Source organism: Nocardia brasiliensis NBRC 14402 (assembly GCF_000308475.2).
Lineage (GTDB): Bacteria > Actinomycetota > Actinomycetes > Mycobacteriales > Mycobacteriaceae > Nocardia > Nocardia brasiliensis.
Window position 1 is genome coordinate 1 of the sequence record NZ_BAFT02000088.1, and the last position, 48,777, is coordinate 48,777.

Genomic DNA, 48,777 nt, shown 5'->3' on the forward strand with positions numbered 1-48,777 from the left:
AGCCGCTTCAGTTCGCTGACCACCGCGGCCTGGGTGTACTGGGCGATCATGTGGCCGGAGTCGACGCCGGGGTCGGCCGCCAGGAACGCCGGAAGACCATGGGACCGTGCGACATCCAGCATCCGGTCGGTGCGGCGTTCGGCCATGCTCGCCACGTCGGCCACCGGGATCGCCAGGAAGTCGAGCACGTAGGCGACCGGGGCGCCGTGGAAGTTGCCGTTGGATTCCAGGCGTCCGTCGGCCAGCACCACCGGGTTGTCGACGGCTGCGGCCAGCTCCCGGCCGGCGACCAGTTCGGCGTGCGTCACGGTGTCCCGGGCCGCGCCGTGCACCTGCGGCGCGCAGCGCAGCGAGTAGGCGTCCTGCACCCGATTGCAGTCGGGCCCACGGTGACTGGCCACGATGTCCGAGCCGGCCAGCGCGGCCGCGATCCGGGCGGCGGAGCGGCCCTGTCCCGGATGCGGGCGCAAAGCCTGCAGGTCGGCGGCGAAGACCCGGTCGGTGCCGAGCAACGCCTCCACGCTCATCGCCGCGGTGATGTCGGCGACGTCGAGCAGCATGGTGAGGTCGGCCAGCGCGAGCACCAGCATGCCGAGCATGCCGTCGGTGCCGTTGGTCAGCGCCAGGCCCTCCTTCTCGGCGAGGACCACCGGCTGGATGTCGTTGAGGCGCAGCGCTTTTCCGGCGTCCATCACGGTGCCCGCGGCGTCGGTGACCTCACCCTCGCCCATGAGCGCCAGCGCGACGGCGGCCAGCGGGGCGAGGTCGCCGGAGCAACCGAGGGAGCCGTACTCGTGCACGACCGGGGTGATGTCGGCGTTGATCAACGCGGCGAGCGTGGCGGCCGTCTCGGGCCGCACGCCGGTGTGGCCGGTGGCCAGGGTGCGCAGCCGCAGTACCATCAGCGCGCGGACCACCTCACGCTCCACCGGGCGACCGGCGCCCGCGGCGTGCGAGCGGATCAGCGAGCGCTGCAACGCGACCCGGCTCTCGGCCGGGATGTGGCGGGTCGCCAGCGCACCGAACCCGGTGGAGACACCGTAGGTCGGCACCGCGCCCGCGGCCAGCGCGTCGACGTGGGCCCGCGCCGCGGCCAGCCGATCCTCGGTCGCCTGGCTGAGGTGGACCTTGGCGCCGTGCCGGGCGACGGCGACGACCTGCTCCCCGGTGAGGGGTGCGTCGAGGGCCACGGTGGGTAGCTGTGCGGTGTCGGGCATGGCCACTATTCCACCGTCGCGACGGGCGGCGGAGAACGCGAGCCGGTGCGATAGTGTCTGATATCCAAGACACGCCGAGGAGATGGCATGGGAACCAGCAGTGACGTCCCGGCGTTGCGTCGCGGTTTGGCGGTGTTGCGACTGCTGGCCGGACGAGCCGGACCCATCTCGGCCTCGACGATCGCGCGCGAGCTCGACCTGCCCAGGTCCACCACCTATCACCTGCTCGGCGAGCTGGAGGCGGCCCGCTTCGTGACGCGACTGCCCAGCGAGCGGCGCTACGGACTGGGCATCGCCGCGTTCGAACTCGGCTCGGCCTACCTGCGCCACGATCCGCTGGAGCGGCTGGCCGGACCGCTACTGCGCGAGCTGGTCGAGCAGGTGGGGCACAACGCGCATCTCGGCGTGCTGCACGGCAACGAGCTGCTGTATCTGATCAAGGAGCGTCCGGTTCGGCCGGAAACCCTGGTCACCGGCGTCGGTGTCCGGCTGCCGGCCCATCTCACCGCGTGTGGCCGGGCCATCCTGGCCCATCTGCCGCCGGCGCAGATCCGCGCGCTGTTCCCGTCGGCGGCTGCGTTCGTGCGCCGCACCGAACGGGGGCCGAACTCGTTGCAGGCGTTGCGCACCGTGCTGGCGACCGAACGCCGTCGCGGCTGGGCCTGCGAGGACGGGCACGTCACTCCCGGTTTCGCGTCGGTGGCCTATCCGGTCTTCGATCACAACCACAGTCCGATCGCGGCGATCAGCGTCACGCTGCGGCACCACTGCGAGGTGTCGCCGTGCCCGGCGGACTGGGCGCCGCTGGCGGCCCGGGTGCGCGCCACCGCGGATCAGCTGACCCAGCGCATCGGCGGCCGGTGATCGCTCAGCGCTTGCGCCCGACCCGCCCCAGGCGGCCGAGGGCTTTTCGATCGGCTCGGCCGCGTCGGGATGCCACTGGTTCACCGGCACCACGCCGGGCTCCACCAGTTCGAGATCGCGGAAGACCTCACGGATCTGATCGACGCTGCGGACGTAGTACGGAACCGCGCCGGTTTTCGCGTAGTAGTCCGATAGGCGGACCAGTCGCTGATCCTCCGTAGTGCCCTCGTACATACCGAAATAACTACCGGATGGAATGGCGTCCTGTAGCGCACCGGTGATGCGGATAACGTCGTCCCAAGTGCGTGCGTGACCGAGTACGCCCATGAACATGACGGCAATTGGCTTGTTGAAGTTCAGAATATTGCGTGCCTCTTGCACAATCTGTTCAGGATTGTGGAAATCGGATTCCACGAGTGCGGTGACGCCCTCGTCGGTGGTGTTGATCAGCAGGGCCCGCGCATGCGCCAGCACGAGCGGATCGTTGTCCACGTAAACGATCTTGGACTCGGGCGCGACACTCTGCGCGACCTCGTGCGTGTTCTGCATCGTCGGCAGTCCGGTGCCGATGTCGAGGAACTGCCGGATGCCCGCCTCGGCGGCGAGATGACGCACCATGCGGATCAGGAATCGGCGCGATTGCCGGGCCATCGTGCCGATATCCGGGAATACCGATTCGCCGGACTCGCCGGCAATGCGGTCGACTTCGTAAAAGTCCTGTCCCCCGAGCCAATAATTCCAGATCCGTGCGGAGTGCGGTACATCGGTGCGGATCAGCCGATCGTTTTCGCGGACCATGATGCGGCTCCTAGCAGGGTAAGGCGACGTGCGGCTGACTGTACAAGCGCCCACGAACGCGTGTCGGCAGATTCGGAGATAAACATCAAAGAGTCAGAATGGACACGAGTCGCCGAACGAACGGGAATCGTTTGTGCACGGGCGCCATCGGCCCGACACTCTACCGCCGCCCAGCCCTCGGCCGGAGCTGTGGCCCGGAACACTCCACCAAGTAGGTTGTGCACAACTTAGTTGTGGGCTACGTTGTTGGCATGGCCGATCCCCTCCACCTCGACGAGCAGCTGTGCTTCTCGCTCTACGCGGCGTCGAGGGCGATGACGGCGGTCTACCGAACAAAGCTCGAAAAGCTCGGGGTCACCTACCCGCAATACCTCGTACTGCTGGCTCTCTGGGAGCGCGACGGACGCAGTGTCGGCGAGCTCTGCCAGGCGCTGGCACTGGATTCCGGAACACTCTCACCGCTGTTGAAGCGACTGGCGGCCGCGGGACACATCGAGCGCAGGCGTTCGGCCGAGGACGAACGTCGCGTCGATATCCACCTCACCGAACACGGGCGGGCGCTGCGCGCCGAGGCCTGCGGCATTCCTGCGCAGATGTCGGCCGCCAGTGGGCTGTCCATGGACGAATACCTGATGCTGCAGGCCAGCCTGCGGCGACTGACCGAAGCACTGACATCGACCCTCGAACAAGGAGAATGACATGCAGATCCTGTACACCGCAGAGGCATTGGCGACCGGCGACGGGCGCAACGGGCACGCCAGGACCACCGACGGCAAGGTGGACGTCGCCCTCGCCGCGCCCAAGGAGATGGGCGGCAGCGGCGAGGGCACCAACCCCGAACAGCTGTTCGCGGCGGGCTACGCGGCCTGCTTCCACGGCGCCCTGCGCCTGGTCGGCAAGCAGGCCAAGGCGAATATCGACGACTCGGCCGTCGGCGCGAAGGTCGGCATCGGCCCGAACGACGCGGGCGGGTTCGGGTTGACCGTCACCCTCGAGGTCTCGCTGCCGCACCTGTCCCGTGACGAAGCGCAGGCGCTCGCCGACAAAGCCCACCAGGTGTGCCCCTACTCCAACGCCACCCGCGGCAACATCGACGTCGACGTAGTCGTCGCCGAAGACTGAGCGGAGGGCCGACATGCGTGCTGTAGTCATCGAGCGCTTCGGAGATCCCAAAGACGTACTGACCACAGCGGAACGGCCGGTACCCGAGCCAGGCGAGGGCGAGATCAGGGTCGCGTTGATCCTGTCCCCCATCCACAATCACGACCTGGCCATCGTGCGTGGCGTGTACGGCTACCGGCCGGCGCTGCCCGCGATCCCCGGCACCGAAGGCGTCGGTATCGTCGACGCGCTCGGCCCCGGCGTCACCGGTTTGACTGTCGGCCAACGGGTCACCGTGTCCGGCGCACAGAACGTCTGGGCCGATTACTTCCTCGCGAAGGCGGCCCAGGCGGTGCCGGTGCCGGACCAGGTGTCCGACGAGACCGCCGCGCAATTGCTCGCCATGCCGCTCAGCGCGTTGATGCTGCTCGAAGACCTCGAGCTGGCCGAGGGCGACTGGATCGCCGTCAACGCGGCCAACGGCGCGGTCGGCAGGCTCGTCAATGTGCTTGCGGGGCAACGCGGTATCCGGGTGCTCAATCTGGTGCGCGGGCCGAAGTCGGTGGCGGCGCTGCAAGCCGATGGCTTCGAGCCGGTGTTCGACACCGAGGCCGACGGCTGGCGCGACGCGGCCACGGCCGCGACCGCGGGCGCGCCGATCGTGCGGGCGGTCGATCAGGTGGGCGGCCGTGCGGCCGACGACCTGCTGGCCTTGCTCGGCCCCAAGGGCTGGCTGATCTCGTTCGGCGCGCTGTCCGGGCAGCCGTTGAGCTTGAACCCTGGCACGCTCATCTTCAAACAGGCCGTGGTGAAGGGCTTTTGGGGGTCGAAGCGGATCGAGGAAACACCGGCCGAAGACCGGCGGCGTCTGATCGGCGAGCTGCTGTCCGCGGCTGCCGAAGGGGTGCTGCGCCTGGAAGTCGAAGCCACCTTCGGGTTGGACTCGGCGGCCGAAGCGGCGATCGCCACCGAAAGCCCCGGACGACGCGCGAAAGTCGCCCTTTCACCGAAGGTTTGACGCTGCTCAGGGGCGCGGTTCGAGGACGGCCATCGCGGCATTGTGACCGGCAATGCCACTGACCCCGCCGCCGCGAACCGCGCCCGCGCCGCAGAGAAACACGTTGGCGTGCGCGGTGGCGACACCCCAGCGCGTGGCCGCGTCCACCGGGGAATCGTCCGCACGGTAGGGAAAAGCCAAGTCGCGGTGGAAGATATGCCCACCCGGCAGGCCCACCTCACGTTCCAGGTCCAGCGGCGTCTTCGCCTCCAGACAGGGCTCGCCGCGCTCGTCGACCGCGAGACAGTCCGCGATCGGTTCGGCCAGCACCGAATCCAGCTGAGCCAAGGTCGCTTCGACCAGTTCGGCCTTGACCCGGGCCGGGTCTTTCGCGAAAAGCTTTGCCGGGGTGTGCAGGCCGAACAGCGTCAGGGTGTGCATACCCTGTGCCGCCAACTCCGGCGACAGGATCGACGGGTCCGTCAAGGTGTGGCAGTAGATCTCCGAGGGCGGCGCGGACGGGATCCGGCCGATCGCCGCCTCACCGTAGGCCTGGTCGAGTTGTGCGTACGATTCCGCGATATGGAAGGTGCCCGCGAACGCCTCGCCGGGGTCGACCGCGCTGTCCCGCAACTTCGGTAGGCGGCGCAGCAGCATGTTGATCTTCAGTTGTGCGCCTTCGGGTTTCGGGTCGGCCGGTGCGCCGAGCAACCCGGCCAGTTCCTGGGGCGCCGCATTCACCAGTACATGACCCGCGGCGACGGCGCCGCCGGCGAAACTCACCTCGGCCTCGTCCCCGTCGGTGGCGACGGCGGTGACCGCACAGTCCGTGACGAGCTCCGCGCCGGCCTTGCGTGCCGCGGTGGCCAGCGCGTCGGTCAGCGCGCCCATGCCGCCGATCGGCACATCCCAGTCGCCGGTGCCGCCGCCGATCACGTGATAGAGGAAGCAGCGGTTCTGGCGCAGGGTCGGATCGTGGGCATGGGTGAACGTGCCGATCAATGCGTCGGTGAACACTACGCCGCGCACGGTGTCGTCATGAAAGGTCGATTCGACGAGTTCGCCGAGGGGACGCTCGAACAGCGAATCCCACACGGCGGCATCGCCGATGAGCTGCCGCAGCTCGGCGCGGGTCGGCAACGGCTGGGTCATGGTCGGGAAGACCCGCTCGGCCAGCCGGGCCGTCGTGCCGTAGAACTGTTGCCACGCAACGAAATCCCGGTCCGATCCGGTCAGGCGCACGAAGCTGTCCCGGGTGCGCGCCGCGGAGCCGGTGTCCACCAGCAATCCGCCCGCACCGACCGGCGTATAGGACGAGATCCGCCGGCGGCGCGTCGCGAACGACAAGCCGAGTTCCGCGACGATCTGCCGCGGCAGCAAGCTCACCAGATACGAGTACCGGGACAACCGGGCGTCCACCCCGGCGAACACGCGCGCCGACACGGCCGCGCCGCCGGTGTGCGATTGCCGCTCCAGCAGCAACACCGACCGCCCGGCGCGCGCCAGATACGCGGCGGCCACCAACCCGTTGTGGCCGCCGCCGACGATCACCACGTCATATCTCGATCGTGTCGGCTGCATCTGTACTGGATAGCACGGGAACGCCCGGCTCGGTTGCCGGAACCGGACAGGGCGCGGCGGCTACTCGGTGAAAGCGACGGCGCCCGAGGGACAGATGTCGACGGCCTCACGAACGGCGGCCGCACTTTCCGGGCCGGGGTCGGCGGTGACGACTTCCACGAGGCCGTCGTCGTCACCCTGGTCGAAGACGGCGGGCGCGGTCAGGGCACAGAGGCCCGCGCCTACGCATACGGAGCGGTCGGCGGTGACGTGCATGGGAACTCCTTTCGCGGTCGGACTCGGTCACCAGGTGACCGGAAGTGCGTTCACGCCTTGGATCGTGGTGCCGGGACGCAAGGTCAACTGCTCGGTGGGCACGGCCAGGCGCAGGGTCGGAATACGCTCGAGCAGACCGCCGAGGATGATCTCGAGCTCCAGGCGGGCCAGATTCTGGCCGAGGCACTGGTGCACGCCGTAACCGAACGCGATGTGCTGGCGGGCCGAGCGGTGCACATCGAAGGTGTCGGGCTCGGCGAAGACCGAACCGTCGCGATTGGCAATGGAATTCGAGACGAGCACGCCCTCGCCCCGCTTGATCACATGGCCGTCGATTTCGATGTCGGCCTTCGCGAATCGGCCGCCGGCGATATCGGCGATGGCCAGGTAGCGCAGCAGTTCTTCGACCGCGCCCGGAATCAGCGACGGGTCGGCGCGCAGGGCCGCATGCTGGTCCGGATGCTCGAGCAGCGTGATCACCGACAGCGACGTCATCGAGGCGGTGGTCTCGTGTCCCGCGACGAGCAGCAGGATCGAAGAGGAGACGAGGCCCTCGCGGTCGATCTCGCCGCGCGCCAGCTGCTCCGTGACCAGGCTCGACAGCAGCCCGGGGCCGGGCTCGGCCTGCGACCTGGTGATCAATCCGTCCAGGTAGACGGCGAGATCGCGCCGCGCGGCGATCGCGCCCTCCGCGGTCGTCGACTGCACCAATCGCCGGCTGGCGTCCTGGAAGAATTCGTGGTCCTCGTACGGCACGCCGAGCAGTCGGCAGATCACCATGGACGGTACCGGCAGCGCGAACTGACCGACCAGGTCGGCGGGCGGCCCGGCGGCGAGCAGGTCGTCGATGAATCCGTGCACGATCTTCTCGATATCGGCGCGCATGCCCTTGACCCGCTTCAGGGTGAACTCGCTGATCATCATCCGCCGCTGGATGCTGTGTTCCGGCGGGTCCATGCTGATGAAAGCCGGCTTGCTCGCCTGGAAGACCCGGAAGCGGGGCGAAACGGCGGGGAAGTTCGCGTGCGTGCGGTCGGCCGATAAGCGCGGATCGGCGAGCAGGGCGCGGGCGGTTTCGTGTTTGGTGACCACCCAGGCTTGCGCGCCGTCGAAGAGCGTCACCCTGTGCAGCGAATCCTGCTCGTCGCGCAGCTTCGTGTACTGATCGGGCAGGCGATACGGGCAGGTGCGGTTACTCGGGAAGGCGGGCGGGTCGTCGGTTCGGGGTGTCACAACTGTGTCGTTCATCGGTCCCCTCGAGATCGTAAGATACTCTTAGTACTCTATTTTTAGATTAGAGTGTCTTCCCAAGCAACGCAACGCTTTTCAGGAGCCAGCCGCCAGTGAAAGTCCAGCAATCCGTCGACGCGGCGGCCCACTACCGGAAGAACACGCGCAGGCGCGGCGCGGAATTGGAGCAAGCCATCCGCACCGCGACCCTGGACGAACTCGCCGAGGTGGGCTATTCCGCGCTCACCATGGACCGGGTCGCGGCTCGGGCGCGCACCAGCAAAACCGTCATCTATCGGCGCTGGGCGAGCCGTGCCGAACTGGTCGTCGACGCCTGCAAATCCGGTGGTGTCTCCGACGTCGATCTCCCCGACACCGGTGCGCTCCGCACCGACGTGATAGCCCTGCTGCGACAGATGTCGGCGAAGCTGGCCACGCCGTTCGGCGGCATCATGCGCGGCCTGCTGGCCGAAATGACCCGCGACGCCGAACTCGGCCGCCTCATCCGGGAACGCGTGCAGCGGGTCGGTTCGTCGGCGATCCACGTCATCCTGGAACGTGCCGTCGACCGCGGCGAAGTGGACCGCGCAATCCTGACCTCCCGCCGCGCCACCGTCGCCCCCGACCTCCTGCGCAACCACTTCCTCCTCTTCGACGCCCCGGTCACCGATGACGTCATCCTCGACATCGTCGACGACATCTACCTTCCCCTGGTTCTGCGTCCCCATTCCTGAACGCGACCTCCCGGCGTTCGTGCGGCCGGCCTCGAAGCAGTGGCGGGGCACGGGAATTAGCACGGCCATGACTCGCTGAAGTTCTGCTTCACGCACCAGGCGCGCCGGGTTACGAATCGGTGCCGAGGTTGAGATTCCGCTCACTGACGCGTGCGGAGACGGCGATCACAGGACATCCTGATCTTGCTGGATACGGGCTCGACCGACGGTGCGCGGCAGAATCGAAGGAGCAACAGGAACGTGCGACCGAAAAGGGCACTGACGTGGGTTTCCCTCACCGCGACCGCGGTGCTGCTGGCCGCGAGCTGCGGCTCGGCCTCGAACGACGCGGACCCGGACACCCCGCCGCGGCCGGGCACACTGCTCGCCCAGCGGCCGCTCACCAACGGCGGTCCGACGATCGCCGCGGCGGCCGCCTCGGCAACCTATTTCCGCTACATCTCCACCGCACCGGACAAATCCCCCATCGAGGTGTCGGGCGCGGTGTACTTGCCGAAAGGCACCGCGCCGGAAGGCGGTTGGCCGTTGGTGGCCTACGCGCACGGCACCGCGGGCGTGGTCAGTGACTGCGCGCCCACGAACTCGCCCGCGCTGTACGGCAACGACGTGACCGTGGCCAACCTGCTCGACGCCCACAAGGCGGTGGTGATGACCAACTATCAGGGCCTCGACGGGCCGGGTGCGGCGCCGTACCTGCACGCCGAATCGTCCGGGTACGACGTGCTCGACTCCGTCCGGGCGGTCCGGCAACTCGACCTGCCGTTGACGAAAAAGGTGGTGCTGGTGGGCCTTTCGCAGGGCGGGCGGGCCACCGAGTCCGCGGCGGAGACGGCCGCGACCTACGCGCCGGAACTCGAGCTCATCGGGGATGTGCTGTTGTCGCCGGCGCTGCGCAGCGAACTGGCCCGGGCCGCGGAGACGAAAACGCTGACGGTCGGGCAGTACATGCTGCTGCCCTACCTGGTGTCGGCGGTCCGCTACAGCGACCCGGACTATTCGTTCGACAAGGTGCTGCACGGTCCGCTGCTCACGGCCGCACCGCGGCTGGAAGGGCTCTGCACCGGGCAGACCACGCTGAAGGACCTGGCCATCGGTCAGGCCGCGACGCCCGCTGCCGCGCAGTTCGTCGACGACGCGGCGCGGCGCGCACTAGCCGATTACGAAGCCGGCGGCAACCTGCCCAAGGCCGCCACCGACATTCCGACCTTCATCGCCCGCGGCGACAACGACGATCTGGTCAGCACCGCGTGGACCAACCAGGCGGTCGCCGACATGTGCTCGCTCGGCACGAATCTGGTGGACAACGTGCTGCCCGGCGGACACGAGGCGTGGCGGGCCCGCGGCGAGTCGGTGACCGCGTGGATCAACGACAGATTCACGGGACAGCCCGCCCCGGCCACCACGTGCCGCCGATGAGGCGCCTGAAAGCCGGTGCGGCGCTGCTGATCCTGACGGTGTCCTACTACGTCGTGCAGGCGGTGGTGGCGGCGCGCTGGGCCGAGCCGGGGTACGGCTGGGCCGGCAACATGATCAGCGACCTCGGGGTGCCCGAATGTCTCGGCGACATGGGGCAGTACGGGTTGGTGCCGTCGCGCTACATCTGCTCGCCGTGGCATGCGGTGATGTCGTCCGAGTTCGTGCTGCTCGGTGTGCTCGTCCTCGGGGCGGCGTGGTGCCTGACGCCGCTGTTACCGAAAACCCTTCTCGGACGGACTGTTCCCCTCCTGGCCCTGGTCAATTGCGTCGCCATCGTGCTCGTCGGCCTCTTTCCGGGAAGCGCGGACGAGGTTCCCGGCGGCAGCCGGGCGCGCGCCGTCCTGCACCCGACCGGGGCGATCGTCGAGCTGGTGACCGGCCTGGCGATCATGATCATCATCGCCTGGCTCTATCGGCGTCATCGCGGATTCACGCTCGCCACCGTCGCGCTGATCGTCGTCACCGTGTTCGGCATGATCGCCAGTCTCGCCACCGATCATCTCGGCCTGGGCGCCGGTGCGGCCGAACGCCTGGCGATCGATCCGTTCGTGCTCTGGCGGATCCTGACCGGTGTCGTTGTCCTGGCCGCACTCCCCCGGCTCGCCCGGCAGGCCGACCGAGACTGACCCGCCGACCCGTACTCAGCCCGTACCCGGTGTCCCCACCGGGTACGGGTGTCGTGACCCGCTCAGACCACGGTGGTGGTCAATGGTGCCGAGTCACGTTTGGCCGCCTGGCGCGCGGCGATCCGGTCGCGGCGTTCCTCGAACTTCAGCATGTCGCTCTCGTACTTCGCGAGGAAGGCCGCGAGCTGCTCGCGGGTCTGCTCGCCGCGGGCGGTGAAGTCGGTGCGCTCGAACACCTTCCAGATCCGCAGCACCGGCATGATCACGTCTTCGAGGTGCTGGCGCATGTCGTAGATGCCGTGTTTGGCCATCAGCGCGCCGTAGCGGCGGAAGTTCGGGTTCTCCGCGCCCGGCATCTGGAAGTTCATCAGCGTGAGCGTGATCGCCTCGAGCGCCTGATCCGGCACCAGGTCCAGCGCCGCGCCGCACATGTTCCGGTAGAAGATCATGTGCAGGTTCTCGTCGGCGGCGATGCGCTGCAGCATCTTGTCCGCGATGGGGTCGTTGCACACCCGTCCGGTGTTGCGGTGGCTGAGCCGGGTCGCGAGTTCCTGGAACGTCACGTAGGCGACACCGAGCAGGAAGCCGGCGTTGGGCACCACATCCGGGTCGACTTCGCGGCGTTCGGCCACGGCCAGCGGGTCGAACCCGGTCGTCATCGCCGCCATCCTGGCGTTCTCCAGTTCGACCGGGTCCACGCCGCGGCTGACCACCAGGTAGTCCCGCATCACGATGCCGTGCCGGTTCTCCTCGGCGGTCCAGCGGCCCACCCAGGTGCCCCAGGCGCCGTCCTGGGAGAAGTTCTCGGCGATCACCCGGTGATACGAGGGCAGGTTGTCCTCGGTGAGCAGGTTGGTGATCATGGCCGCCTTGGCCACGTCCGATAGGCGCGACTGCTCCGGATCCCAGTCGACGCCGCCCAGCGCGGCGAAGTTGCGTCCTTCGTCCCACGGCACGTAGTCGTGGGGGTGCCAGTCCTTCGTCATCGACAGGTGCCGGTCGACATTCGCCGCGGCCACCGGCTCGAGCTCGATGAGCAGCTCCAGCTGGGTCAGATGACGCCCCATATGTGTTTCCCCTCAGACGTTTCGGCTCACCCGGGACGCGGACGGATCGCACCGTCCGCGCGACAACCTCCGCGAGCCTACGGATCCGTAGGTGCCAAATCAACCGCCGTCCCCAGCTTGCCAGGTACCGCCGCGTACCCGCTGATCAGCGGCTTACGCCGGCGGCAGGGGCAGGAACCGGGCACACGCGGCGGGCAACCGCACCGCGGTCCGCTGGGTATTCTCACAGACGACGCGCGGACGATGGCGCGTCGTGAGGAGTCCACCATGACTGGGTTCGATCGGCCGCACGACTTTCCCGGTTCGCGATGACGGCGCTTCGCGTGCAGTTCAGCATGCTCGGCGCGGTGGAACTCTCGATCGACGGCGTTCGCCAGCCGCTGGGCGGCCCGAAGCAGCGGGCGGTCCTGGCGTACCTGCTGATCAACGCGAATCGCCCGGTCGCGGTGGAGGCGCTCGCGCAGGCGGTCTGGGAGGAAAACCCGCCGCCCGATATCCGGGTCAGCCTGCACACCATCGTGTCCAATCTGCGCAAGCCGTTGCGGGACAACGGCATCGAAGCGCGCTCGGTCTTGGCGCAGGTCGGTGCGGGCTACCGGGTCGCGGTGGCCGAGGACGCCAGCGACGTGCAGCGCTTCCGGGTGCGGAAAGAGGCCGGGTTGCGCGCGTTGACCGCGGGCCGCTTCCGCACCGCGAGCGAACTGCTCTCCAGCGCGCTCGGCCAGTGGCGCGGGCCGGTGCTCGCGGACCTGCGCGGGCTCGCGTTCGCCGACGCCTACGCCGCCGTGCTCGACGACGACCGGCTGTGCGCGATCGAAGCCCGCGCCGAAGCCGATATCGCCCAGGGACGGGCCGAGGCCGTCATCTCCGAACTCGCGCTGCTCGTCGCCGACCATCCCCTGCGAGAACCCTTGTGGGAGCAGCTGATCACCGCGCTCTATGTGTACGGCCGCCAATCCGACGCGCTCGACGCCGCCCGCAGGCTGCGCGCGACCCTCGCCGACGAACTCGGCATCGATCCCGGCCCGCCGATCCGCGAACTCGAGGCGCGCATCCTGCGACAGGAGCCGCTCGAGTTCCGCGCCAGGGCGGCGGCGACCTCGTTTCGTGCCACCACCATCGTCGATCAGAGCGCGGGCGGACCCACCGCTCTGCTGCGTGATCGCTGCGGCACCACCTACGCGATCACCGGCACCATCACCCGGATCGGCCGGCTGTCCGACAACGACATCGTGCTCGAGCACGGCAAGGTCAGCCGCCATCACGCGGCGATCCTGCACAACGGGCTCACCTACCTGATCAAAGACCTGCTCTCCTCCAACGGCGTCTTCGTGGACGGGATGCGCATCGTCGACAGCGAGGCGCTCACCGACGGAGCCGAGATCCGGATCGGTGACTACGAACTGATCTTCACGCTGGTGCGGCCGGAACAGGAAGGGTGAGCGACGCCGCGGACTGGCTACCCGCAGCGCCCTGAGTTAGCATGCGCAGCAGCAGCTTTCGGCGTAGCGCCCCGGAATGCGCCGGCGGCTCAGCCGATGTGCTTGCGGAACCAGGCGAGCAGCTCGGCTTCGGTTTTCGGGCCGGCGTCCGGGTCGTCGGCGCGCAACGTGCAGAAGTGCGCGGCCACCAGGAACTCGTCGTGCAGCGCGAAAATGCAGGCGCCCGTATCGAATCCGGTGTCGGTCTGCACGTAACAGAAAAACCGCCCGACCGGTGCGGAGTCCTTGCGCCACAGGTCGTCCTGGCCCGCGGCGCCGCAGGCGTGTCCACGGAACTGTCCCAGATTCGCCTGATAGAGCAGGTCGGCGGCGCGCCGGTCGGGGAATCCGAAGAATCCCGCCGAGGGGAAGCCCAAACGCGTGCCGCAGCCGAGCATGGCGTTTACCGGGCCCGCGGGCGGATCCAGGTGGCGGCAGTTGCGCGGCCCGAAATCTCCGTCCAGGTGGTCGAGCACCGCTCGGTCGGCGGCAGTGAAGTAGTCCGGATCGACGGCCGCTTCCGCGGCTTTGAACTGAAACCCGTTGCGCAGACCCACATAATCCCGCAACGGCTGCTCCTGCGGTTCCGCCCAGATGTAGACGGCGAGCGCCAGCGCCGCCTCGTTGGTGAGCACCAGCCCCGGCTTCGGTACCGCCGGATCGTCCACGAGACTGGTGAAACACGCCTTGCGCCCCACCTCCTTTCCGTCCACCACCGACGGTCCATCCGGGCCGGGTGGATCGCCCGGACAGTTCGTCGAATGGAACACATCGAAGAACAGCCCGCGATAGTAGGCCCGCAGCTGCTCGACCGTCTGAAACCGCAGAAACCGCCCCGCCGGATCGCTGGCCGCCGGATTCGCCGCGCAGTACACGATCGCAACGGTCGTAGCGTCCGGATCCTGATGAACACAGTTGGCCCGCTTGTAACCCGACGGCCCGACCACCGCGAGCAGATCGATATCGGGCCCGCGCACCGCAGACGAGTCGGCGGCGGGCACGCCGGAGACACGATTGCCCACCCACAACCAGCTAGTCACAGCAATTGTCGCGCAAAGCATTACGGCCAGAAATGCGACGACACCACGCAACACGCGCCTATCAATGCGCACTCGCGGGCCGGCGGAAACAGACGCCGGGTCGGCGACAACTCCTGCCCTGCCCTCGCCCACAACACCGGCCGCCCCCTGGGGCGCGTCCTCCCGCTCCGAGACCTCCTGCCCGGCAAGAGCTTGCGCGCCGGCCGTCGAGCGGGCAGTCACCTGGCCTGCCGCTGAACCCGTAATTTCCAGTAGCGCAGCCAATTCCGTCGCGCCGCATGCGCCGGCGGCCGGCTCCGTAGCTGCTTGGCCGGTGGCCGCGTCCGTAGCCGGCTCCGCCGCAGCAACCTGACCGGTCACCTCCTGGTCTGCGGCTACTCGGCCTGTGGCCGCCTGACTTGCCGCTGTTCGGTCCGGAACCGCCTGTGCTTCGGCAGGTTTACCGAAGGCTGCTTCTACGGCCGAGGCCGACATCTCGTTCTCGGACACGGCGGCTGTTGTCGCCTGGACTCGCTGGGTCGGCGGCGGCTCAGCTGCCGGCTCGGTCTGCGTTCCTGTGACCGTCGCGGTGCTGGTGAGGGCGGAGTGGGCTGCGGAAGCGAGATCTCCGGCGCAGGTGTAGCGCGCGTTGGGATTCTTCGCCAGGCCGCGGGCGATCACCTCGTCGAAAGCGGCGGGCACTTCTCGGCGGATCATGCTGGGGCGCGGCGGGGGTTCGAAGAGGTGGGCGCGCATGATCTCGCCGTCCGTCTCGGCGGGGAACGGCCTTGCGCCCGTGAGGCATTCGTACAGCACGCAGGCGAGCGCGTAGCTGTCGACGGCCGGGGTCACCAGCCGCGAGGTGAACCGCTCCGGCGCCATGTAGTGGAACGAGCCGATCGCCGACCCGTCCGCGGTCAGGCTCTCGCTCGTGCTGGACTGCGCGATGCCGAAGTCGACCAGGTAGGCGAAATCGTCCGTGGTGAGCAGGATGTTGTCGGGTTTGACATCCCGGTGCACCAGGCCGTCGGCGTGCGCGGCATCCAAAGCCGCGGCGATCTGCCGGATCACCACGACCGCACGCTCGGGCGCCAGTGGTGCGTCGCGCCGCAGCACCGCGCGCAGGTTTTCCCCGTCGACCAGGCGCATGTCGATGTAGAGCTGCCCGTCGATCTCACCGTAGTCGTGGATCGGGATGACGTGTGGTTCGGTCAACCGGGCCGCCGCGTGCGATTCCCGGCGGAACCGTTCCCGGAACACCGGGTCCTGGTGGAGCTTCTCGGCGAGCACCTTCACCGCGACGGTCCGGTCCTTCACGGTGTCGTAAGCCTCGAACACCTCGCCCATACCGCCGCGCCCGATCAGCCGATCCAGCCGGTACGGCCCGAACCGAGTGCCCACTGTGCGCGGCGGCCGTTCGGTCGTCATCTCGTCCTCCGTGCGACGGCCCCGGCCGGTGCGAGGGCCCGAGGTCGTGTCAACTGTAGAGCGCGCACCAGGCTTTTCGCAGTCGTACCGGCGCAGCGGAGCCGGTTCGTTGGTCGGTCGTCAGTGGCTCGTTGGTGCCCGCGGCGACAGTGGTCCTCAGCCGAATCCGGCTGGTCGACATCTGAAAGGACCGCAGACATGTTCCGCACCTCCGTACCTCACCCCCGGCGCGTACTGCCCATTGCGCTGGGCATCGCGGCGGTGGCCGGTTTCGGCGCCCTGCTTCCGGCGCCCGCACAGGCGCTGCCCTACGGCCCGTACACCTGTCAGCAAGGCTTCGTCTGGCGCGACGCCTACAACGGCGACACGGTCTGCGTGACGCCCGGCGACCGCGACACCGCGCACGCCGAGAACGCACAGGCCGCCGCGCACCGCTCCCCGAACGGCGGACCCTACGGCCCCGACACCTGCAAGCAGGGTTTCGTCTGGCGCGAGACCCGCCCCGCCGACCACGTCTGCGTGACGCCCGATCGCCGCGACCGCGCCCGCGCCCAGAACAGCGAGGGTGCAAGGCATTTCGCCGACGCGACGCAGCTGCCCACCGGCAACGTGCACGTCCGCACGCAGAAGCATCAGCTCGGCGGCTGGCTGTTCGTCGACAGCGCGTCGGGCCTGTCGCCCAACGCGCGCCTGGAGTTCTACGCCGCGGGCGTGAACGCCAATGGTCTGCGCGCCCTGGGCAATCGGCAGACCGACGGTGACGGCAGACTGCCGCGGGAGACCGCGGCGCTCGCCGACGTCCGCTGCCAGATCCCGCGGGATCGGGCGGCGACCGTAGTTGTCGTGGACACCCGCACCGGCATCGCGACCGCGGCAGGCACCACGTACGCGTTCAGCTGCTGACGAGAACTCGCCGGAACAGCCTGCGATCAGGTACCGCAGGCTGTTCCGGCGTTCGTGCGTCCCCGGCGGTCACACCGGTTCGCATCGCGCTCAGGTCAACGACACCAACTCCCGATAGTCCTCGGTCCACAGGTCCTCGTACGCCTCGGGAAGTACCAGGACGCGATCGGGCCGCAGGGCATCGATCGCGCCTTCGTCGTGGGTGACCATGACGATCGCGCCCGGATAGGTGTCGACCGCGGCGAGCACCTCGGTCCGGGAGGCCGGGTCGAGGTTGTTGGTCGGCTCGTCGAGCAGCAGCACATTCGCACCGGAGTGCACCAGACCGGCCAGTGCCAGGCGGGTCTTCTCGCCACCGGAGAGCACGCCCGCGGGTTTGTCCGCATCGTCGGCACCGGTGAACCCGAAGGCGCCCAGCACATGTCGCACCTGCCCGTCGGCCAGCTGCGGCGTCGCCGCGGCCAGATTGTCCCGCACGCTCAGCGCCGGGTCCAGGGTGTCGTGCTCCTGCGCGAAGTAGCCGAGCCGCAGCCCGGCGCCGGGCACGACCCGACCGCTGTCGGGCGCCTCCCGCCCGGCCAGCAGCCGCAGCAGCGTGGTCTTGCCCGCCCCGTTGTGGCCGAGGATGACCAGCCGGCTCCCGCGATCCACCGCCAGGTCGACCGAATTCAGCACCCGTTGCCCACCATAGGATTTCACCAAGCTGATCGCGCCGAGCGGCATCCGCCCGCACGGGTGCGGTTCGGGCAGCCGGATTCGGGCGACCTTCGCCGCGCGCCGTCGCGGTTCCAGTTCGGCGAGCATCCGGTCGGCCCGCCGGACCATGTTGCGCGCCGCGACCGCCGTCGCCACATGCGATTTCATCTTCTCCGCCTGTGCGTGCAGGGCGGCCGCTTTGCGTTCGGCGGTGGCGCGCTGCCGGATCCGGCGGCGTTCCGCGGAATCCCGCTGGGCGAGATAGCGATTCCAATCGGCGTTGTAGATGTCCAGTGCGCCGCGCTGCGGGTCCAGGTGGAACACCCGGTTGACGAAGCCGGCCAGGAACTGCGCGTCGTGGCTGATCACCACCAGCCCGCCGGCGTAGCCGTGCAGGAATCCACGCAACCAGCCGATCGCGTCCGCGTCCAAGTGGTTGGTCGGCTCGTCGAGCAGCAGTGCCCTATCGGTGCCACCGAACAGGATGCGCGCCAGTTCGACCCGGCGCCGCTGCCCGCCCGAAAGCGCCGAAACCGGTTGTCCGAAGGCGTGATCCGGCACACCGAGCCCGGCCGCGATGCGCGCGGCCTCGGCTTCGGCGGCGTACCCGCCACCGGCCTGGAACTCGGTCTCGGCCCGCGCGTACGCCCGCAACGCGCGGTCGAGGTCGCGCTCGTCGACCGCGTCGGCCATCGCAGCTTCCGCCGCACGCAACTGCCGCACGGCCGCGTCGAGCCCACGCGCGGACAGAATTCGGTCGGCGACCGTTACCCGCGGGTCCACCGCGCCGGGATCCTGTGCCAGTACGTCGACCGAGCCGGTGACGGTGACCGTCCCCGCGACCGGCGCCTGTTGACCGGTCAGGCAGCGCAGCAGACTGGTTTTGCCCGCGCCGTTACGTCCGATCAAACCGATCCGGTCGCCGGGAGAGATAGTGAAGGAGGTGTCCGAGAGCAGCACGCGGGCACCCACGCGCAGCTCGACACCGCGAACGGTGATCATGAGAATTACTCCGAGTTGTCGAAGGACAGACTTCTAGCCGGGAAACCAGGTCCTCAGCTAGGAAACTCGGGGTGTAGACATGCGGACAACCGTACCTGGTCGCACTGACCAGGCCGAATGATTTAAAGGGCGGCATCGCGTTCAGGGCCGCCACCTCGGCCATCCGCAGGAGCTTGTCGACCATGGCCGTGCCGTACGCGTGTCCAGCGGCCGACACGCGGGGCGGCACACCGGGGCCTGCAGGGAACCGGGGCACGGCGATTCCGCAGCACTTATCGTCTAGCTCATGTCGTGGCAGTACACCTTGTGGGGACTGGCGGGGTCCGCGGCCAACTGTGGCGTGGTGTTTCTCGAAGCCAGCCGGCGAACCAAGGGGTGGCCGTGGACCAGACCCAGCGGTCCCGGCGGGGGCGTCTACGTCGTCTCGCTGGTGATCAATCTCGGTGTCGCGACGGCGACTACGGCCGCCCTGGCGACCACTTCGATCATCACCAGCGGGCTCGTCGCCTTCGGAACAGGCGCGGCCGCACCGGTGGTGGTGAAGAAATTGGCGCGGTACGCCGAGGGGCTGCTGCCCGGTGCCGACGGTTCGGAATCGAGGTGAGGCACGGTGGTAGATGATGTGCTCCGCCGACTGCTGTCGGCCCTGGCCGGATCGACGTCGGCGTTTTCCGGACCGGCGCGCAGCGAGTACGGCAGCGGGCCGCGGCGATTGCTGTCGGCCTTGGCCGGTTCGGCGCCCGCGTTCACGCCGGAGCCCACCGGCGATCACCCCGGCGATGCCGAATTCACCACTGCCCATGCGGGATTCGGCCACCACACGAACACCGCAGCACCACCGGACAACACCGCGTACAGCGAATATCCGGACGCGGATGAAGAACTCAGTACCGCGGTCACCGCGGCCGCGCAGGGTGACCGCGCGGCCCTTGCCACGATCGTCGAGAGCATCCGTCCGCTCGTCGTGCGTTACACCCGTGCCAGATTCGCCCGAACAGACACCGGACCGGACCCGGACGACCTCGCCCAGGAGATCCTGCTCACGGTAGTGACCGCGCTGCCGCGATATACCGCCCAGGGCAGACCGTTCCTGGCCTTCGTCTACGGGATCGCCGCGCACAAGGTCGCCGCGGCCGAGCGCGCGATCACCCGGCCGGAGAAACCGGCGGCGGTCGAGATCCCGGAGGACCTTTCGCCGTTGTTCGAGCAGCGAGCGCTCGAACCCGAAACCGACGCGGAACTCAGCGGTTTCCTCGCCACCCTGCCCGATCAAGAGCGCGAGATCCTGATCCTGCGCCTGGTGCTCGGCCTGTCGTTGCGCGACACCGCCGTAGCGGTCAACAGCACGACGGACGCGGTCGAACGTACCCAGGAACGCGCGTTGACCCAGCTCGAAAAGCGATTCGGCACCCGCGGATTCACCTCCGGCTAGGCGACGCGCGCTCGCGTGGACGGGGGCTCCTGGGGGCGGGTAGGGTCTCTCCAATTCTGATGAGGAGAGCGTGAATGAAAAGCATTGGGTTGCTGGCGATCGGGGCTGCGCTGGTGCTGGCGGGTTGTGGCTCGTCGGACAGCACCGAGGCGGCCGGGTCGTCGAGTACCGCAACCAACAGCGCGGTGCGCAGCAAGTCGTGCCAGGACTATCTGCCGCTGTTGAGCAAGTTGAAGGACGTGAGCGTGGAGTCCGCGAACAAGACCGCGGAAGACACCATCGCGATGCTCCCCCAGTCCCCGCAGTGGCCCGCGCTCAGCGAGACCGACCGGCAGTCGATGATCGCCGGCATCCGGGACGCCGCGACCGGTAAGTGCTGACGGCACAAGCCGACTCAGCGCGATCGTGACCCACGTTCGCGCCCGTGCGCCCGGCGGTGCAACGCGAGCTGCAATTCCAGCAGCAGCCGGTCGCCGGGATCGGTGAGATCGATGCCCAGGATCTCCTCGACGCGACGAATGCGGTAGCGCAACGTATTCGGATGCACCTGCAGCACGGCCGCCGCGGCGCGCACGTCACCGTGCTCGCGCAGATAGATGTCCACGCTCTCGCGCAGGCTCGCCGAATGTTTGAGGTCGTAGTCCGAGAGCGCGCGCAGCCGCGGATCGTGCAGTTCGGGACGGCTGCCGACGAGGTCGAGGATCTCGCCGAGCAGCACCGCCGTCCGCGATTCCGCGAGCGTGGTGACCCGCCCCTTCGGATAGGTCGCGACGGTGCTGTCGAGCACGCGGTCGACCTCACGCCGGGCGGAGGCGACCCCGCTCAGATCGTCGATCGGGCAGGCGATGGCCGCCCGAAGCGCCAGCGCGCGTTTGGCTTCGAGCTGCTCGACCAGCTGCCGGGTCCACGCCGTCACCGCGTGCGCGGCCCGATAACTCGGCAGCAGCACGTAGACGCGGTCGCCGAGCGTGGCCGTCACCGAATCGTTCCGGAATGAGCTGGCGCGCAGGCGAAGCATGTTGCCCAGCGCCGAAGGCTCGGTGGCGGGCGCGGTTTCGGTGGCGGTCAGCGCGAAGCCGACCACGGCGGCCGGTCCGGTGGTCGGCAGGTTGAGCGCGGTCGCCACGGTCGCCACATCGACCGGACCACCCTCGCCGAACAAGCCCTGCACGAGCAGCGCCTCGGTGGACGGCGCGTCGAGGCTGCGCGAAATGAGTCGCGCCGCGATGGCCGAGGCGCCGCGCAGGATCTCCGCCGCGTCCGGTTTGAACGGCCGATCGCCCTGTTGCAACCAGATCGCGCCGAGCACGCGTGGCGCGCGTACGGCACCGTCCGCGGGATGCCGGATGCTCACCACCAGCCGGCGTTTGATGTTCAGTTCCTCGTGCGCGGGCACGTCGATCACCTCGTCGGTGCGGCGCAACCGATCGAACACGCCCCATTTGCGCAGCACCGCCAGGTACTCCCGCGGTCCCTCGCGGCCGAGGATCGACATCACCCGCATCTGGTCGGCGGCCTCGGCGGCGGAGGCGGAGTACGCCAGCACATGCGACTGCGGGTCCTCGATCGACACCATGCCGCCCGCGTTCTGCGCGACGATCTGCGCCAGACCGAACAGGTCGATGTCCGCGGCGACCAGCCCACTATCAATAGCCACGTCTACGCCTTTCGGCCAACTCGACAACACACTCATCCCATCTTTGTCCTGTCAGCCCATTTCCCGCGCACTTTTCCGGTGTTGACTTCGGCTCACCGCAGTTTCAGAGCGTGTGTGCGCCGCCGATCCGCGACGCCGCATCGTCAGTCCAGCAGGAGGAATCATGGACGCCATCGTGTCCACACCGCGGCCGGCGAACGAGCCGGTCGGCACGTTCGCCCCCGGTAGTGCGGAACGTACACGGTTGCAGGCGAAACTGGCCGAGCTGGGTGCCACGCCGACCGACGTGCACCACGTGATCGGCGGCGAGCACCGGCGCAGCTCCGGCAAGACGATCGAGGTCGTGCAGCCGCACCGGCACGCCGCCGTGCTCGGCACCCTCACCACCGCCGCCCCCAGCGACGTCGACGACGCGATCACGGCCGCCACCGCCGCCGCACCCGCCTGGCGTGCGCTCTCGTTCGAGGATCGGGCCGCGGTCTTCCTGCGCGCCGCCGATCTGCTGGCCGGTCCGTGGCGGGAAACCATCGCCGCCGCAACGATGCTCGGTCAGTCCAAGACCGCCTATCAGGCCGAGATCGACACCCCGTGCGAGTTGGTCGATTTCTGGCGATTCAACGTGCATTTCGCCCGGCAGATCCTCGCCGACCAGCCGATCTCCACGCCCGGCGTGTGGAACAAGGTCGAATACCGGCCGCTGGACGGGTTCGTCTACGCGATCACGCCGTTCAATTTCTCCGCGATCGCGGGCAACCTGCCGACCGCGCCCGCGCTGATGGGCAACACCGTGGTCTGGAAGCCCGCGATGACCCAGTCGGTCGCCGCGTACTGGACGATGAAGCTGCTCGAGGCCGCCGGCCTGCCGCCCGGCGTGATCAACATGGTGCACGGCGCCGGACCCAAGGTCTCCGACGTGGTGTTGCAGGACCGGCGCCTCGCCGGCATCCATTTCACCGGTTCCACCGCCACCTTCCAGCACCTGTGGCGCTCGGTCGCGGCGAACATCTCCGACTACAACTCCTACCCGCGCCTGGTCGGCGAGACCGGCGGCAAGGACTTCGTGCTCGCGCACAGCTCCGCCGATCCGGACGTGCTCACCACCGCGCTGATCCGCGGCGCGTTCGACTACCAGGGCCAGAAGTGCTCGGCGGCGTCGCGCGCGTTCGTCCCGAAGTCGGTGTGGGCCAAGATGGGTCGCGACTTCCTCGACAAGGTGGCCACGCTGTCCTACGGCGACGTCACCGACTTCAGCCACTTCGGCGGCGCACTGATCGACAAGCGCGCCTTCGACAAGAACGCCGAGGCGATCGCCCGGGCGAAGGCGACGCCGAGCCTGTCGATCGCGGCGGGCGGGCACGCCGACGATTCGGTCGGCTACTTCGTCGACCCGACCGTGCTGCTCGGTGAGGATCCCGGCGACGAGGCGTTCAGCACCGAGTACTTCGGCCCGATCCTGTCGGTGCACGTCTACGACGACGCGGCGAGCGGCTCGTTCGAACGCATCCTCGACCTGGTCGATCAGGGCTCCCCGTACGCGCTGACCGGCGCGATCATCGCCGACGACCGGCTCGCGGTGGCCAAGGCGACCGAGGGGCTGCGCTTCGCCGCGGGCAACTTCTACATCAACGACAAGCCCACCGGCGCGGTGGTCGGCCAGCAGCCCTTCGGCGGGTCGCGCGCCTCGGGCACCAACGACAAGGCAGGCTCGCCGCAGAACCTGCTGCGCTGGACCTCTGCTCGCACCATCAAGGAAACGTTCGTCCCGGCGACCGATCACCGCTACCCGCATCAGGACGCGTGATGAGCCACTCGCACGTCGTCCGGCTCCGTGCAGCCGACCGGTCCCGCAGAACACAGGAGGCGTGATGGCCTTTTCGACCCTGTTGCGTCCGGCCATGCTGGCCGCGTCGCGTTCGCCGCGCATGGAGCGCACGATCACCCGGATGTCGACGACGAAGAAGCTCGTCGACCGGTTCGTCGCGGGTGACTCCGCCGATCAGGCGATGGTGGCCGTGCGGACGCTGCTGGCGTCCGGCCGCTACGTCACCATCGACTATCTCGGTGAGGACACCACCGAGATCGAACAGGCCCGCACCACCGTCACCCACTACCTGCACATGCTCTCGGAGCTGGCCCGGCTCGACGTGCCGGCGGAGTCGGCAACGGTTCGGCCGCTGGAGGTTTCGCTCAAGCTGTCGGCGCTGGGCCAGTCGCTGGCGCAGGACGGTCACGCGATCGCGCTCGACCACGCCCGCCAGATCTGCACGGCCGCGGAATCGGCCGGTGTCTGGGTGAACGTCGACGCGGAGGACCACACCACCACCGACTCCACTTTGAGCATCGTGCGGGAACTGCGCGCCGACTTCCCCACCGTCGGCACGGTGCTGCAGGCGTATCTGCGCCGCACCGAGGGCGACTGCCGGGAGCTGTCCGGCGAAGGCTCCCGCATCCGGCTGTGCAAAGGCGCGTACAAGGAACCGGCGTCGGTGGCGTTCCAGGAGCGCGCCGCGGTCGACGATTCGTACCTGCGCTGTCTGCGGGTGCTGATGCTCGGCGACGGCTACCCGATGGTGGCCACCCACGATCCCGCGCTCATCACCTCCGCGCTGGAGTGTGTCGAGACGACGCACCGCAAGGCCGACGAGTTCGAGTTCCAGATGCTCTACGGCATCCGCGACGCCGAACAGCGCAGGCTCGTCGACGAACGCAACCACCTGCGGGTCTATGTGCCCTACGGCGACCAGTGGTACGGCTACTTCATGCGCAGGCTCGCCGAACGCCCCGCCAACGTCGCGTTCTTCCTGCGTTCGCTGAAGCCCGGCAGCGCACGCTGAGGTGACGGCACTTTTCGGTGCGGCTCGCCCTACTGGGCGGGCCGCACCGATCCGGTCCCGGGTGCGGTTCCGCCCCGCAGCTTGGCCCGCCGAATAAACCCACTGAACAATATTTGGCCAACTCGCCGATCACACCGGCGCTGTGGTCGTATTTAGTAACCACAGCTCGAAGTGTGATCTGCGTTACGCACAGTCGCGTGACGTGGAGGACGAAAGGAACCACATGTCCATCGCGGAGTTGCGTAGCCAAATGCTGCGCCGCAAACCCATGGGGCAGATAGCCGACGAGGGGGCACCGGCCGACGAACAGCTGGCTCGGTCGCTCGGTCTATGGCAGCTCACCGCCATCGGCGTCGGCGGCATCATCGGCGCGGGCATCTTCACGCTCGCGGGTGCGGTCGCACATTCGGTCACCGGCCCCTCGGTGCTCATCTCGTTCCTGATCGCCGGTGTGGCCAGTGCCGCCGCCGCGCTCTGCTACGCCGAATTCGCGGGGATGGTGCCGAAGGCGGGGTCGGCCTACACCTACGGCTATGTGTCGTTGGGCGAGATCGCGGGCTGGTTCATCGGCTGGGACCTGCTGCTGGAGTACATCGCGGTCGCGGCGGTCGTCGCGATCGGCGTGTCCGGCTACTTCCGCTTCCTGCTCGAGCAGGTGGACGTCACGCTGCCCGATTGGATGATGGGTGCGCACGGCACCGGTGACGGGCATGTGGTCGACGTGTTCGCGATGCTGTTCTGCCTGGGCACCGCCTGGCTGCTGTCGCGCGGCATCCGCAGTGTCGGCCGGTTCGAGACCGTCGCCGTCGGCATCAAGGTCGCGCTCGTGCTGCTGATCATCGTGCTCGGCGTGTTCCATATCGACAGTTCCAACTACACCCCGTACTTCCCGTTCGGTTCCGGTGCGGTGTGGACCGGCGCGGCGACGGTGTTCTTCGCGGTGTTCGGCTATGACGCGATGAGCACGGCCGCCGAGGAATCCGTCGACGGCAAGAAGCATCTGCCCAAGGCTATCCTCTACTCGCTCGCCATCGCGATGGTGTTGTACGTGCTGGCCACCCTGGTGCTCACCGGCATGCAGAAGTACACCGAGATCAGCCCGACCAGCGGTTTCTCCACCGCGTTCGAGGCGGTCGGCCAGCCGGGCATCGCGAACATCATCGCGATCGGCGCCATCGTCGGCATCGTCACCGTCGTGCTCACGTTCATGCTCGGCGTGACCCGGGTCTGGTACGCGATGAGCCGCGACGGGCTGCTGCCCGAATGGTTCGCCAAGACCCACCCGGTACGCAAGGTGCCCACCCGGGTGACCTGGATCGTCGGTATCGGTGCGGCCGTGATGGCCGGTCTGCTCGACATCACCGTCGTCGCCGAGCTCACCAACATCGGCATCCTGATGGCGTTCATCGTCGTCTCGGTCGCCGTGATCGTGTTGCGCCGCACCCGGCCCGACGAGCCGCGGCAGTTCCGGCTGCCGCTGATGCCGGTGGTGCCGCTGATCGGCATCGGCTTCTCGCTCTACCTGATCTGGTCGCTGCCGTGGCAGACCTGGGTGCGGTTCGCGGCCTGGCTGGTCGCCGGCTTGGCCGTGTACTTCTTCTACTCGCGCACGCACTCCAAGCTGGAGCGCACCGGCCCGGTCGACGCGGTGCAGTTGGAGAAATAACTTCGAGGGGCACCGACGCCGGCTCCTCGAAACCGATCGGGTGGGTGTGCCTCGCGGCCGCCCACCCGATCTCGTTTCCCCCGCGTGCACAAAACACGTTTGCGCCGACCGCAACGGTACGTTCGTCAGAACTGCCGTTGTTGAAGTCGATCGAACGAGAAAGCGGAGGTGCGGATGCACTGGGACCAGATGACCGCCTCACCTGACGAACTGCACGAGCGCGCGAACCGGGTGCGCCGGGCGGCCGGACAGCTCGGCGTCCTCGAATCGATCATCACTGCCGCGCAGGGCCCGTGGCTGGGCGCCCTCGACGCCGACGGCAAAGGCGCGGCCGAACTGAAGATGCATCTCGCCGGGCGCTATCGCCTCACCGCCGTGGTGACCAGCGCCGGGAAACTCAACCTTGTACAGATGCACTCCCCGGCCGCGGGCCAGGCCGGCGATCGGGTGCTGTCGCCGAAGGTTTCGGTGCGGCGCGGCTGGGACGGCGACGAGGAGATGCCCAAACAACCCGAATGGCTCGACTATGTCGTCGGCTGGGTGCGTACCGCCAGCGACGACGTCGACCGTCGCGCGGTCATCGAATGGCGGCTCGGCGGCGCCGATCAAAAGCTCGCCGCCATGAACGACACCATCGACAGCCTGCTCGCCAGTCTCCAGGAACGCCAAGCACTGCGCGACGAACTCGCCGACGAAATCGGCTCGCTCCGCGAAGAATTGCGTGCCCTGGACGCGGCGCAAGCACAACCGGCACAGCACCGCGATGAAATTCCCACCGAAAACGAAACGAGCACAACCCCCTGATCGGGTGGAAATTTCGCAAGAATTGTTGTCTCAGAACAGCAATCACGGTTCCCCTCCCGAAAAGGACTGTCCGGCCAGCCGATCTCGTTACACTGACGTGCGGTGAAAGTGGCGCTGAAGTCACTTGTGCTCGGCTGAGCGACGCGTCTGGATTTCCTTCGCCGAATATTGCTGTGCCATTTGATTACGAGTGAGGGGAACGACATGAGCATCAGCGAGAAAATCGCCGCCGGTGAACTGGACGATCTGAAGTTTCACGGCAAGCTCGAAGGCGGGCACCTGGTGCCCGGTGGTCTGCTCGGCGACCAGGCCGCGATGGACGATATCGAGGTCGGTATGTATGTCCTGGAGAAGGACGGCACGCTGATCGCCTGCAACAAGACCGCCATCGGCGCCTGGGGACGCAGTCCCGAACTGGGCACGAGCGAAAAGTACTGCGGCGCCTTCCGGCTGCGCTACCCGTCCGGCGAGGTCATGCCGCACGAAGCGGCCCCGCCGTCGGTGGTCATCAACAACGGGGGCACCGTCCGTGACGCCGACGTGATCTGCGAACAGCCCGACGGTTTCCGGCTGCTCGCCCTGGTCAACGTCTTCCCCATCCGCGACGAGTCCGACGAGGTCATCGGCGCGGTCAACATCTTCCGGCACAACACCACCAAGACCGTGCCTGGCCTGCAAGTGGCGGCGGACGCCGGCTGAACTTCGCTCGCACAGCGCCTCTTCCGCCGGCAGAGGCGCTGTGCTCATGTCCGCGCGACGAGCCCGCGCCGGGGGGCCGAAAGCCGCAGGGCGTCGAAAAGCGGGGCTGCGATGTCACACGGCGCGCGTGGCCGGTGTCTTCATGTCGTAGGAATCGACAAGGAGGCGCGACATGGCCGGCACACCCCGAATCCCCAAGGCGGCACTGACCGGATTCCGCGGCAGGCTCGCGAAGGCGATCACCCGCAAGATGTTCGGCGAGGTACCCGAACCGCTCGAGGTGATGTGGCATCACCCCGCCGTGGTCATGGACACCAGCGCGCTCGGGCGCAAGGTGGCCAAGTGGGATCGCGCGGACGCGAATCTGAAATCGTTCGCGCACATGGCGGTGGCCTCGCTCGTCGGCTGCACCTGGTGCCTGGACTTCGGCTACTTCCACGCGCACAACGACGGCCTCGACGAGGTGAAGGCCCGCGAAGTCCCGCGCTGGCGGGAGTCCGACGTGTTCACGCCGCTGGAGCGGCAGGTGATGGCCTACGCGGAGGCGATGAGCCAGACGCCGCCCACCGTCACCGACGAAATGTCCGCGGCGCTGCTCGCGGAACTGGGCGCCGCCGCACTGGTCGAGCTGACGAACTGGATCGCGTTCGCCAACATGGCCACCCGCACCAACACCGCGCTCGGCATCGAGGCCCAGGGCTTCGCCGCCGCCTGCGAACTGCGTCCGCTGGCTCAGCCGAGCCGGGTAGCGTCCGGGGCATGAGCGCACCGACGACGGCCGGGCAGGGTGGGCTCCGGGCCACACCGAAGGGAGAGCGCATGCGCGACGACCCGTTCGTCACCCACCGCAGTCTGCTGTTCACGGTGGCGTACCAGCTGCTCGGTTCCGCCGCCGACGCCGACGACGTGGTGCAGGAGACGTGGCTGCGCTGGGCGGCGGTGGACCGCGCAGAGGTGCGTGACCCGCGCGCCTATCTGGTGCGCACCACCACCAGGCAGGCGCTCAACCGATTGCGCACGGTGGCGCGGCGGCGCGAGGAGTACGTCGGCGAATGGCTCCCCGAACCGCTGCTCACCAGCCCCGACGTGGCCGAGGATGTCGAACTGGCCGAGCACGTGTCGATGGCGATGCTGACGGTGCTGGAAACGCTCGGCCCGACCGAGCGCGCGGTGTTCGTGCTGCGCGAGGTGTTCGATGCCCCGTACGAGGAGATCGCCGGCGCACTGGAGAAGTCCGCGGCGGCGGTCCGGCAGATCGCCCGCCGGGCGCGTGAGCACGTGGCCGCCCGTCGCCCGCGCGTGCCGGTCACCCGTGTCGAGCAGCAGACCGCGGTGGCGCGGTTCCGCAGCGCGATCCAAACCGGCAACGTCCAGGCCTTGCTCGACGTGCTCGCCCCCGATGTGCTGCTGGTCGCCGACGGCGGCGGGATCGTGCAGGCGTTCCCGCATCCGTTGCGCGGCGCGCGCCGGACAGCGCGCATGTTCGCCCAGTTCCCCGATTTCGTACCGGGTGCGCACATCTGGTCGGTGTCGGTCAACGGCGCCGCGGCGCTGCGGGTCGACACCGACGGTGATCTGTCCGCCACGATCAGCCTGTCCGTGGCAGACGGCCGGATCACCCACATCTACATCGTCCGCAACCCGAACAAACTCACCCGCCTGCGCGAGATCAGGCCGCTGAGCCGGGTCTAGCAACCACGAATGCCCCGGTCCCCCACGGGATCGGGGCATTCGCGTGCCACCATCAGTGCTGATGCCAGTACGGCATCAGTAGATAGCGAACAGGTGTTGGACAGGCATCAATCCAGCGTCTTACCCTTCTGACACGTCGCGCGAAGAGTGACCCACCCCACATTCCTCGCAGGCACAGGAGGACAATGATGTGTGAAAGTTCATGCCCCGCAGTATCTTCCGGTCTCCGCACGAACGGGGACGATGCCGGATGAGCTATGACCGAATCCTTATCACCGGCGCGGGCGGCGGCATCGGCACCTTGATGCGACCGCGCCTGGCCCGGCCCGGCCGCACCCTGCGGCTACTGGATCTGGTCGAACTGCCCGCGCCGCAACCCGGCGAACAGGTCGAGCTGATCACCGGCTCGCTCACCGACCCCGGCACCATGGCGGCCGCCTGCCGCGAAGTGGACGCGGTCATCCATCTGGGCGGCATCAGCCGCGAGGACAGCTGGGAGCGGGTGCTCGCGGTGAATGTCGTTGGCACCCATACCGTTCTGGAAGCGGCACGGCAGGCGGGTATCACCCGCGTCGTGCTGGCGTCCAGCAACCACGCCGTCGGCTACCGGCGGGTCGGCGAGGCGGGACCGAACGGCATTGCGGGCGAGGCGCCCCCGCGACCGGACACCTACTACGGCTTCAGCAAAGCCGCGATCGAAGCACTCGGCAGCCTGTATCACTCCCGGTTCGGCATGGACGTGGTCTGCGTCCGCATCGGCTCGTGTTTCGAACGGCCGCACGATGTCCGCGGGTTGTCGACCTGGCTGTCCCCGGACGACGGCGCCCGCCTGTTCGAGGCCTGTCTCACGACGGAAAGCCCTGGCTTCCAAGTTATCTGGGGCGTTTCGAAGAACACCCGCGCCATCGTCTCCCTGGCCGAGGCCGAGCAGCTCGGCTACCGGAGCCTGGACGACGCCGAGAAGTTCGCCACCGAGGTCACCGCGGGCGCCGCCCCGGTCTTCCTCGGCGGCCCGTTCCTGGAAACCCCACTGGGCGAACCCAACCCGCTCTGACACCCATTTCTCGACAACGCCCGTGCGGCCCGTGCCGCGACGGGTGCTTGCTCGACCGCGAAAGAAGCGCAACACAATGCACGATGAATCCACGGTGCCGGGCCGAAAATCCGCCCTCGGCACCAACGTTCACTTCCTCTACTTCTTCGGCGCGCTCGGTGGCATTCTTTTCGGCTACGACCTGGGCGTCATCTCGGGCGTGCTGTTGTTCATCAAGGACGCGTGGGAGTTGTCCTCGGTCACCAAGGGCGTGATCGGCGGCTGCTTGGCGGCGGGCGCGATCCTCGGGGCCGCAGCCGCGGGCCGCCTGACCGACCGGCTCGGCCGCCGCCGCACCATCATGATCGCCGCCGCGGTCTTCGGGCTCGGCGCGCTCGGGTGCGCCGCGGCCCCGAATGTCACGGTGCTGGTGATCGCCCGTTTCGTCACCGGTATCGCGGTGGGTTGTTCGTCGGCGACCGTTCCCACCTATCTATCCGAGCTGGCCCCGACCCGGGCGCGCGGCGCGCTGTCGACGCTGAACCAGCTGATGATCGTCTCGGGCATCCTGCTCGCCTACATCGTCGACTGGATGCTATCCGGTTCCGGCAACTGGCGCTTGATGTTCGGCGTCGCCGTCATCCCCGCGGTGGCTTTGTTCGCCGGTATGACCGTGCTGCCCGAAACGCCGCGCTGGCTGGTGAAAGCCGGCCGCGAAGACGAAGCCCGCGCCGTGCTGGCGGGCACTCACCGTTCCACCGAAATCGACGCCGAGCTGGACAACATTCGCAGGGTCGACCAGCTCGACGTGGCGCAGCGGGGCAGGCTGCGCGACCTGTGGGCGCCCTGGGCCCGGCCCGCGTTGCTCGTCGCGCTGATTCTCGCTGTCGGCCAGCAGTTCTCGGGCGTCAATGCGGTGAACCTCTACGCGCCCACCATGTTCACCGATCTCGGCTTCGGCAACTCCACCTCGCTGCTGGCGGCCATCGTGCTCGGCGCGGTCAAGGTGGCGTTCACCGCGTGGGTGATCTTCGTGGTCGACCGGTGGGGCCGGAAACCGTTGCTGCTGCTCGGCAATGTCTGCATGGCGGTGTCGCTGTTCTTGCTCGGCGTCGTCGTGCTCACCGTGGACAACAACACCGTCACCGGCTTGACCACCCTGATCCTGCTCAACGTCTATCTGGCCGGTTACGAACTCGGCTGGGGCGCGGTGGTCTGGGTGATGATGGCGGAGATCTTCCCGCTGCGGGTGCGCGGTGTCGGCATGGGCGTGGGCAGCGTGGTGCTGTGGAGTTCGACCTTCGCGATCACCTTCCTGTTCCCGGTGATGAACGACCATCTGGGCCTGGCCAAATCGGCCTGGTGTTTCGCCGGCGTCAGCGTGGTGATGTTCCTGCTCGTCCAGCGGTTCGTCCCGGAAACCAACGGCCGCAGCCTGGAAGAGATCGAGCTCGAGCTGCGTGCCCGGGTCGGCGGGCAACCGACGGGACAGCAGGCGTGACCGTCGTCTATGTGTCCAACGCCGACAGCCGCGAGATCTCGGTGCTGCGACTCGACGCCACCGGCGGGCTGACGCCGGTGGCCGCGGTGCCGGTGGACGGAACGGTGATGCCGTTGGCGGTGTCCCCGGACCGCCGGTATCTGTACGCGGGCCTGCGTTCGGAACCGTTCTCGGTCATGGCTTTCGGTATCGAACCGACGAATGGAGACCTGATCGGACTCAGATCGACCGTACTGCCGGACAACATGGCCTATTTGTCGACCGACCGCACGGGCCGGTACCTGTTCGGCGCCTCGTACAGCGGCGACCAGATCTCGGTGCAGCCGATCGCCGCGAACGGCACCGTCCGCCCGCGGCCGGACGAGGTGATCGCCACTGTCCCGCACGCACATTCGATCGTCGTCGATCCGGCCGATCGTTTCGTGTTCGTCGCCGTGCTGGGCGGCGATCACGTCCTGCAATATCGCTTCGACGCGACCTCCGGCAGGTTGACGCCGAACCGGCCCGCCGCCGTCGAGACCCCGCTCGGCGCGGGTCCGAGGCATCTCGTGTTCCATCCGAGCGGCCGGGTGGTCCTCGCCTGCCACGAGCTGGACGGCACCGTGCAGAGCTACCTGTTCGATCCGGCGGCGGGCACGCTGACCCCGGCCATGTCGAGGTCTGCGCTCCCCCATGCCTTTTCGGGCAGCCCATGGGTCTCGGAGCTGCGCGTCACGCCGGACGGCCGCTACCTCTACGTCTCGGAGCGCACCTCGGACACCCTCGCGGGCTTCCGCGTCGACGGCGACACCGGAGCGCTCGAGCCGATCGGGCACACCCGCACCGAGGCGCAGCCGCGCGGTTTCGCCATCGATCCGCGCGGCCGCTTCCTCGTCGCGGCGGGACAGAAGTCCCACGCGGTGACCTGCTATGCCATCGATCCCGCGACCGGTGCGCTCACCGCCGTGCACCGCCGCACGGTCGGCCGCAACCCCAACTGGGTCGAGATCATCGACCTGCCCGGCGCATGAGCACCGCGGCACACGACGATCGGTCGCACCGTCGAACCCGGTACCGGGTCGGCTTGCCCGATGCGCGGCGGCAGCCCTCCGACGCGGGCAGGCTGGGCCTCATGGTTTCACTCGAACAGGTGCGCGGCTTCGTCATGGTCGCCGAGGAGCGCAGCTTCCGCCGCGCGGCCGACCGGCTGCGGATGACCCAGCCCCCGCTCAGCAGGCAGATCCAGAAGCTGGAACGCGAGATCGGGGTCGAGCTGTTCGACCGCAGCCAGCGGCAGGCGCAGCTGACCCCCGCGGGCGAGGTGTTCCTGATCGAGGCGCGCCGCCTGCTCGCCCTCGCCGAGGGCGCGCCGGGGACGGCCCGCCTGGTCGCCGCGGGCGGGGCCGGAACGGTCCGCATCGGATTCACCGCGACCTCCGGGTTCGGTTTCCTCGGCCGCTTCCTCAACCACATCGAGCAGGGCCTGCCCGGCGTCGAGGTGGTGCTGCGCGAGATGGTGAGCTCGGTTCAATTCGAGAATCTGCGCAGCGGCAAACTGGACCTGGCGCTGGCCCGGCCACCGTTCGACCGCACCGAATTCGACTGCGAGCTGGTGCATTCCGAGCGGCTGATGCTGGCGGTGCCCGCGGACCATCCGCTGGCCGAGCCCGGCCCGATCGCCGTGGAACGGCTCGGCGGCGAGACGCTGCTGGTGTACGCGCCGGGCCCGGCCCGGTATTTCGCCGACCTCGTCGCGGGAATCCTTGCGGCCGTGCCCTATACATCGACGCACGAACTGACGCAGGTGCACACCATGCTCGCCTTGGTCGCGGCGGGGCGCGGTCTGGCCTTGGTGCCCGAAACCGCCGGTCACCTCCATCCCGACGGCGTGCGGTTCCGGCCGCTGGACGGCGTCGACGATCCGGTTGTCCTGTACGCGGTGTGGCGGCGCGACTGTGCGAATCCGGCGCTGCACCGGGTCGTGCAGTTGCTCGACCCGCCGCCACCCGCCCATTGAAAGGAACACGATGTCACATCTGTCCGCCGCGGAACTCGGCCCGGCCCTGGGTCAGGGTTTGCTGTCCTTCCCGGTCACCCACTTCGATACCGAGCTCGCCTTCGACGAGGCCGCGTATCGCAAACACATTGCCTGGCTTGCCCAGTACGACGTGGCCGGCTTGTTCGCCGCGGGCGGCACCGGTGAGGGCTTCTCGCTCACGCCCGCGGAGATCGATCAGGTGGTCCGCGCGGCGGTCGCCGAAACAGCAGGCCGCATACCGGTCATCGCCCCCGCGACAGCGGGCACCGCCGCCGCGGTCGAACAGGCCAGGGCCGCCGAAATCGCGGGCGCGGAAGGCATTCTGCTGCTCCCGCCCTACCTGACCGAAGCCGGGCCGGAGGGCCTGGTGGAACATGTCGCCACCGTCTGCGCGGCGACCTCGCTCGGCGTCATCTTCTACAGCCGCGCCAACGCCACCTGCAACGACGTGACGCTGGCGCGGATGGCCGACCGCTGCCCGAACCTGATCGGATTCAAGGACGGCGTCGGCAATATCGAGACGATGACCCGGATCTACGCCCGCCTCGGCGACCGGCTCACCTTCATCGGCGGCCTGCCCACCGCGGAGACCTTCGCGTTGCCGTACACCGAAATGGGCGTCACCACATACTCTTCGGCCATCTTCAACTTCCTGCCGGAGTTCGCGCTCGCCTTCTACGCGGCGGTGCGCGCCCACGATCGGGACACCGTCTATCGGCTGTTGCGCGCCTTCGTGCTCCCCTACCTGGATATCCGCGATCGACGTCCGGGCTACGCGGTCTCGATCATCAAGGCCGGGCTGGCCGCGGTCGGCCGGCCCGCCGGGCCCGTGCGCCCGCCTCTGACGAACCTGACCGAAACGGAACTGGCGGAACTGACGGAACTGACCGCGCGGGTGCGGACGCTCGGCGAGGCGCAGTCGTGAGCCGGTGCGACACGATCACCGCGGTCGACCTCTACTCGGTCGCGCTACCGCTGCCCACCGGCGTCAGCGACGCCAAGGTGCTGACCGGCAGGCAGCAGCCGATGACCGAGGTCGCGGTGCTGTTCGCGGAGATCACCACCGCCGCGGGATGGTCCGGTCTCGGCATCGGCTACGCCAAACGTGCGGGCGGCCCGGCGCAATTCGCCCACGCCGGCGAACTCGCGCCCCTGCTGCTCGGCGCAGATCCCAACGACATCACCGCACTCTGGGACCGGCTCTGCTGGGCGGGCGCCTCGGTCGGCCGCGGCGGTCTCGCGATGCAGGCCATCGCGGCGTTCGATATCGCGCTGTGGGACCTGAAGGCCAGGCGCGCGAACCTGCCGCTGGCCAAACTACTGGGCGCGCACCGGGATTCCGTGCGGTGCTACAACACCTCCGGCGGCTTCTTGCACGCACCCGTCGAGGAGATGCGCGACCGCGCCGAGGCGGCGCTGGCCCGCGGCATCGGCGGTATCAAAATCAAAGTGGGCCACCCGGACCATGCCGTGGACCTGGCCCGGGTGGCGGCGATGCGGGCGGAACTCGGCGACGCGGTGACCCTCATGGTCGACGCCAACCAGCAGTGGGACCGGCCGACCGCCCGCCGCATGTGCCGCGACCTCGCACAATTCGATCTGGCCTGGATCGAGGAACCACTGGACGCCTACGATTTCGCCGGCCACGCGCGGCTGGCGGCCACCTGCGCCACCCCGATCGCCACCGGCGAGATGCTGACCAGCGCCGCCGACCACACCCGGCTCATCGGCGCGGGGGCGGCCGACATCATCCAACCGGACGCCCCACGAATCGGCGGCATCACCCCGTTCCTGCGGGTAATGGCCCGCGCCGATAGTGAAAACCTGCAACTGGCACCGCATTTCGTGATGGAAGTGCATCTGCATCTGGCCGCGGCCTATCGCGCAGAACCGTGGGTCGAGCATTTCGAATGGTTCGACCCGCTGTTCGAGGAAAGCCAGGTCATCACCGACGGACGGATGCATGTGTCCAGCCGACCCGGCCTCGGCCTGACCCGCAGCGACCGCGCCCGCGACTGGACCGTCGCCGATTTCTCGATTCATGCCTGACTTCTCGGAGGAACTCATGGACACCGCACCGGACGAGCTGGCCCGGATCATCGACGCGGCCGCCGCGGCCGCCGCAGTGCTGGCGGACACCACACCGGCCGACCGCGCCCGCTGGCTGCGACAGATCGCCGACGCGCTCGAAGCCGCCGCCGACGAGCTGATCCCGTTGGCCGCGGCGGAAACACACCTGCCGGAACACCCACGGCTACATGGTGAATTGGCGCGCACCACCTTCCAGCTGCGCCTATTCGCCGAGGTGCTCGCCGACGGTGCGTTCCTGCGCGCGACCGTCGACCACGCCGACCCGCAGTGGCCGATGGGACCGCGACCCGACTTGCGTCGCAGCGTAATTCCGCTCGGGCCGACGGTGGTGTTCGCCGCGAGCAACTTCCCGTTCGCGTTCAGCGTCGCGGGCGGCGATACCGCCGCCGCGCTCGCGGCGGGCTGCCCGGTCGTGCTCAAAGCGCATCCCGGACACCCGAGCCTGTCCGAACGCACCGGCACGATCGTGCGAGACGCGTTGCGCGCGGCCGGCGCTCCGGCGGGCACGTTCGCCGTGGTCCACGGAATCGAGGCGGGCACGACCGCAGTACGCCATCCCGCGATTGCCGCGGCCGCGTTCACCGGCTCGGTGTCCGGCGGGCGTGCGCTGTTCGAAATCGCCGTGTCGCGACCGCGGCCGATCCCGTTCTACGGCGAGCTGGGCAGCGTGAACCCGGTCGTGGTGCTACCGGGGGCGATTCGTGCGCGCGGCCCGGAGATCGTCGCGGGTTTCGTCGGCTCGTTCACCTTGGGCGCGGGCCAGTTCTGTACCAAACCGGGCCTTTTGCTGCTGCCGTCGGATCACGGCCTCGACGAAACCCTCGGTGCGGCGGTTGCGGCCGTCCCCGGGCAACCTCTGCTCAACCCGCGCGTCACAGCGGGCTTCCGGTCACGGCTCACCGATCTGATCGAATACCCCTCGGTCACCGCGCTTTCCGCGCCGGACACCACCGACGACCTGGTCAGGCCGACATTACTGCGCGTGAGCGCAGCGGACTTCCGCGCCGCAGGCGACCTGCTCGCCGCCGAATGCTTCGGTCCCGCCGCACTGGTGGTCGAGTACCCGAGCCACACCGAGCTGCGAACACTGCTGCGCCAGCTCGAACCCGGCCTCACCGCCACGATCTGGGCCGAGGACGACGAATTCGAGACCGTCCGGGAACTATTGCCCGCGCTGACCGCGCTGGCAGGCCGCCTGCTCTGGAACGACTGGCCCACCGGCGTCACGGTGTCCTGGGCCCAGCAGCACGGCGGCCCCTACCCTGCGACCACGGCCCCCGCCACCACGTCGGTGGGCACCGCCGCGATCGAGCGGTTCCTGAGACCGGTGGCCTGGCAAGGCTTCCCCGACGAGCTGCTACCGCCCGCACTGCGCGAGGACAACCCTTGGCGACTGCCGCGCCGCGTCGACGGAAAGCGGGACTGATCATGTCCAGCCGCATCACCGACATCCGCCTCACCCCCATCCTGATCGCCGACGCGCCGCTGCTCAATGTCGGCGGCGTGCACCAGCCGTACACGCCGCGACTGATCGTGGAACTCGAAACCGACAGCGGCACGGTCGGTCTCGGCGAGACCTACGGCGACCGGCAGTATCTCGCCCGCGCGGCCGCGGCGGCGCCGAGCCTGATCGGCCTGCCGGTGACCGCAGTCAACGCCCTCCGGCTGCTCGACGGCGACCGGCCGGATACCCAGGTGCTGGCGGCCAATCCGATCGCGGGCGGACTGCGCGGCACCCTCACCACGGACAAGGTCCGGCTCAGTGTGCTGTCCGCCTTCGAGACCGCCGCACTCGACGCACTCGGCCGCGAGCTGGGCCTGCCCGTGCACGCGCTGCTCGGCGGCAAGGTTCGCGATCGCGTCGACTATTCCGGCTATCTGTTCTACAAGTGGGCCGAGCACCCGATGCCCGATGCGCCGTCCGACGACTGGGGTGAGGTGCTCGATCCGGCCGGCGTGGTCCGGCTTGCCGAGATGTTCAGCGCCCGAGGCGGATTCCGCTCGTTCAAGCTGAAAGGCGGTGTGCTGCCGCCCGCGGCCGAGGTGGCCGCGATCCGCGCGCTGGCCGAGGCGTTTCCCGGCCATCCCCTTCGCTTGGACCCGAACGGCGGCTGGTCGCTCGCCACCGCGACCGCGGTCGCCGAGCAGCTCACGGGCGTCGTGGAATATCTCGAGGATCCCACCGCCCGCCTCGCCGACATGGCCGAACTGCACCGACGGACCGGAATGACCTTGGCCACCAACATGATCGTCACGGCCACCGCCGAGATCCGCCCCGCGTTCGACGCCGACGCGGTCCAGGTGGTGCTGTCGGACCATCACTTCTGGGGCGGCCTGCACGCCACCCGCGAGCTCGCCGCGGTCTGCCAGGCCTACGGCAAGGGCATCTCCATGCACTCCAACACCCACCTCGGCATCAGCCTGGCCGCCATGACCCAGGTCGCCGCCACCGTCGCGCACCTCGACTACGCCTGCGACACGCACTATCCGTGGCAGCCGGAGGACGTCATCACCGAACCGTTCGGCTTCACCGACGGCGCGCTCACCGTCACCGACACTCCGGGCCTGGGCGTCGAACTCGACCGCGACGCGTTGGCCCGGCTGCATCGGCGGTGGCAGGAACTGCCTGCCATGCGCGAGCGCGACGACGTCGCGGCCATGCGTGTCGCGGTCCCCGGATATCACCCGCCTGGTTCGCCGAAGTACTGAACTCCTTGCGATCCGGGGCCGTATTCATTGCGGAATGGTCATTCGACTATCTACTGTCGTGTCTTCGGCACGACGGCTGGATCGCACTGGTCACGCCGCGGTGTGATCCGAGAGGAGCGGAAAGCAGATGGATCTCCAGGACGTCGTCGCCACGGGTCTGGTCGAGCAGCGCGAACTACTCGAACAGGGGGCGCTGTCCAGCCGGGAACTCGTGGCCGCCACCCTCGACGGCATCGACGGCGCCGCGGATCTCAACGCGTTCACCCGGGTCTTCCACGAGCAGGCCCGCGCCGAAGCGGTCGAGCGGGATCGGGAACGGGCCGCCGGTCCGGTCGGCCCGCTGCACGGCATCCCGATCGCGGTCAAGGACGAGATCGACATCGCCGGTTTCGTGACCAGCTTCGGCACCCGGGCCAATACCTCCCCCGCGCGGGCGGACGCGGAGGTGATCCGCCGGTTGCGCGCGGCCGGCGCGATCATCGTCGGCAAGACCACCATGCCGGAGTTCGGGCAGTGGCCGTTCACCGAGTCGAGCACCTTCGGCGTGACCCGTAATCCCTGGGACCGGACCCGCACCACGGGTGGTTCTAGCGGCGGTTCGGCCGCCGCGGTCGCGGCCGGCCTGGTCCCGGTCGCGATGGGCAGTGACGGCGGCGGCTCGATCCGGATCCCGTCGGCCTGCTGCGGCCTGTTCGGGCTGAAGCCGCAGCGCGGCCGGGTGCCGGTGGCCCCGAGCGACCATCTCTGGCTGACCCTCGGCGTGCTCGGCCCGCTGGCCCGCGGCGTGCTCGATGCCGCGATCGTCTTCGACGTGATCCGCGGCAACGTGCCCGGCGCCCGGTTCACCGCGCCCGAACCCGCCCGCTCGTTCGAGCAGGCGGCCCGGGAGCCCGGCGCGCCCCTGCGCATCGGCTACAGCACGAAATCGGTGACGCCGCTGGCGAAACCGGACCCCGAGCACGTGCGCGCGGTCCGGGACACCGCGAAACTGCTTACCGAACTGGGACATTCGGTTTTCGAGGTGGATCCCGGCTACCACGAATCCACGCACGCGTTCTATCCGCAGTTCTTCGGCGGCGTCCGCGCCGAAGCCGCGGAGGTGGAGCATCCGCAGTTCCTGGAACGCCGCACCCGCCAGACGGTCCGGATGGGCGCCTGGGCGCGCGGCCCGGTCCTCGACTGGGCGATTCGTCAGGGAGAAGCCTTGGCGCGCAAGGCCGATCGCGTCTTCGCCGACTGCGACCTGCTGCTCACCCCCACGCTCGCGGGTCGCCCGCCGCACATCGGCGTGCTCGACGGCGCGAACACGATCGGCGCGCAGCTCGCCTCCATCCCGATGATCGCCTACACCGCGCTCTGGAATGTGACCGGCCACCCGGCGGCCTCGCTGCCCGCCGGTGTCGGTGCGGACGGGCTGCCGCTGGCGGTGCAATTGGTCGGGCCGAGCAACGGTGAAACGACGATTCTGGCGGTGGCCGCGCAACTGGAGCAGGCTCGGCCGCACCCGCGCCCACCTGCCTGAACACCGCCCGGCAGGCCGCCGCGCGACCGGCTAGTTACGAAGATAATTCAAACAACCGATAGACTCGCGAAGAAAATTCGGTACCGTCGGGGCATGCGTAAGAGTGAATCACCCGTCGGCGGGGGCGCACCGGCTCAGCTGGTGCACCCGCCTGCCGGTGTCCCGATCGATGATATCGACCGGATCCTGCTGGACAACCTCGCCCGCGACGGGCGTATGACGAACAATGCGCTCGCCGCGGCCGCGGGCATCGCGCCCTCCACCTGCCTCGGCCGGGTGCGAGCCCTGGTGGAGCGCGGGGTGATTCGCGGATTTCACGCCGATATCGATCCGGCCGCGCTGGGCCGCAGCCTGCAGGCGATGATCGCGGTGCGGTTGCGCGCCAGCGCACGTCAGCAACTCGCCGAGTTCGGCGAGCAGATGTCGGAATTCGAGGAGGTGCTCAACGTGTACTTCATCGCGGGCGCCGACGACTACCTGATCCACGTCGCCACATCGCACACCGACGAGCTGCGCCGGTTCGTGCTCAACAATCTCAGCGAGCATCCGGCGGTCGCCTCGACCGAGACGATCCTGATCTTCGAGCACATGCGCCCGCGCACGAATACCCAGGGCTGACAAGGGCGGCCGGCCCCACCGGCCGGCCGCCCTGCGCACTGCGGTCCCGACTCAGGCCACCAGGCTTTCCGCGACGTAACCGTGCGCGGCCGCCACGGACTCCGAAAGCAGCACGCCCGCATGGGTGCTCAGGCCGTCGGCGAGGCCGCGGTCCGCCGCGACCGCGTCCCGCCAGCCGCGCTCGGCCAGCGAAACCACGTACGGCAGTGTGGCGTTGGTGAGGGCCACGGTCGAGGTGTAGGGCACCGCGCCGGGCATGTTCGCGACACAGTAGAACACCGACTCGTGCACCCGGTAGGTGGGCTCGGCGTGCGTGGTCGGCCGCGAATCGGCGAAGCAACCGCCCTGATCGATCGCGATGTCGACCAGCACCGAACCCGGCTTCATCTGTGCGACAAGGTCGTTGGAGACCAGCGTCGGCGCCTTCGCGCCCGGCACCAGCACCGCGCCGATCACCAGATCGGCCTGACGCACGGCCTTTTCGATCTCCAGGCGGTTGGACATGATCGTGCGCACCTGACCCTTGTACTGCGCGTCGATCTCCCGCAGCCGGGCGATGTTCAGGTCGAGCACGGTCACCTCGGCACGCATGCCGTGCGCGATGTTGATCGCGTTGCCGCCGGAAACGCCCGCGCCGATCACCACCACGTTCGCGGGCGGGGTGCCGGGCACACCGCCCATCAGCACGCCGCGACCGCCGCCGTTGCGCATCAGGTGGTAGGCGCCGGCCTGCGGGGCCAACCGGCCCGCGACCTCGCTCATCGGCGCGAGCAGCGGCAGCGAGCCGTCCTTGGCGGTGACGGTCTCATAGGCGATCGAGGTGATGCCCGAGCTCAGCAGCGCGTCGGTGCACTCCTTGGAGGCGGCCAGATGCAGGTAGGTGAACAGCACCTGCCCCTCGCGCATGCGCCCGTACTCCTCGGCGACCGGCTCCTTGACCTTGAGCACCAATTCCGCTGTGCCCCAGACCTCGTCGGCGGTGGGCAGGATGCGCGCGCCCGCGACCGTGTAGGCCTCGTCCTCGAATGCGGAGCCACGACCGGCGCCGGTCTCGATGTACACCTCGTGCCCGCGGGAGACGAGTTCGTGCACACCGGCCGGGGTGATCGCCACCCGATACTCGTGGTTCTTGACCTCGCGGGGTACCCCGATCTTCACCTGCGCTCCTGAATGTCGATGTCGGTCGATAGTCGATCCGCATGATGTGGACCGTTACAGGTAAAATTATGAAGATCATGCAAGATCAGGTCTAGATCTATGAAGATAATTCTAGAATTGGCCCGACAGCTCGACTAATCATCAAACAAGACCTGGCCCTGGGGGGCTCATCCGCATGATCTTCGGCACAGTTGCTTGCTCAGCCGTCGAGACCCTGAGCCAAGATCGGCCACGAGTCGTGCAGCGCGGCCTGCCAGTACGGCCAGGAGTGCGTACCGAAGTCCGTGTAGCGGACGGTCGCCGGGACGCCGTGCGCGCGCAGGTCCGCATCGAACTCGGTGGTGCAGTCGTGCGCGAGCGACTCCAGCACGATCGAGTTGAACGTGTCCTCGGGATAGTCGGCGGTCGGGTCGTAGGTGAAGTCGGCGCGGCCCGGCACACCGCTGGCCGTCGAGAGATAGATCTGCTTGCCGCGAAGTTCCTCGATGTGCTTGCTCGGATCGTGGGCGGCCCACTCCGGGTCGCTGCGGGTCCCCCACATGTTGTCCGGGTCGCCGCCCTTGATCGTCACCGCCGACCGCACCGTCGCCTGATCGAGTTTGTCGGAGATCAAGCAACCGCTGTAGGCGGCCATCGCTCGATACAGCGCCGGATGCCGGAACGCCAGCGTCGCCGCGGCCTGCGCGCCCATCGACTCTCCCGCGATCGCGTTGCGGCCGTTGCCGTCCAGCAGCCGGTCCAGCAGCGGCGGCAACTCCTGCGTCAGGAACGTTTCCCACCGGTTGTGGCCGAGTTTCGGATCATCGCGCAACCAATCGGTATAGAAGGACCCCGGCCCGCCGACGGACATCACCACGTTGACGGTCTTGTCCGCGAAGAACTGCACGATGTCGGACTTGCGGGTCCAGGTGCTCTGCGCCTCCTGGTCGGTGGCGCCGTCGCCGTCGAGCAGATACAGCGTCGGATGCGGTGCGGTGCCCGCCACCGGATGCAGCACGTCGAGTTGCATCACCCGGCCCATCGCGGGCGAGCGCACGAACACCTCCGCCCAGCGATCCGATTTCGGCTCGATGTGGTCGAGTACCGCTTGCGGTTGCGCGCGGGCCGGGGCGGGCGTGAGCGAGAGCGACATCAGCACCAGCGCGAGCACGGCGACCAGACAGCCGACGGACCGGGATGCGGCAGCACGAAGCGAGAGGCCGAGGGACAAGGTTCGTACCGTCCTTGCTGACGAGAGGCGACGCGGTCCGGGCCGCCGCCGGTCGGCGCGGCCGACCGGTTCGCGCGGTGTGCGCCGGTCCTGCTGGAACAGAGTTCGAGCAGTGTGCGTCGAAGCAGCCCGGCGCGCAGTAACAAACCTCACAGTCGGTTAGCCGTCAGTCACCCCTAGGATACAACTTGTGTCTAAGACGTATTCATCGGCCGAGCAGGCCTATCGCGAGGTCAAGGAGCGCATCCTCACCGGCACGCTGGCCGGTGGCGAGCTGATCAGCGAGGGTGAGATCGCGGCCGACCTCGGCACGTCACGCACGCCCGTCCGGGAGGCCTTCCTGCGGTTGGAGACCGAAGGGTGGATGAAGCTCTATCCGAAACGCGGCGCCCTGGTCGTGCCGATCCCGCCCGACGAAGCCGAACACGTCGCCTATGCCCGCTACGTGGTGGAAGCCGCCGCCGTGCGCGCCCTCGCGTCGACCGACCGAAGCGCGCTGACGACCCAGATGCGCCACTCGCTAGACCGCCAGCGCGAACTGGCCGCCGCCGGTGACCTCGACCAATTCGCGTTGGTGGACACCGACTTTCATCGCTCCTATGTCATCGCGGCAGGCAACCCGCTGCTCGCGAGCTTCTACGACTCGCTGCGCGAACGGCAGCGCCGGATGAACAGCGTCGCGCTGCGTCGCGGGCCGATCGACATCGATCGAATCATCGAGCAGCACGCCCACCTCGCCGAACTGATCGAAACCGGTGCGGTGGAGCGTTTCGCGGGCGCGCTCGCCGAACATCTGTCCGGCGTGCACCAATTGGAGCTGAAGGGACTGTGATGGCCGCCTCGACCACCACCGCCCCGCCCACGTCCACCCGCGTCACCTCGCGGCAGTGGTGGGGCGTCGCCGCGACGATGTTCGCGATCGCCTGGGGCGGAAACGAATTCACGCCGCTGCTGGTGATGTACAAGAACCACGGGCTGCCCGCCACCACCGTGGACCTGCTGCTGTTCTACTACGTGCTCGGTATCGTGCCCGCCCTGCTGATCGGCGGTCCGCTCTCGGACCGGTACGGCCGTCGCGCGCTGCTGCGGCCCGCCCCGCTGATCAGTGCCGCGGGCGCGCTGCTGCTGGCGTTCGGCTCCGCGTCGGTGCCGATGCTCGCCGCCGGACGCGTATTGTGCGGCGTCGCACTGGGTCTCGCGATGGCCGTCGGCGGCAGCTGGCTCAAGGAACTCGCCCAGCCGCCGTTCGGTCCCGCGCAGCCCGGCGGCACCGGGGCGCGTCGTTCGGCAATGAGTTTGACGGGCGGCTTCGCGGTCGGCGCGGGCCTGGCCGGTGCGCTCGCCCAGTGGGCGCCGTGGCCGAACGAGCTCGCCTACCTGATCAACGTGGCGCTGTGCCTGATCGCCGCCGTGTGGGTGACCCGGGTGCCGGAAACCGTGATGCCGCAGGCGAACCCCGGCCGGTTGCGCGACGACCTGAAGGTGCCCGCGGCCGGACACCGGCGCTTCCGCTATGTCATCCTGCCGGTCGCCCTGTGGTTGTTCACCTCCGCCGGCACGGCTTACGCGATCATGCCCGCCCTGATGGCCCCGCATCTGCGCGGCGCACCGATCGCCTTCTCCGCGCTCATCTGCGTCATCACCCTGAGCTGTGGTTTCGCTATCCAATCCGTCGCGCGCCGGATCGACAAACCCGGCACCGCCCGGGCCGCGGTCGTCTCCCTGCTCTTCGTCACCGGCGGAATGGTTACGGCCACTTGGGCTTCCGGCGCGCTCACCTTCTGGGCCACGCTCGCGGTCGCCGTCGTCCTGGGCGCGGGCTACGGTATCGGCCTCGTCGCCGGCCTCCAGGAGATCGAACGCATCGCCCGACCCGACGACCTCGCCGGCCTCACCGCCGTCTTCTACTCCGTCAGCTACCTCGGCTTCGGCGTCCCCGCCCTGCTCGCCTCCCTCCACGAATCCGCCGCCTTCACCTACCCCGCCATGTTCGCCGTCGCCACCCTCGCCGCCCTGGCCTGCCTCGCCCTGGTAGCCGTCAACTACCGCACCGGTTCGCTCATCGGCAAAACCGATGGCGGATCGGGGGTGGGCGTTGTTACGGTTTCTCGGCGCTGAGTACAGCGTCGTGAACTTCGATCAGAGCCGGTCCGCCGGCGGAGAGGGTGTCTATGCCCCGGATTGCGCCGCGCGCGCCTCGAGGCGTCGGCGGTAGCCGCATCGGTTGCCGTCGCGCACGTACAGCTGAACGCCGCTAGCACTTTCGAGGCGCGCTCGGCCTGCTCCTGCTGTCACTGCATCAATCAACAGCCGAGGAGTAATCCGAGTGTCAGACAACACTTCGCCCAATTCCGGACCCAGCGCAGCGCTGCGGACCGACACCTTCACCTGCGTCCGCTGCGGCCTCGTCGTGGCGACGCTCGCGCCGGACAACAGCTGGCGTAATCACTGCCCGAGCTGCCTGAGTTCCCGGCACACCCATGATCAGATCGAGGGTGGCACCTCCGACTGCCGGGCCCGGATGGCTCCGCTGTCGATCGCCGTGCTGCGCACCGGCGAATGGGCCGTGGTCCACCGCTGCACCCGCTGCCAGGAACTGGCGCTGCATCCCGTGTGCGGCGACGACAACCAGCTCATCCTGATGCGGATGGCCGTCCGGCCGCTCGCCGAGCCACCCTTCCCGCTCGAAGTCTTCGGCGATCTGTAGGGGTGCGCCATGCCACGACGCAAACCGGCGGCCCGCCGGCCACAGCGGGCCAAACACGTATTGCACGGCCGCGCAGGCGAATCCGGCGAGTCGTTCCGCTGCGTCGGCTGCCGGATGGACGTGTCCGTCACGGCACCCGGCACCGCGCACCGCAACCACTGCCCGCACTGCCTGTCCAGTCGCCACGTGGACGGGCGGGTGCCCGGCGATCGGGCGGCGACCTGCCGCGGGCGGATGGTCGCGGTCAGCATGTGCACCCGCGACGACGGCGAATGGCTGCTCGTCCACCAGTGCCTCCCCTGCGGCGCACTGAAGACGAACCGCATCGCCGGCGACGACAACGCACGCGCACTGATGCGAATAGCGTTGCGCCCGTTGGCCGACCCGCGAATCGGCCACCGAGCGCTGCGCGCGCTGTGACCGGGTGGCGCTCGCTCCCCTCCCGGGCGAGCGCCACCCTGGCCTGCCACCGACTCCACGCACCGGCCGGTCACGCGACAAGCCAGTGTGCGGCCGCTGTGGCGCAGGACCCGTCAGTGCTGCGCGCCGAAGGCGACGGCTTCGGCCAGCACCGTGCCGATGTCGTCGCCGTACGCGGCGAGTTCGGCGCGCAGCGCCCGCTGCGCGTCGGTGTCCGCGCCGTTCAGCAGCGCTTTCAGCATGGTCTCGTTGACCACGTCGGCCGGTGTGGCGATCAATCCGGTCATGGCGAAGAAGGTCAGGAAGGTCGGGTCGAACGCCGTACCGTCACCTGTGAACTGCTGGGTCATCCGCTCCAGCGCCAGGTCGAAGTACTTGTGCAGCAGTGGGATACGCGCGAACGCGGGCCCATTGTGCACGACCCCGGGCCAGCGCAGGTCTTCGAGCGCGCTGAGCCACCACGCCGGATAGGACGCCTGTTGCAACCGCCGGAGCATGTCGAGTTCACCGCCCGGCCCGTGCTCCTCGGCCAGATATTCCGCGACCGCCTCGGCTTGGATCGCCGCGACGGTCATCCCCTGCCCGTAGATCGGGTCGACGGTGCACATCGCATCGCCGAGCACCAGCAGACCGGCTGGCCACCGCGTCATCTGCTCGTAGTGCCGCCGGACGCAAACCGGAATCCGGAACCCGCGCGGCGCGGTCAACGGCTCTGCGCCGCAGAGCGCTTCGGCCATGGCCGGATTGATCAGTTCGGTGAGTCCCGCGTCGAACCCCGCGGCGTCGACGGGCGGATACTGCCCGCCGATACCGGACAGGCACGCGCTCCAGACGTCGTCTTCGATCCGTTTCAACACCCCGCCGGCGGGATTGCCTGTCCGGTAGTCGTTTTCGATGACCACCAGGGCCGGTACGGCAGGCCGGTCCCGCGGCACCCGGTAGTAGCGCGTGCTGTACCCGATGCCGGAGGTGACCGTCTCGTCCGGCGGCGCTTGAAATCCGAGCTGCGAAAGCCATTGCGGGAGTTTCGACGACCGCCCGCTCGCGTCGACAACGAGATCCGCCGACAGAGTCGTCGTCGCCCCGGATACGTCGCCTCGGCAGCGCACGCCGGTGATCCGCGTACCGTCCCCGGCCGCGACGAGTTCGACGACTTGCCGCTCATAACCGAAGCGCACGTTCTCGATCGCGCGTACGCGGTCGCGAATCGCCTGCTCGACAAGCCCTCTGCTGTAGAAGGCACCCTGCTCCGGGCTGGGCATCGTCATCGTCCCGTACCGGTTCGTCCAGGTCAGCGTCGCCTCCGCCAACGGAAATGCGCCGAGCCGCAACACATCGTCGAGAAAACCCGGCAGCAGGCGTTCCAGGACCTGTTCCCCACGCGGCAACATCTGGTGCAGATGGAAGGTCTGCGGCACACCGCGGCGGCGAACTCCCGGCCCCGGCTCGACATCACGGTCGAGTACCAGCACCTCGGTGTAGTGTTCGGCCAGCACGCGCGCCGCGAGCAACCCCGCGATCCCACCGCCGATCACGATCGCTTTCGCCCGCCCGTCTACCCGCCTCTGCGTCATGCTTCGACGTTAAGCACGCCGTCGGCGATGCGCCTCACACCGCGGTGCGAATCCCGTGTCCCCCGTGGGTATGAGCCTTACCGCTGCACCGCGAGCCGCACGCCGAGTCCGATGAAGATGCCGCCGGTGGCCACCTCGATGCGCCGCCGCGCGGCGTGCCGGCGCCGCAGCCAGCCGCCGATCCGGCCCGCCAGCACCCCCACCGCACCGTCCACCAGGAACTCCAGCACGATCATGATCGCGCCGAGAATCGCGAACTGCAGCCAGATCCGGCCGAGCGACGGGTCGATGAACAGCGGGAGGAACGCGATGGTGAACGTCACCATCTTCGGATTCAGCAGGTTGGTCAGCAGCCCCGACAGATAGGCCTTCCGCGCCGAGACACCGACTTCGCGCTCATCGGTAGGCAGACTGCCCCGGTTCCGGATCGCCTGCACCCCAAGGTAGATCAGATACGCGGCACCGAGGATCCGGACCACGGTGAAGGCCGCGGGCACCGCCGCGAACAGCGCCGCCAGCCCGGCCGCGGCGACCGCGATGTGGATGGCCTCGCTCGTCGCCACCCCGGCGGTCGCGTACAGCCCGGCCCGGGGCCCGCCGCGCATCCCGCACCCCAGCACGAACAGCATGTCCGGCCCCGGCGTGATCATCGCGACGAAGGTGGTGGCCACGAAGGCGAGCAACAGACTTTGATCAACCGGCATGGGCCGATTCTCGCAGTGCGCGAGGACGGTGGCGAGCCGGTAGAAGCCTGGTCAGTCGGCGGGCGGCAAGCGGAACCGGAAAATCGCCCCACCGTCGTGCGCGGACTGCGCGGTCACCGTGGCCCCGTGCAGGTCCGCCACCTGTTTGACGATCGCAAGGCCGAGTCCGTGGCCGGGCTTACCGCGACCGTTGGTGCAGCGGTAGAAACGGTCGAAGATATGCGGCAGATCGTCGAGCGGGATACCGGGGACCA

46 protein-coding genes and 1 pseudogene are annotated in these 48,777 nt (G+C 68.7%); 33 read left to right on the plus strand and 14 right to left on the minus strand.

Annotated elements, in window-relative coordinates:
* Window positions 1-1,217, minus strand: a 1,217-nt coding sequence (locus TY25_RS30580) for a histidine ammonia-lyase (RefSeq protein WP_042261919.1), incomplete at its 3' end; no start/stop codon positions are given.
* Window positions 1,218-1,304: 87 nt separating this feature from the next.
* Between TY25_RS30580 and TY25_RS30585 the strand changes: the two genes are divergently transcribed.
* Window positions 1,305-2,081: an IclR family transcriptional regulator gene (locus TY25_RS30585; protein ID WP_029898029.1), complete on the plus strand. Its 777-nt coding sequence runs from the start codon at window positions 1,305-1,307 to the stop codon at window positions 2,079-2,081.
* 87 nt (window positions 2,082-2,168) lie between these two features.
* On the opposite strand, the pseudogene TY25_RS42050 reads toward TY25_RS30585, so the two are convergent.
* Window positions 2,169-2,879 (minus strand): annotated as a pseudogene (locus TY25_RS42050) (SAM-dependent methyltransferase); the annotation flags it as partial.
* A gap of 251 nt (window positions 2,880-3,130) precedes the next feature.
* Here TY25_RS42050 and TY25_RS30590 point away from each other — a divergent pair.
* The 3 genes from TY25_RS30590 to TY25_RS30600 are packed head-to-tail and all read left to right on the plus strand — an operon-like array spanning window position 3,131 to window position 4,998.
* The gene (locus tag TY25_RS30590; RefSeq protein ID WP_042261923.1) at window positions 3,131-3,577 is read left to right on the plus strand and encodes a MarR family winged helix-turn-helix transcriptional regulator; all 447 of its coding nucleotides are present in this window, start codon (window positions 3,131-3,133) and stop codon (window positions 3,575-3,577) included.
* Between the two features lies 1 nt (window position 3,578).
* Complete coding sequence (locus tag TY25_RS30595) at window positions 3,579-4,001, plus strand: organic hydroperoxide resistance protein (protein ID WP_014984153.1); 423 nt, start codon at window positions 3,579-3,581, stop codon at window positions 3,999-4,001.
* A gap of 13 nt (window positions 4,002-4,014) precedes the next feature.
* Window positions 4,015-4,998, plus strand: a complete 984-nt coding sequence (locus tag TY25_RS30600) for a zinc-binding dehydrogenase (protein ID WP_042261925.1) — start codon at window positions 4,015-4,017, stop codon at window positions 4,996-4,998.
* A gap of 6 nt (window positions 4,999-5,004) precedes the next feature.
* Here the strand turns inward: TY25_RS30600 and TY25_RS30605 are convergent, their stop codons facing one another.
* The 3 genes from TY25_RS30605 to TY25_RS30615 are packed head-to-tail and all read right to left on the minus strand — an operon-like array spanning window position 5,005 to window position 8,061.
* The gene (locus TY25_RS30605; protein WP_042261928.1) at window positions 5,005-6,558 is read right to left on the minus strand and encodes a phytoene desaturase family protein; all 1,554 of its coding nucleotides are present in this window, start codon (window positions 6,556-6,558) and stop codon (window positions 5,005-5,007) included.
* A 60-nt stretch (window positions 6,559-6,618) separates the two neighbouring features.
* On the minus strand, window positions 6,619-6,813 hold the full coding sequence (locus TY25_RS30610; RefSeq protein ID WP_042261932.1) for a ferredoxin: 195 nt from the start codon (window positions 6,811-6,813) through the stop codon (window positions 6,619-6,621).
* Window positions 6,814-6,840: 27 nt separating this feature from the next.
* Entirely contained in the window at window positions 6,841-8,061 is a 1,221-nt protein-coding gene (locus tag TY25_RS30615; protein WP_042261934.1) for a cytochrome P450, read from the minus strand.
* Between the two features lie 95 nt (window positions 8,062-8,156).
* On the opposite strand from TY25_RS30615, the gene TY25_RS30620 reads away from it, so the two are divergent.
* From TY25_RS30620 to TY25_RS30630, 3 genes are all read left to right on the plus strand, one after another.
* Window positions 8,157-8,777 carry a TetR/AcrR family transcriptional regulator gene (locus tag TY25_RS30620; protein ID WP_042261937.1) on the plus strand — a complete coding sequence of 207 codons (621 nt, stop codon included), beginning with the start codon at window positions 8,157-8,159 and terminating at the stop codon, window positions 8,775-8,777.
* A gap of 240 nt (window positions 8,778-9,017) precedes the next feature.
* Window positions 9,018-10,193: a lipase family protein gene (locus TY25_RS30625; RefSeq protein WP_226887383.1), complete on the plus strand. Its 1,176-nt coding sequence runs from the start codon at window positions 9,018-9,020 to the stop codon at window positions 10,191-10,193.
* Window positions 10,190-10,879 carry a DUF998 domain-containing protein gene (locus TY25_RS30630; RefSeq protein ID WP_146153997.1) on the plus strand — a complete coding sequence of 230 codons (690 nt, stop codon included), beginning with the start codon at window positions 10,190-10,192 and terminating at the stop codon, window positions 10,877-10,879. Before TY25_RS30625 ends, TY25_RS30630 begins: the two co-directional genes overlap by 4 nt.
* Window positions 10,880-10,941: 62 nt before the next feature.
* Here TY25_RS30630 and TY25_RS30635 read toward each other — a convergent pair whose 3' ends face one another.
* Window positions 10,942-11,946: an acyl-ACP desaturase gene (locus TY25_RS30635; protein ID WP_042261943.1), complete on the minus strand. Its 1,005-nt coding sequence runs from the start codon at window positions 11,944-11,946 to the stop codon at window positions 10,942-10,944.
* 308 nt (window positions 11,947-12,254) lie between these two features.
* Between TY25_RS30635 and TY25_RS30640 the strand changes: the two genes are divergently transcribed.
* A complete protein-coding gene (locus TY25_RS30640) occupies window positions 12,255-13,388 on the plus strand; it encodes a BTAD domain-containing putative transcriptional regulator (protein ID WP_042261945.1) in 1,134 nt (377 codons plus the stop codon).
* An 89-nt stretch (window positions 13,389-13,477) separates the two neighbouring features.
* Here TY25_RS30640 and TY25_RS44560 read toward each other — a convergent pair whose 3' ends face one another.
* Window positions 13,478-15,874 (minus strand): serine/threonine-protein kinase, encoded by a 2,397-nt coding sequence (locus tag TY25_RS44560; RefSeq protein WP_081869207.1) that lies wholly within the window; start codon window positions 15,872-15,874, stop codon window positions 13,478-13,480.
* A gap of 198 nt (window positions 15,875-16,072) precedes the next feature.
* Here TY25_RS44560 and TY25_RS40875 point away from each other — a divergent pair, with 198 nt between their 5' ends.
* Window positions 16,073-16,777: a hypothetical protein gene (locus TY25_RS40875; RefSeq protein ID WP_052383291.1), complete on the plus strand. Its 705-nt coding sequence runs from the start codon at window positions 16,073-16,075 to the stop codon at window positions 16,775-16,777.
* A 90-nt stretch (window positions 16,778-16,867) separates the two neighbouring features.
* Here the strand turns inward: TY25_RS40875 and TY25_RS30655 are convergent, their stop codons facing one another.
* Window positions 16,868-18,475, minus strand: coding sequence for an ABC-F family ATP-binding cassette domain-containing protein (locus tag TY25_RS30655; protein WP_042261947.1), 1,608 nt, complete (start codon window positions 18,473-18,475; stop codon window positions 16,868-16,870).
* A 286-nt stretch (window positions 18,476-18,761) separates the two neighbouring features.
* On the opposite strand from TY25_RS30655, the gene TY25_RS30660 reads away from it, so the two are divergent.
* The 3 genes from TY25_RS30660 (at window position 18,762) to TY25_RS30670 (ending at window position 20,287) form a co-directional block, all read left to right on the plus strand.
* Window positions 18,762-19,079: a hypothetical protein gene (locus TY25_RS30660; RefSeq protein ID WP_042261950.1), complete on the plus strand. Its 318-nt coding sequence runs from the start codon at window positions 18,762-18,764 to the stop codon at window positions 19,077-19,079.
* 6 nt (window positions 19,080-19,085) lie between these two features.
* Entirely contained in the window at window positions 19,086-19,907 is an 822-nt protein-coding gene (locus TY25_RS30665) for a sigma-70 family RNA polymerase sigma factor (RefSeq protein WP_370466271.1), read from the plus strand.
* A gap of 74 nt (window positions 19,908-19,981) precedes the next feature.
* On the plus strand, window positions 19,982-20,287 hold the full coding sequence (locus TY25_RS30670) for a hypothetical protein (RefSeq protein ID WP_115347069.1): 306 nt from the start codon (window positions 19,982-19,984) through the stop codon (window positions 20,285-20,287).
* A 14-nt stretch (window positions 20,288-20,301) separates the two neighbouring features.
* On the opposite strand, the gene TY25_RS30675 is transcribed toward TY25_RS30670, so the two are convergent.
* A complete protein-coding gene (locus tag TY25_RS30675; RefSeq protein WP_052383292.1) occupies window positions 20,302-21,564 on the minus strand; it encodes a PucR family transcriptional regulator in 1,263 nt (420 codons plus the stop codon).
* A gap of 163 nt (window positions 21,565-21,727) precedes the next feature.
* Between TY25_RS30675 and pruA the strand changes: the two genes are divergently transcribed.
* From pruA to TY25_RS30760, 17 genes are all read left to right on the plus strand, one after another.
* Window positions 21,728-23,365 (plus strand): L-glutamate gamma-semialdehyde dehydrogenase, encoded by a 1,638-nt coding sequence (pruA, locus tag TY25_RS30680; protein WP_042261956.1) that lies wholly within the window; start codon window positions 21,728-21,730, stop codon window positions 23,363-23,365.
* Window positions 23,366-23,429: 64 nt separating this feature from the next.
* Window positions 23,430-24,398, plus strand: coding sequence for a proline dehydrogenase family protein (locus TY25_RS30685; RefSeq protein ID WP_042261958.1), 969 nt, complete (start codon window positions 23,430-23,432; stop codon window positions 24,396-24,398).
* A gap of 223 nt (window positions 24,399-24,621) precedes the next feature.
* On the plus strand, window positions 24,622-26,064 hold the full coding sequence (locus TY25_RS30690; RefSeq protein ID WP_042262008.1) for an amino acid permease: 1,443 nt from the start codon (window positions 24,622-24,624) through the stop codon (window positions 26,062-26,064).
* Window positions 26,065-26,253: 189 nt separating this feature from the next.
* Window positions 26,254-26,868 (plus strand): hypothetical protein, encoded by a 615-nt coding sequence (locus tag TY25_RS30695; RefSeq protein ID WP_146153998.1) that lies wholly within the window; start codon window positions 26,254-26,256, stop codon window positions 26,866-26,868.
* 204 nt (window positions 26,869-27,072) lie between these two features.
* Window positions 27,073-27,567: a PAS domain-containing protein gene (locus tag TY25_RS30700; RefSeq protein WP_042261962.1), complete on the plus strand. Its 495-nt coding sequence runs from the start codon at window positions 27,073-27,075 to the stop codon at window positions 27,565-27,567.
* Window positions 27,568-27,739: 172 nt separating this feature from the next.
* Window positions 27,740-28,330, plus strand: coding sequence for a carboxymuconolactone decarboxylase family protein (locus TY25_RS30705; RefSeq protein ID WP_042261963.1), 591 nt, complete (start codon window positions 27,740-27,742; stop codon window positions 28,328-28,330).
* A 56-nt stretch (window positions 28,331-28,386) separates the two neighbouring features.
* The gene (locus TY25_RS30710) at window positions 28,387-29,259 is read left to right on the plus strand and encodes an RNA polymerase sigma-70 factor (RefSeq protein WP_042261965.1); all 873 of its coding nucleotides are present in this window, start codon (window positions 28,387-28,389) and stop codon (window positions 29,257-29,259) included.
* Window positions 29,260-29,509: 250 nt separating this feature from the next.
* Window positions 29,510-30,313 carry an NAD-dependent epimerase/dehydratase family protein gene (locus TY25_RS30715; RefSeq protein WP_042261967.1) on the plus strand — a complete coding sequence of 268 codons (804 nt, stop codon included), beginning with the start codon at window positions 29,510-29,512 and terminating at the stop codon, window positions 30,311-30,313.
* Window positions 30,314-30,389: 76 nt separating this feature from the next.
* Entirely contained in the window at window positions 30,390-31,793 is a 1,404-nt protein-coding gene (locus TY25_RS30720; protein WP_042261969.1) for a sugar porter family MFS transporter, read from the plus strand.
* Complete coding sequence (locus TY25_RS30725) at window positions 31,790-32,803, plus strand: lactonase family protein (RefSeq protein WP_042261971.1); 1,014 nt, start codon at window positions 31,790-31,792, stop codon at window positions 32,801-32,803. Before TY25_RS30720 ends, TY25_RS30725 begins: the two co-directional genes overlap by 4 nt.
* A gap of 101 nt (window positions 32,804-32,904) precedes the next feature.
* Window positions 32,905-33,789 carry a LysR substrate-binding domain-containing protein gene (locus tag TY25_RS30730; protein ID WP_042262010.1) on the plus strand — a complete coding sequence of 295 codons (885 nt, stop codon included), beginning with the start codon at window positions 32,905-32,907 and terminating at the stop codon, window positions 33,787-33,789.
* A 10-nt stretch (window positions 33,790-33,799) separates the two neighbouring features.
* Window positions 33,800-34,735, plus strand: coding sequence for a 5-dehydro-4-deoxyglucarate dehydratase (gene kdgD, locus TY25_RS30735; RefSeq protein WP_042261973.1), 936 nt, complete (start codon window positions 33,800-33,802; stop codon window positions 34,733-34,735).
* Complete coding sequence (locus TY25_RS30740) at window positions 34,732-35,859, plus strand: L-talarate/galactarate dehydratase (protein WP_042261975.1); 1,128 nt, start codon at window positions 34,732-34,734, stop codon at window positions 35,857-35,859. The genes kdgD and TY25_RS30740 overlap by 4 nt, the downstream gene beginning before the upstream one ends.
* Window positions 35,852-37,327, plus strand: coding sequence for an aldehyde dehydrogenase (NADP(+)) (locus TY25_RS30745; protein ID WP_201773726.1), 1,476 nt, complete (start codon window positions 35,852-35,854; stop codon window positions 37,325-37,327). Before TY25_RS30740 ends, TY25_RS30745 begins: the two co-directional genes overlap by 8 nt.
* A gap of 2 nt (window positions 37,328-37,329) precedes the next feature.
* Window positions 37,330-38,610, plus strand: a complete 1,281-nt coding sequence (locus TY25_RS30750; RefSeq protein WP_042261978.1) for an enolase C-terminal domain-like protein — start codon at window positions 37,330-37,332, stop codon at window positions 38,608-38,610.
* Window positions 38,611-38,737: 127 nt separating this feature from the next.
* A complete protein-coding gene (locus TY25_RS30755; RefSeq protein WP_042261981.1) occupies window positions 38,738-40,132 on the plus strand; it encodes an amidase in 1,395 nt (464 codons plus the stop codon).
* A 93-nt stretch (window positions 40,133-40,225) separates the two neighbouring features.
* Window positions 40,226-40,750: an Lrp/AsnC family transcriptional regulator gene (locus TY25_RS30760; RefSeq protein WP_014984109.1), complete on the plus strand. Its 525-nt coding sequence runs from the start codon at window positions 40,226-40,228 to the stop codon at window positions 40,748-40,750.
* 51 nt (window positions 40,751-40,801) lie between these two features.
* Here TY25_RS30760 and ald read toward each other — a convergent pair whose 3' ends face one another.
* Complete coding sequence (gene ald / locus TY25_RS30765) at window positions 40,802-41,908, minus strand: alanine dehydrogenase (RefSeq protein WP_014984108.1); 1,107 nt, start codon at window positions 41,906-41,908, stop codon at window positions 40,802-40,804.
* A 199-nt stretch (window positions 41,909-42,107) separates the two neighbouring features.
* Window positions 42,108-43,118, minus strand: coding sequence for an alpha/beta hydrolase (locus TY25_RS30770; protein WP_081869209.1), 1,011 nt, complete (start codon window positions 43,116-43,118; stop codon window positions 42,108-42,110).
* 190 nt (window positions 43,119-43,308) lie between these two features.
* Here TY25_RS30770 and TY25_RS30775 point away from each other — a divergent pair, with 190 nt between their 5' ends.
* The 4 genes from TY25_RS30775 to TY25_RS30790 all read left to right on the plus strand — a co-directional run bounded on the left by TY25_RS30775 (window position 43,309) and on the right by TY25_RS30790 (window position 46,245).
* Entirely contained in the window at window positions 43,309-43,950 is a 642-nt protein-coding gene (locus TY25_RS30775) for a GntR family transcriptional regulator (protein WP_042261983.1), read from the plus strand.
* Window positions 43,950-45,236 carry an MFS transporter gene (locus TY25_RS30780; RefSeq protein WP_063602776.1) on the plus strand — a complete coding sequence of 429 codons (1,287 nt, stop codon included), beginning with the start codon at window positions 43,950-43,952 and terminating at the stop codon, window positions 45,234-45,236. Before TY25_RS30775 ends, TY25_RS30780 begins: the two co-directional genes overlap by 1 nt.
* Window positions 45,237-45,444: 208 nt before the next feature.
* On the plus strand, window positions 45,445-45,825 hold the full coding sequence (locus TY25_RS30785; protein WP_042261986.1) for an RNHCP domain-containing protein: 381 nt from the start codon (window positions 45,445-45,447) through the stop codon (window positions 45,823-45,825).
* 9 nt (window positions 45,826-45,834) lie between these two features.
* On the plus strand, window positions 45,835-46,245 hold the full coding sequence (locus TY25_RS30790; RefSeq protein WP_042261988.1) for an RNHCP domain-containing protein: 411 nt from the start codon (window positions 45,835-45,837) through the stop codon (window positions 46,243-46,245).
* Between the two features lie 113 nt (window positions 46,246-46,358).
* Here the strand turns inward: TY25_RS30790 and TY25_RS30795 are convergent, their stop codons facing one another.
* The 3 genes from TY25_RS30795 to TY25_RS30805 all read right to left on the minus strand — a co-directional run.
* Window positions 46,359-47,819 (minus strand): NAD(P)/FAD-dependent oxidoreductase, encoded by a 1,461-nt coding sequence (locus tag TY25_RS30795; protein ID WP_052383293.1) that lies wholly within the window; start codon window positions 47,817-47,819, stop codon window positions 46,359-46,361.
* A 77-nt stretch (window positions 47,820-47,896) separates the two neighbouring features.
* Entirely contained in the window at window positions 47,897-48,523 is a 627-nt protein-coding gene (locus TY25_RS30800; RefSeq protein WP_042261992.1) for a LysE family translocator, read from the minus strand.
* A gap of 51 nt (window positions 48,524-48,574) precedes the next feature.
* Window positions 48,575-48,777: sensor histidine kinase (locus TY25_RS30805; RefSeq protein ID WP_042261995.1), on the minus strand; the 203-nt coding region annotated here is incomplete at its 5' end.

Coding starts and splice junctions, on each gene's coding strand:
- TY25_RS30615 (WP_042261934.1), bottom strand. CDS start 8,061: ATGAACGACACAGTTGTGACACCCCGAACCGACGACCCGCCCGCCTTC.
- TY25_RS30795 (WP_052383293.1), bottom strand. CDS start 47,819: ATGACGCAGAGGCGGGTAGACGGGCGGGCGAAAGCGATCGTGATCGGC.
- TY25_RS30640 (WP_042261945.1), top strand. CDS start 12,255: ATGACGGCGCTTCGCGTGCAGTTCAGCATGCTCGGCGCGGTGGAACTC.
- pruA (WP_042261956.1), top strand. CDS start 21,728: ATGGACGCCATCGTGTCCACACCGCGGCCGGCGAACGAGCCGGTCGGC.
- TY25_RS30700 (WP_042261962.1), top strand. CDS start 27,073: ATGAGCATCAGCGAGAAAATCGCCGCCGGTGAACTGGACGATCTGAAG.
- TY25_RS30780 (WP_063602776.1), top strand. CDS start 43,950: ATGGCCGCCTCGACCACCACCGCCCCGCCCACGTCCACCCGCGTCACC.
- TY25_RS30670 (WP_115347069.1), top strand. CDS start 19,982: ATGAAAAGCATTGGGTTGCTGGCGATCGGGGCTGCGCTGGTGCTGGCG.
- TY25_RS30690 (WP_042262008.1), top strand. CDS start 24,622: ATGTCCATCGCGGAGTTGCGTAGCCAAATGCTGCGCCGCAAACCCATG.
- TY25_RS30685 (WP_042261958.1), top strand. CDS start 23,430: ATGGCCTTTTCGACCCTGTTGCGTCCGGCCATGCTGGCCGCGTCGCGT.
- TY25_RS30790 (WP_042261988.1), top strand. CDS start 45,835: ATGCCACGACGCAAACCGGCGGCCCGCCGGCCACAGCGGGCCAAACAC.
- TY25_RS44560 (WP_081869207.1), bottom strand. CDS start 15,874: ATGACGACCGAACGGCCGCCGCGCACAGTGGGCACTCGGTTCGGGCCG.
- TY25_RS30600 (WP_042261925.1), top strand. CDS start 4,015: ATGCGTGCTGTAGTCATCGAGCGCTTCGGAGATCCCAAAGACGTACTG.
- TY25_RS30660 (WP_042261950.1), top strand. CDS start 18,762: ATGTCGTGGCAGTACACCTTGTGGGGACTGGCGGGGTCCGCGGCCAAC.
- TY25_RS30705 (WP_042261963.1), top strand. CDS start 27,740: ATGGCCGGCACACCCCGAATCCCCAAGGCGGCACTGACCGGATTCCGC.
- TY25_RS30585 (WP_029898029.1), top strand. CDS start 1,305: ATGGGAACCAGCAGTGACGTCCCGGCGTTGCGTCGCGGTTTGGCGGTG.
- TY25_RS30590 (WP_042261923.1), top strand. CDS start 3,131: ATGGCCGATCCCCTCCACCTCGACGAGCAGCTGTGCTTCTCGCTCTAC.
- TY25_RS30800 (WP_042261992.1), bottom strand. CDS start 48,523: ATGCCGGTTGATCAAAGTCTGTTGCTCGCCTTCGTGGCCACCACCTTC.
- TY25_RS30630 (WP_146153997.1), top strand. CDS start 10,190: ATGAGGCGCCTGAAAGCCGGTGCGGCGCTGCTGATCCTGACGGTGTCC.
- kdgD (WP_042261973.1), top strand. CDS start 33,800: ATGTCACATCTGTCCGCCGCGGAACTCGGCCCGGCCCTGGGTCAGGGT.
- TY25_RS30710 (WP_042261965.1), top strand. CDS start 28,387: ATGCGCGACGACCCGTTCGTCACCCACCGCAGTCTGCTGTTCACGGTG.
- TY25_RS30610 (WP_042261932.1), bottom strand. CDS start 6,813: ATGCACGTCACCGCCGACCGCTCCGTATGCGTAGGCGCGGGCCTCTGT.
- TY25_RS40875 (WP_052383291.1), top strand. CDS start 16,073: ATGTTCCGCACCTCCGTACCTCACCCCCGGCGCGTACTGCCCATTGCG.
- TY25_RS30730 (WP_042262010.1), top strand. CDS start 32,905: ATGGTTTCACTCGAACAGGTGCGCGGCTTCGTCATGGTCGCCGAGGAG.
- TY25_RS30635 (WP_042261943.1), bottom strand. CDS start 11,946: ATGGGGCGTCATCTGACCCAGCTGGAGCTGCTCATCGAGCTCGAGCCG.
- TY25_RS30655 (WP_042261947.1), bottom strand. CDS start 18,475: ATGATCACCGTTCGCGGTGTCGAGCTGCGCGTGGGTGCCCGCGTGCTG.
- TY25_RS30715 (WP_042261967.1), top strand. CDS start 29,510: ATGAGCTATGACCGAATCCTTATCACCGGCGCGGGCGGCGGCATCGGC.
- TY25_RS30750 (WP_042261978.1), top strand. CDS start 37,330: ATGTCCAGCCGCATCACCGACATCCGCCTCACCCCCATCCTGATCGCC.
- TY25_RS30695 (WP_146153998.1), top strand. CDS start 26,254: ATGACCGCCTCACCTGACGAACTGCACGAGCGCGCGAACCGGGTGCGC.
- TY25_RS30755 (WP_042261981.1), top strand. CDS start 38,738: ATGGATCTCCAGGACGTCGTCGCCACGGGTCTGGTCGAGCAGCGCGAA.
- TY25_RS30605 (WP_042261928.1), bottom strand. CDS start 6,558: ATGCAGCCGACACGATCGAGATATGACGTGGTGATCGTCGGCGGCGGC.
- TY25_RS30595 (WP_014984153.1), top strand. CDS start 3,579: ATGCAGATCCTGTACACCGCAGAGGCATTGGCGACCGGCGACGGGCGC.
- TY25_RS30720 (WP_042261969.1), top strand. CDS start 30,390: ATGCACGATGAATCCACGGTGCCGGGCCGAAAATCCGCCCTCGGCACC.
- TY25_RS30745 (WP_201773726.1), top strand. CDS start 35,852: ATGCCTGACTTCTCGGAGGAACTCATGGACACCGCACCGGACGAGCTG.
- TY25_RS30760 (WP_014984109.1), top strand. CDS start 40,226: ATGCGTAAGAGTGAATCACCCGTCGGCGGGGGCGCACCGGCTCAGCTG.